Genomic DNA, 56712 nt, shown 5'->3' with positions numbered 1-56712 from the left:
GATGCGCGAGAGGCGCCCTCACGCGCCTCTTTCAAAGCCGAAGCTAATACGTCGACGTTGCCAGCTTCGATCCGCTAGGAATGGCCACCGCGGCAAGGTTCACGTCCCGCCGCTACGCCTTCACCTTTTCCTGAGTGAAATTTGCCCGCAAACCAAGAACACCCCAATGACGGTGCGAGATCCTGAAGCGTCGAATTTGTCGTCGTTCAGGACGGTGCGTATCGTCGTCAAGACGAATGATCTGTCCCCTTGCCGACAGATCCATTTGGAGACCTCTCCGCGGTATCGCCCCGGACGGATCACCGCGGGCATACCACCTCGCCCTGGAATACCCAGTTACGGCCTGTTGGCGAGAGACTGACGGCCAGCGCAGGCCAAGCCGCCAGGAGTCTAGTTGGGTGGATCAGCCCGTGATAGCGATTCGCTTGATCTGCGACTGCGCCTTCTCTTTTCGCCAAGGCCACCGGTTAGAACTCCGTTTTGAAACGGGCATCGACCTGTTCTTCGTTGGGCTCGAGCCTGAGCGGAATGCGCCGCTCGAACATTCCCCGAGATCGTGAGTTCGGCGCAGTGCTGCGCTGGCCGACCAAGGCGCCTCGTTAGGCCGAGTCCGCAACCTCGTGGTCAGAATCTCTCCATTCTACATCCAGAGGTGCGCTGATCAGGCAACGCAGGCCACTCTCGTCATACGCAAGTTCTGCGCGGCCGTTGAGCTGTCCCGACGACATTGCCTCGATCAAGCGCGACCCGAACCCACGCCGTGAGGGGGGTCTAACCGGAGGGCCACCGCTCTCACTCCATAGCAGTCTCATGAAGGGGTCGGGCGAACCTTCCAACTTCCAGGAGACTGCAATTTTGCCAGACTCGGCCGATAAGGCGCCGTATTTGGCAGCATTGGTGGCCAACTCATGCACAATGAGCGCGATCGCGACCACTGCTTTGGGCGAGATACTGATATCCGGCCCACTGATGTCGACGCGCTCCGTCGAGTATGCTGACAGCGCTTCTGCGACCACCCGTCGAAGACTTGCGGCCCCCCAGTTGCCATGGGTGAGCAAATCATGGGCTCTCGCCAAGCTTTGCAGCCTTGCGTCGAAAGCCGCCCTTGCTGCCTCGATATCCCGCGCGCCCGCAAATGTCTGACGTGCGATGGCCGCAACCGTTGCCAGGATATTCTTGACCCGATGGTTTAACTCGGCGATGAGAACCTCCTGGACCCGCTCGGCTTGTTTGCGCGCGGTAATATCCCTGGCGATTTTCGAGGCGCCGACGATACTGCCATCCGCATCATAGATCGGAGATACCGTAAGGGAGACCTCCAAGAGTTTTCCGCTCTTATGGCGCCTGATCGTCTCGTGGGTCTCGATACGCTCGCCGGCCCTGATGCGGGCGATGATGCGAGCCTCCTCGTCTACGCGATCGTCTGGAATAAGAACTGTCACCGGCTGACCGAGAATTTCGCTGGACGAATAGCCGTAGAGCTTCTCGGCGCCATCGTTCCAGTCGGTGACCATCATAGAGAGATCGATGCCGAGAATTGCATCTTCAGAGGAAGCAATGATCGATGCGAGCCGTTTGAGCGTCGCCTCGTAGCCGACCCGGGCGGTCGTTTCGCTGACGATACAGAAGACCGCGAGAACTTTGCCGTTTTCATCGGATACAGGGGAATAGGAGATATCGAAATAGACCGTTTCAGGCCTGTTATGCCTCTCGATATAAAAAGGCCTGTCCTTGGCAAAAACGGTCTCGCCAGTCTCCAAAACCTTGCGCAGCAGCGGCTCCAAATCATCCCAGAGCTCCGTCCAGTTTTCTTTTGCCGGCCTGCCAAGCGCTGCAGGGTGCTTTGTCCCGATGGTCGGTGCGTAGGCGTCATTATAAATGGCGATGAAATCAGGTCCGCAGAACATGACGATCTGAGCACGGGAGGGAAGCGCGATATCGACTGCGCATCTGAGCTGGATCGGCCAGGACGATATCGGTCCAAGGGCGGTGCCTGCCCAGTCGCAATCGCGAATGATCGCGGCCAGTTCGCCCTTGTTGGACACGGCAGGATTATTTTCGCGCATAAAAGTCGCCTCGGTCTTTGTGTCACTTTTGAAAGTTCGCGAGCAGCAAGTCAACGGCAGAAAAGGTCCAAAACCGGCTCGTCTGCATATCGATGGGCGCGATTGTAAGTCCAAGATGAAATTAGGAAAATTTTCACGCGCGGCCACTGGAAACGGTAAGGAGCAGCACTAGGTCAGATCTCCTAAAACCAACGATCACCATTGCATGCAGGATATCAAGCGAGACCCCAAGGAGGCTCGCACCGAACGAAGATCGCCTCGTCAGCAGCGGACTATTGGGATTGAACGAAATCTTTCGAGGCGACGATCCCGCATCCCAACCGGCATATGACAGCCGGCGGCTTCGGGATCCGGAAGACTGCCTCAGCACAGTCATTGCGGCCTGGTTTGAAGGCCTGAAGCCCGTAAATGCGGACGAGGCGATCCTTCTGCTGGGGGCGGCCGAATGAACCGATATCGACCTCCCGGTTCCATGGACGGATTGAATGCCGTTGACGGGCTGTCGATGCGGAGCCCTTGCTGCTCATCCTCCCCAGGTTTTTCCGGAAATTGTTAAACTGTAGCGACTGCTCTAACCTCCGGGTCAGAGGTCGCGTGAAAGGCTGGCAGGAGAAGAGTATCAATGATCCGACTGGTTTCCTGTATTACCCAACAGCATAACTGGCCTCTATTGCTTGTCGCAGTCTCCGTCCTGCCGGCCTATCTGACGCATTGTTCCTGAGATCATTATCCTTGTTGTAATCGGTCGGCTGTTTGGCGAGGCGATGGTTGGGATCGGGCAGCCGTCGATCATGGGGCAGATCACTGGTGCTATTCTCCTCGGCCCCATCAGTCTTTTGGGCTCGTATTGTCCGATGCGCGATCGGCGCTATTTTCAACGAGCGACGCAGCCGCCGACACCTTGATGGAAACTGCCGATCGGTCATGCGTATTCACTGGACCCTAGCCGCCAGAACAACGGCGGCACGGGCTTTGGATCGGCGGCAGACGATGGATGTGAAGGTGGTGATCTAGCCGAAGGCCACAGTCCTCGAGGCCGCTGGAAGGCCGACTTCATCACCAACGCTGGAGGGGGCAAATGGCATTTCGAGATTTCCAGCTCATGACCGTCCATGTCAGTGCCGGTCCTATCCGTCTGCGTGTTGGTGGGAGCGGTCCTGCCATCGTTCTCCTGCACGGCCATCCACGCACGCACATGACATGGGGGAGGGTCGCCGATCTTTTGTCGTCATCGTTTACCGTCATATGTCCCGACGTTCCCGGGTTCGGCCGCTCATATGTGCCACCGGACGCTGCTGACAGCCGGCACTCCTCGAAGGCAGAGAAGGCGATTGCTCTGGTAGAACTCATGAGACGATTGGGCCACAACGAGTTCTTCGCTCTTGGCCACGATCGAGGCAGTCTCACGGCGTTCCGCATGGCTATGAACCATCCGGAAGTAGTTCGAAAGCTAATTGTCGTCGATTGCATTCCGGTTCTCGAACACCTCGAGCGAGCAGATTGGAAGTTCGCCAGAGACTGGTACCACTGGTTTTTCTTCGCCCAGCCAGAGAAGCCCGAGAGAGTGATCCTGGCCGATCCCGAAGCATGGTACGATAGTCTTTCGCCAGACCTGATGGGTGAAGAAGCCTACGAGGATCTACGCAAAGCGATTCATCGGCCGGAGGTCGTTCACGGCATGATGGAGGACTATCGCGCCGGGATTCGCATTGACCATCTCCACGATAAAGCAGATCGCGACGCAGGTCGCAAAGTTATCTGTCCGATGCTGTGCCTGTGGTCGGCTCGGGACGATCTTGCAAAGATTTACGGCGACCCCGTTGCGATCTGGCGGGACTGGGCGACCGACGTCCGTGGTTTCGGTATCGAAAGCGGTCATCACGTGGCCGAGGAGAACCCCGTCGATCTTGCAAGGGCGGTCGCCACGTTTCTTTCAGAATAAACTTCTGTCAGGTTGGTATTTCAGCTGAAGCCCAGTGCGGTCCGCCTGATCGGCCAAACGACGGTCAATAGACGCCTTTTCGTCAACATGTTCCCGATCGGCCTTCGATCGCATGAACCCGGTAGTTGGAGTTCGGATGGTGCTTGGAGACCTGACAGCAAAGCCCGCCGTCGATCGGCGGGCCATGAACTTTGCGACCACTAACAAGTCATCAGGCCATTTGGCCGGATGTCACTGGCCGTCGGTGTCCGGGCAAGCGTCGCTTACCGACGCACCGCTATTGCCTGCCTGGGTATCGACTGTGCCAGGAGCAGCTCGGGCAGGACAGTTTGCGCGGTTGACGGCGCCCGTTGAGTTCATGGGGCCGCCGACAGTGCTATTCGTTGAGCCGGGGTCGATTACGACAGGGCCTGTCCCTGTGTTGTTCTGCATGTCGCCATTTGCGCCGCCGCCAGCGTCTTCACCCATGGTCTTATCGCCTGCCATATTATTCGGCGTCGGGTTGGACTGAGCATAGGACAGGGATGTTGCCATGCCGAGGGCGAGCAGTGACGCAGCTACGAGTTTCATACGCATTATCTTGTCCTTCAGGGTCATCGTTTCTCTCACGGCAGCTAAACAACGGCTGATGGCACATGTTCCAATGCGGCAGGTCACGAAAGATTTATGGAACCTCCTATTCGGCGTGTTGAGGTCAAGCGCTATCGAGCCTTCCCCTTTCAGCGGTATCCGACATCGTTCACGGGCCTCGCTTCTCTTCGGGATCGCGTCTTTGCCCCTCCCATTAGGGGGTCAGTAGAATGAAGTAGAACAATTTAAGACGCGTCTTGGTCGGTAAGCCCGATCGGTACAAGTTCCATAGCGGCCTCACTTCATTCATCGTCCCGTGAAGGACATCGTTCCAGCGGCTGCCAGTCCGCGGTCCGCATCCTGGCCAGCGGCAGGCAGGGAAATTTCATTGTTGCGGCCGGGTGCTCAGTACCCGGGTACCTTGGTCCGGGATACCCCCGGACTGAAGTCTTATACGAGGAACAGCTAAAGGAATCGGGGTGTTTAGTGTGTGGCGGCGCCAAGAGGCAATCACCGAACTTGGTGAGAGAATGATCTACGAGATCTCAAAACTGTGAGCTTTGCCTTACCGATCACCACGCCCTGGTGGCGACGGCTGTGAAGCGTGTCGAACTGCCTTGGAGAGGAACCATGCGTCTACTCATCGTCGAAAAGGAACCGGCACTTGCTCTCGCGATCGAGGGTATCGCGATCGCCGAAGGATTTGAAATCGCCGGTATTGCGACAAACACTTCCGAAGCGATAGAGCTTGGACCGGAGGCGGATGCCGCGATCATCGACGTTCGGCTTGGTGACGGCCTTACCGGCCCCTCCATCGCACGCGCGCTGTTTGCTGGATTCGGACTGGGCGTCGCCTATCTATGTGCTGATCCTGACATCTTCGAAGACGCGAAAGGAGGGGCCCCCATCAGCCCCGAAAGAATAAGGAAGGCGTTATCCCTGGCGGCAAAAAGCGCTCGCGAACAAATGCTTCAGGATCGGTCTGGGCAGACGACATAGAACGATCCGCCGGATTTAGTTGCTCACGATCTGGATCGTCGAAGCTGCGTCCAATAAGACGGTCGATGCTGCATCCATCCTCGTCTAAAAGGCTCGTAGGACCGTGTTCGTCCAAGAAAAGTCGATCGGCACTTGATGCGAGCACTTGCCGTCTCAGAGCCCCGGAATTCACGAGTCGGATTGGGTCGGCGGGCGGAGGCGAAAACAGGCATATTTTTCTGTTACAGCTCTTGAAACGGAAATCGTGAAAAACCAACTCAACCTCGGCCGCCGCTAATGATGGGCTGGCTCCGCTGGAAGAAATAGCGTCCGGCATCTGTACCCATGTTGCTTCAAGGAGGATATGGCTATGGCAGCATCTTACGACTATGCACCCCTCTTCCGCTCGAGCGTTGGCTTCGACCGGGTCTTCAATCTTCTCGAAAACGCCCAGCGTGCCCGCTCGATCAACGACTGGCCGCCCTATGACATCGTCAAGACGGGTGACGACCATTACCGCATCTCGATCGCCGTGGCAGGTTTTGTCCAGGAGGATCTCGATGTCACCTTCCAGTCAAACCTTCTGACCGTGACCGGCAAGAAGCAGGAAGCAGCAAACGAAGACTACCTCCATCGCGGCATCGCCGGCCGACCGTTCGAACACCGTTTCGAGCTTGCCGATCACGTGCGGGTAAGCGGCGCTAATCTGAGAAACAGTCTCTTGTCGATCGATCTTGTTCGCGAGATCCCGGAGGCATTGAAGCCGCGGAAAATCTCCATCGAGACCGAATCCGCAATGACGTCTGCCGCTCCGGCGCAGATCGAAGCGCAGAAGGTTGCCTAACGCTTCCTGCGAGGAGGGCGCCGCTGTGACGGCGCCCTCAGGACGCTCCAGGTTGGGAAGGAGGGGATCATGAAACCCGATATGTTCAACAAGCCAGTTTTCATTCTTGTCGGCCTCGGATTTCCGGCTGAGGTTCGCGGTGTGATGGACGCCTACCGGCATCTCGTCGAATGGCCGGTGTCGTTGAGGGACACTGCGCATTCCGTTGCATTCAAGGCCTGCAGTTCCGCGCTCCGAGGCGAGACAGAAGCAGAGACCGCGCGCGGCCTGTTTGCCGCCTTTGCCGAAAAACATGATATGTTGGCGCCGGAAACCGACCCCATTGTCGCGTCCCAGATCCAGTGCGACAGTGATCCGCACGTGCGTTGATGTCGACCGATTGGTGACAGTACCTTGGCGCATGCCAGCGAGTGGGATCGTGACTGCAACATCCGTTCTGGCGCGAAAAGAAGGCCCGTTTCGGTCACCAGGCGAGGTAGTAATGGCATCCGACCTTTTCGTCGAGGACAAGCGGACAATTCTCGCTGTCTGAGCGTCGGCCTTTCGAAGCCGCCGCTCAGGCATGTTCCTGCGTGCCGGCGACTTGGCTACGACGAATTCGATCAGTTGTGCTGTGACTTCGGCAATGTCGCCGGTGTCGGAGATGGATACCCGTGTCTCCATCGTCGTTGGATAGACACCGCGCTTCAAATTGGCTGACCGCACGCCATCCGCCCCCGCCGAACGTACCGCGTCTTCGACAGCAAGTCAGGATTGCGACTTGCCTAGGGACCGGCTGCCGGGGCGACCTGCATTTGCGAAGGTGCGGACCTGTCCGATTGTCCGGCATCTGATTTCAGGTCGGTCGGATGCTCGTTGTTAGAGGCCGTCGGCGCCTCGGGTTGTGCAGTCGAACCCGTCGTGTCCTCTCCGATACCCGGGTCCACGTCGATAGTCCGATCGACCTTGGTATCCGTCGAGGCTTGCGTGTTTACCAAAACCTGGTCCGTGCCGATTGGCTGGGGCGTGACCTTGCCGTCAGAGGAAGCAACGCGCCAGACCATATTGCCGGCATCATCAGCAATAAGGAGCGCACCCGTACCGTCGATCCCCAGGCCGACCGGGCGTCCTTTCGCCTGATCGCCTTGGATAAAGCCCGTGACGACATCCTGCGCTTTGCCGGATGGCTTGCCATGCTCGAATGGCACGTACACCACCTTGTAGCCGTTGAAGCTGTCGCGGTTCCAACTGCCGTGCTCGCCAACGAAGGCGCCGTTGGCGTATGCGGTTGGAAGCGCGGAGTTCATCGAAAAAGTCAGACCGAGCGCTGCGACATGGCTCGACAAGCCATAATCGGGTGGGATCGCCCTTTCGACCAGATCGGGACGTTGCGGATGCACGCGCGCATCGACGTGATTGCCATAGTAGCTCCAGGGCCACCCGTAGAAACCACCTTCCCTCACCGATGTCATGTAATCAGGAACGAGGTTCGGCCCGAGTTCGTCGCGTTCGTTGACCACCGTCCAGAGCATCCCCGTCTCAGGGTTGAAGGCGAGCCCATTCGGATTGCGCAGACCCGATGCGAAAACGCGCGCGGCACCGGTCTCGCGATCGACCTGCCAGATCGCTGCGCGGCCTTTTTCCGCCTCAAGCCCGTTCTCGACAATGTTGGAATTCGAGCCGACCGAGACATAGAGCAGCTTCCCATCCGGGCTGAGCGCCAGATCTTTTGTCCAATGGTGGTTTATCGGACCCCCGGGCAGTGGGGTCAGGACCTTTGGCCGGCTGGTGATCTCATTCTGCCCAAGCTTATAGGGATAGGCGAGAATAGCGGAGGTGGAAGCGACGTAGAGCGTGTCGTCGATCCAGGCGACCCCGAACGGCGAATCCAGTTTCGTCAGAAGCTCGTGCTTCTCATCCACTGTCCCATCGCGGTTCGTGTCACGCAGCAATGTGATGATGTTGCTTTCTTTCTGCTCGCCCATGTTCCCATGGGCCATCGACATGATCCAGCCCCGGATGAAATCCTTCGGTCGTGAGGTCGTTTCCGCAGATGGTCCGCGCGACTGAATCACCAGCACATCGCCGTTCGGCAAGGTATGGACTGTCCGGGGATTAGCCAGGTCCTTTGCATAGGCTGTAACAGTCAAGCCATTCGGCGCAGCCGGTGCCTCGCCATCCTGCCACCCAACGACCTTCGCCACTTTCAATTGCGGAAGCAGCGATGGGGCCGGATCCGGAAGGATCGGGTTTGGACCGATCTGCTTCGAAACGTCAAATCTTCCACTTTCGGCGTAAGCTGCGGGGCCGACCACAACAAATAGCGTCAAAACGGACCCGCCGAGGATTTGGGATTTCTTCATCATATCCTCCAAGCCAGTCTGCCATATTTGCGGGCGGACAGTGCTACGCAAATCAGGCACAACAGAAATGTCGCAGCTGAAAGCGCCAGTCCATAGGGAACCACTGCCGTCCAGCCATCGCCGGCATGCACAAGGCTGTTGGCAAAAGCGAGCGCCAGTATGATCAAGTAGAGCAGACAGGACAGGACGGGAGGCCGCAGCGGACGGGTGCGGGGACGCATCAGATCCATCAACCCGGCGAGGATCGCAAGCGCGCCGAAGACCAGGCCCGTCAGCAGCAGCCATGCGGAGAAGTTCTGCCACATCAGATTGCCGCTCTGCCAGAAGGCGATATCGGTGGCTTGTGCAAGCGTGAAGCACACGAATGGAAATGGCACAAAGAGCGACTGTATCGGATAGGCGGCTGCGTCTCGATCAGTCGGAGAAAATATTGCCATGGATGCTCCGTAGAATGAGAGCTTTAAGATGCTTATCAAACTACGTCGACGGGAGATGGTTCCGACCCCACGTGTTGGTGCAACAACGGGCACGAGCGGCGTTGGAGTACAGGGCGGAACGCGAACAAGAAGGAGATGAAGCAACCGCGGAGGTCTAACGTGCTCCACGGCGCAATCCTTCCTGCGGTGGAAAACGAGTTCGCGAGCACGATGTTTCAACCGGCCGAACTTGCCTGCGAAAACAGGGAGTCGTCTCAGTTGGCCGGCGCGCCGCCTTGCCAATAGGACGTGCTGCGCGTTTCCATTATTCACTGCACTATCGTCGCTCATCTACGCAACCTGCGACCTCCATGAACTTGCTCCTGGAAGTCGGGTCCGTTCACAAACTCGCGGGGTTCATCCGCCTTCTCATTGCCGGGATCCTCTCGCGTTCCAATCACCGTCTTCAGCGCGGTTTCCGGACAGCGGATGTGGGAAAGCGGCGCGGCCGAACGTTTTCGTGGACGTGACACGTTGTCAGACACGTCTCGGAGGACCCGCGCCGCAATCCCATTGAATGACCGTGTCGGAAACAAAGGAGCTCGCGCCGCGTTATTGGTCCATCTCTTCGCAAGCGTGGACGCATGAAAAGCCATTCAACGAAAAAACTCGAAGGTGATTTGCCTTCCGCATCGTCGGAGGCGGCCTACGGCGATCGCAAAGAACTGGCAGCCATCGCCTTCGAGCGCACCAGGATGCCGATGGTCGTCACAGACGCGCGTACACCCGATCTGCCGATTGTACTGGCAAACAAATCATTTCTCGAACTGACAGGCTACAGCGCCGAGGAGGTGCTCGGCCGCAACTGTCGTTTCCTGCAAGGGCCTGCGACATCTCCTATAGCTGTTGCAGAAATTCGTGCAGGCATAGCCGACGAGCGGGAGGTCAACGTCGAGATCCTCAACTACAAGAAAAACGGCGAGCCGTTCTGGAATCGCCTGCACCTAAGTCCAATCCACGGCGACGATGGACGGATCCTGTATTATTTTGGATCTCAAATCGACATGACAGAGTATCGCCGCGTCGAAGCCCTGGAGGCCTCCGAGCACCGCTTGCTGAGCGAGGTCGATCACCGCGCGAAGAATGTCCTGGCGATAGTCGATAGCATCGTCCGCCTCAGCAATGCAGATAACCCGGCACTTTATGCCGCCGCGATCCAACATCGCGTGCAGGCGCTTGCCCGTGCCCACGCCTTGCTTGCTGAGCGAAGATGGACAAGCATTTCCGTTGAGGAACTCATTCGTCAACAAGTGGCGCCGTTCGCAGCGGCCCGCGCTTCATTTAGTGGGCCGGACATCAGGTTGCCGGCATCGATCGTCCAGCCACTTGCGCTCGTTTTCCACGAACTCGCTGTCAACGCAGCCCGTCATGGCGCCCTTGCCGTCGAGCAGGGCACACTTTCCATCCGTTGGAGGCCGGGGCAGTCGGGCAGGGGCCTCAGCATCCGGTGGCAGGAGACCGGCGCCGACGCTCCGTCTAAATGGACCAAACGAGGATTTGGTACCGTGATTGTCGGTGCGATGGTCGAAAAACAGCTCAAGGGGCGCCTTGAGAGAAACTGGCTCGATGAAGGGCTGCTTATCGACATTGAAATCCCAACGGCGGAGTTGACCACCTGAGAACGGCTTACTTGGCAGGTGAAAGCAACGTCGAACCCAGGGTTATCAAATGCGTAGCGTTAGAGCCTCTCCTGACCGGACGAGGCTCTTCGCGTATCACTTGTTCATCGCATCCTTGAGCGCCTTGGCCGGCTGGAAGGTCAGCTTCTTTGCGGCCGCAACCTTGATCGTCGCGCCGGTCGAGGGATTGCGTGCTTCACGCTCCGGCGTCGCCTTGACTTTGAACTTGCCAAAGCCCGGCAGCGAGGTTTCGTTGCCGGCAAGAGCTGCCTCGGTGATCGAGGCGAGGACCGCCTCGACGATCGCCTTACCCTGTACCTTCGTCAGACCGTGTTCGCCAGCAATCTTGTCTGCGATTTCGTTGGTCGTCGTCATGTCGTTCTCCGCATCGTCGTTGATGCGCAATCCCTGACACCGACCGCGTCCATTGTCATGGAGGCGACACCGGCGATGGCGCTCGTTCAGCGAGATTTCCACAGTTTCCAGTCGATCCGTCGCCTCTGGCGTGCTTGTTCGTGCCAATTTCAGAAAATGAGGCAGATAGCCGGGCTTCTCGCGTCACCCTTCAGTCCATCGATCCGTCAGCTCCTGATTTTCGTTCATTCCTCCATCGAACTCGTCCGCTTATCTCATCCAACCGGACGGCAGTAATTTTCAGTGAGAGGGTCGGCAGTTCATCGGACTGACGGGGCGAGGTGGTTGGCAAACAGCTGAACTATCGTCAATAAGTTCGAAATAATCTTCAACGATTATTGACGGCGACTGATATGGTCGAGCGACTTTACTAACCGCAAGGATTTACCGATGGCAGATGATCCGAACCCAACCCCTGCAGTCGAGACCGCGTCCGCAGATGCGTCTTCGAAGACAAGAGAAAAGAAGACGCGGGCGCCGCGTAAGCCCAAGACCGCCGCTGAAGCGGTTGCCGATACGTCGGTGAGCGCTCCGGTCAAAAAGACCCGCGGCCCGGCGAAAAAGACCGCGGCGCCCACGGCGTCCGTTGCCCCGGCGGCGACCGCAACCGTCACCAAGGCATCTGTTCCTGCAAAGAAGCCTAGGGTTTCGAAGGCTCAGCCTGCCAAGCCTGCGCCGCAGGCCGTCGAGGCCACCCCGCCGGAAACCGACGGTTTTGCGGATCTTCTGAAGCTCGAAGAAGAGAACCAGAAGCTGCGCAAGGCGCTCTCCGATAAGCTCCGCGCTGAGAACGCCGATCTGCGCAAAAAGCTCGGATTGGTTTGATCATCAACAAACCGGTCCACCGGGCTTGATCTTGTTTTATGACGAAGGACCGGGCTCGCATTGCAAGCCCGGTCTCCGGCTCGGTACTATGGCACTAAGAAAACGAGTCGGGAGGTGGTGATGAGATCACCGTGGAAGCTAATCAAGGACTTTGCGTCGCGCCATAGGGCGACAGAAGCGAGTGCACCGGCCGATGAAATCGTGGCGATACCCGATCCACGAGCAGAGGAATACCGGCAAGATCCAACTCTGCGGACGGAAATAGAAGCCGTAATCGAATCTAAGTCGACCGTTTATGAGAACGAAGCGCGTGAACGGTCGGGTTCAGCTGGTGCGGCGGCCGAGCCACCCGCTCGGGTGGACCAATCCGATCCTTTGGTTGGCAAGCTGTCAGAAGCCAGCGCTTTAAAGGTTTATGACCAACCTTTGCCGACCGCAACCGTCATCGCAGGTGAAAACGGCGCGGGAGTTCCGCCGGGCGGTACAAAAAAGCAAAGGGCAAAGGCTGCTCGGACGCGGGAAAATCGCGGGGAACAATCTAGCGTCACACAAGCGGCCGGAGAGCCAGCGGCGGAGAAAAAAACGTTCCTCGATGAGGCCATTGAACTGGAACTCGAAATTAAGGATCTGCGATCGCAGCTCTCAGCAAAACTGCTTGAGCAGAACGCACATTTGCGTCGCCTGCTCGAACGCTATGACGACAAGTGAGCCATCGGACCGGCGCAGAACGGCAGGCCGCCTTCAATCTTTACGAGCGATGTTTGCCACCGACATCCGCGACGTCCTATCTCCGGAAACATAGGCGCTCCGATCGCCCATGACATGCGCGCCGGCGGATACGCTATTGCCTACACCGACCGGGTGGCCGCGGAGTTTCCGGATGCCAGGTGGTTGGAACTCTCGTCGGAACATAGGATGCGGCCTGCACCGACACCTCTGGGCCGGCGTGGCAACGCATTCAATGGAGGCAAGCAGAGGGCGTTGCCCCGCCGCCTGCCTGTCGAAAAGGCCATTTCGTGCGCGTTTTATCAGTATCGGCGCTACTCCGACGTTCTCGAACCCTTGAGGCCACAGACGGCCGTGGAACTCATCGAATTGCCGGCATTGACCGCTTTGTCGTTGCCAGTGAAGGTCTATGGATCACCCGGTATCGAGCCTCAACAAGGTTGTAGATGCCAAACGCGGCCAGACCTGCTGCGGCAGCGAAATAAAGAATGGCCCCGTACGGGAGCTGCCGGACCCAGGCCATCGCGTCGCCCATACTTCCAGCCTGTTCCGGATCGACCCGAAATCCGGCATAAACGAAAAGCATGCCTGTCACAGCGAAAACGACGCCGCGAGAGACGAGACCATAGATGCAGACGGCTCTAAGAAAACCCTTGCTGGCGGCTGGAAGGCGCAGATACCGCTCGAATTTCCCCGTAATGCCCTTTGAAGCCGTTATAGCGCCGCCGCTGACGAAGCCGAGGCCCACCGCTACGGCAAGATAAAAACCGAACGGCTGTGACATGATCCAGTGGGCAAGCCCCTTCTCACCAGCGCCCTCACGCCCGCCAGAAGGAAAAAGGGCATGTCCGAGCGCGTAGCTTGCCAGGGCGAGATAGGTCACTGCGCTGCCAAGCAATGCGAGCCGGATGGCCATGGCTTTCGCGCCGAACCCATGACCATCTGTGTCGGCGACGGACTGGGCCAATCTCCAGGCCACAAACCCCAAAAGACCCAGACCGATCAATGCCACCCAGACCCGGCCTAGAGGCTGTTCCAGAAGGGTCGCGAGGGCCGATTTCGTTTCAGGGGCCACACCGGAAAATAGGGCTAGCCCGGCGACAAGAAGGAAAACGATACCCCGTGCAACATAGCCGCACTTGGCAAGCATATCGAACCGAGATTGGCGGATCATGGCGGATGGGTCCTTTACGTTCGTACCAGCTAACGCGCCATCACTCGAAAAGTTTTCAGGCGCCGGTCGATTGCTCGCGCACTTCGATCTGTCCGTCGTCTTCCCCTACCTCCAGGCGACCGTTGCTCGCGCTGCGGGGCACAACCTGCGTGCGTGCGTGCGGCGATTAAAATAGGCCTTTGCGACAGGGCAGTCCTACCAGCATGGAAGGTGCTTCGAGGTCTGAAGCGCACGACATTCCATTTTCGCAACGTCGCCGATCAGGCACGGTCAGCTGCGCGCGATGTCTCCACGCCAGCCGTTGAAATCCGTGGGCTCTAACCGCGTGATGGTGCGTTCCAAGCCTTGAACCCGATCGTTCAAAGGCTTCGCATCGACCTGGAGGCGCTCAAGAAAAAAGCCTCGCCCGAAGGCGAGGCTGACCGTGATAAAATCTTGGGAGGCAGTATTATGGCGGCTTACCGCGTCTTGGTTGCGTCAAGCTTGTGGAACCCATCTGCTCTTCAACGGTTATGACCCTGTTCAACCAACAGGGGAATCCCAATGAAGACCGCTTCCGTAATCGCCGCCACCGTCTGCATGATGCTTTCGCTTAGCGCCTGCGCCAACACAATCCGTGGCATGGGGAAAGATACCGCAAACACTGTGAATGCGACGCAGAGCGCCGGCCATCGCGTCGGCAATGCGGCGGCTCACTAAGCGATCAGCAGCTGCCATCGAGCCGCCCTCAGCGACGGATATGGTGGGCACGAGGAAAGACCGGCCGGCGCACGTTCCATGAAGGTGACCTTGTGCCAGCCGGCATCACCATTCGTTTTGACCCCAGATGACGGCACGTGTCGTAGCACTCCAAGCGAAATTATCGTACCGAGCGCCGTCTGCCGGCGGTAAACGGCGTCAATTCAAACCTGCCATTGACAGCCCCTTGAGCGAGACGAGTTCATTCGTTCTCGTTGCTGCGCGTTCAAGCCCTCTGTCCCAGGAAGGCGCGTAAACATCCGCCAGATGTCGAATCCCTACTGTCCAGCGATGGGCGAGGAACCCCATACCAATTTTCCACCTGCGCGCTACATTTTGCCCATCGAAGAATGGGGGATTCCATGGTCAATCAAAACGTTGGGATTGGGCGTCAAGAGGTTGGAAGCGTCGGTGGGAGCGAGCGTGAGGTGAATGGCATTTCCGAGCGTTCGGCAAGCGCGCTCTTGGAAATCCTCACCGCAGTCAGACGGGGTGATTTCTCTGTTCGAATGCCCTCGGATCTGACGGGTGTGACGGGCAAGGTTGCCGACGCACTCAACGACATCATTGCAGCCAATCAGCGAATGTCTCAGCAACTCGACCATGTCGGCCAGGTCGTGGGTCGGGAAGGGCAGACGAGCACGCGGGTCCGATTTGGTCTCTCGGACGGATCGTGGTCGGACATGGAAGGATCGATCAATCAGCTGATCGGAGACCTTCTCTGGCCGACGACGGCGGTCACCCGAACGATCACCGCCGTCGCCAAAGGCGACCTTTTGCGGACGGTGCCGCTTGATGTCGACGGCCGACCGCTGAAAGGGGAATTCTTGCGCTCTGCTGACATCGTCAACACGATGATCAAGCAGCTTAGCGTCTTCACCTCGGAAGTCACCCGTGTTGCGCGCGAAGTCGGCACGGACGGCAAGCTTGGTGGACAGGCCCAAGTGCCGGAGGTGACCGGTGTCTGGAAGGATCTGACCGAAAGTGTCAATTCCATGGCCTCGAACTTGACCGCTCAGGTGCGAAACATTGCCGACGTTACAATCGCGGTGGCCAACGGCGACCTTTCCAAGAAGATTACGGTCGACGTGCGAGGCGAAATCCTGCAACTCAAGGAAGCCATCAACACGATGGTGGACCAACTTCGCTCCTTCGCGTCCGAAGTGACACGCGTTGCCCGTGAGGTGGGAACTGAAGGCAAACTGGGAGGGCAGGCCCTGGTGCCGGGCGTCGCCGGAACATGGAAGGATTTGACGGACTCGGTCAATGCCATGTGCGGGAACCTGACGGCTCAGGTTCGAAATATCGCCCAGGTAACGACCGCCGTGGCGCGAGGCGACCTCTCGCGCAAGATCACTGTTGATGTCTCCGGTGAAATCCTGGAACTGAAGGAGACCATCAATACGATGGTCGATCAGCTGAACGGATTTGCCGGCGAGGTAACGCGCGTCGCGCGCGAAGTCGGAACCGAAGGCCGGCTTGGCGGGCAGGCCCAGGTTCCCGGTGTGGCGGGTACCTGGAAAGATTTGACCGACAACGTCAATTCGATGGCGTCGAACCTGACCGCCCAGGTCCGCAATATCGCTGACGTGTCCACCGCAATTGCCAACGGCGACCTGTCGAAGAAGATCACCGTCACGGTGTCGGGGGAAATCCTTGAGCTGAAGGAAACCATCAACACGATGGTGGACCAGTTGAACGCGTTTGCGTCGGAAGTGACCCGTGTCGCTCGTGAGGTTGGAACGGAAGGCCGGCTTGGCGGGCAAGCCAATGTCACGGGCGTCGCTGGCACCTGGAAGGACTTGACCGAAAACGTCAACTCGATGGCCGGCAACCTGACCGCCCAGGTGCGTAACATCGCTGAAGTTTCCACTGCGATCGCCAGTGGCGATCTGTCGAAGAAGATCACCGTCGACGTCAAGGGCGAGATACTCGAACTGAAGGAGACCATCAACACAATGGTCGATCAGCTCAATGCCTTTGCTTCCGAAGTGACGCGGGTGGCGCGCGAGGTTGGCACGGAAGGACAGCTCGGCGGGCAGGCGAATGTTCGCGGCGTTGCGGGCACGTGGAAAGATTTGACCGACTCGGTCAATTCGATGGCCTCAAACCTTACCGCCCAGGTGCGCAATATTGCCGAGGTCGCGACCGCCGTCGCCCAGGGCGACCTGTCGAAGAAGATCACGGTCACTGTTTCGGGCGAGATCCTCGAGCTGAAGGAAACCATCAACACGATGGTTGACCAGTTGAATGGCTTTGCCGGCGAAGTGACGCGTGTCGCACGCGAGGTCGGTACGGAGGGGCGGCTGGGTGGCCAGGCGAACGTGCTGGGTGTTGCCGGTACGTGGAAGGATTTAACGGACTCGGTCAATTCCATGGCCGGAAACCTCACGGCCCAGGTGCGCAATATTGCGGAGGTCTCAACCGCAATTGCCAATGGTGACCTGTCAAAGAAGATCACTGTTTCGGTTTCGGGCGAAATCCTTGAGCTCAAGGAAACCTTGAACACGATGGTGGACCAGTTGAACCGGTTCGCCTCCGAAGTGACCCGCGTGGCGCGTGAGGTGGGAACGGAGGGCAAACTCGGCGGTCAGGCGCAGGTGCCGGGGGTCGCCGGCACCTGGAAGGATCTCACCGAAAACGTGAACTCCATGGCCTCCAACCTCACCGGCCAGGTGCGCAATATTGCCGAAGTCACGACGGCCGTGGCGCGTGGTGACCTCTCCCGAAAGATCACCGTCGACGTGAAGGGGGAAATCCTCGAACTGAAGAATACCATCAATACGATGGTGGACCAGTTGAACGCCTTTGCCGGCGAAGTGACGCGCGTTGCACGCGAAGTGGGTACCGAAGGCAAGCTAGGCGGTCAGGCGCAAGTGCCAGGTGTCGCCGGCACCTGGAAGGACCTGACCGACAGCGTCAACTCCATGGCCGGCAACCTGACGGCACAGGTGCGCAATATCGCCGAGGTCGCCACCGCGATCGCCAATGGTGACCTGTCGCGCAAGATCACCGTCGACGTGCGCGGAGAAATCCTGCTCCTGAAGGATACCCTCAACACGATGGTCGATCAGCTGCGCTCGTTTGCGGGCGAGGTGACGCGCGTAGCGCGAGAGGTCGGCACCGACGGACGCCTTGGTGGACAGGCCGTCGTTCCGGGTGTCGCTGGCACATGGAAGGACTTGACCGACAACGTCAATCTGCTTGCCGCAAACTTGACAACCCAGGTTCGCAACATCGCGGAAGTGACGACGGCCGTCGCGCGCGGCGACCTCTCCCGAAAGATCACGGTCGATGTGAAGGGTGAAATCCTCGAGCTGAAGAACACCATCAACACCATGGTGGACCAGTTGAACGCTTTTGCCGGCGAAGTGACACGTGTCGCACGCGAAGTTGGCACTGAAGGCAAGCTCGGTGGACAGGCGCAAGTGCCGGGTGTCGCCGGCACCTGGAAGGACCTCACCGATACCGTCAATGTCATGGCCGCAAACCTAACCGAACAGGTGCGCGGCATCGTCAAGGTCGTGACGGCGGTGGCCAACGGCGACCTCAAGCAGAACCTCACCGTCGCCTCCAAGGGCGAAGTCGCCGCTTTGGCCGAGACCATCAACAATATGACCAACACGCTCGCCACCTTCGCCGACCAGGTGACGACCGTGGCGCGTGAAGTCGGCGTCGAAGGCCGACTTGGCGGGCAGGCGAACGTGCCAGGCACGGCCGGCACCTGGAAAGACCTGACCGGCAACGTAAACCTGCTCGCCGCCAACCTGACGACCCAGGTGCGCGCGATTGCGGAAGTCGCGACTGCGGTCACCAAGGGCGACCTGACCCGTTCGATCCAGGTCGAAGCGCGCGGCGAGGTCGCGGAACTGAAAGACAATATCAACACGATGATCGGAAACCTGCGCCTGACGACCGAGCGCAACACAGAACAGGACTGGCTGAAAACCAACCTTGCCCGCTTCACCAACATGCTGCAGGGGCAACGCGACCTGACACTCGTGGGAAAGATGCTGCTTTCGGAGCTTGCTCCGCTTGTCGGAGCCCATCAAGGGGTAATCTATCAGGTCGATGACGGCCCTCAGCGGATGCTTTCCCTGCTGTCGGTCTATGCGCAGGGGATGGAGACTGCCCATCCCACGCGACTTGAGTTCGGTCAGGGACTTGTCGGCCAGTGCGCCAGCGACGCTCGGCGGATCCTGATCACAGACCTCCCCGTCAATGTCGTCCCGATCAGCTCTGGCGTATTCTCGGCCTTGCCAAGGAGTGCCATAGTCCTGCCGGTCCATTTCGAAGGACAGGTCAAGGCGGTTATCGAACTTGCCTCGGCAGGCAATTTCACGGAACTGCAGATCTCCTTCCTGGACCAGTTGACCACGTCCATCGGCATTGTCCTCAACTCCATTGAAGCAACGATGCAGACCGAAGGCCTGCTCAAGCAGTCGCAGCAGCTTGCAGCGGAGCTTCAGACCCAGCAGCGCGAACTCCAGCAGACCAACGAGCAGCTCGAACAGAAAGCCCAGCAGCTCGAGGAGCGCAATGTCGAGGTCGAGGCGAAGAACCAGGAAATCGAGCAGGCCCGTCGCGCTCTCGAGGAACAGGCCGCCGAGCTCGCGCTGACGTCGAAATACAAGTCTGAATTTCTTGCAAACATGTCGCATGAGCTACGCACGCCGCTCAATTCCATCCTGATCCTCGGTCAACAACTCGGGGAAAATCCGGAAGGAAATCTTTCGGGTAAGCAGGTCGAATTCGCCAAAACGATCCATGGGGCGGGGACGGATCTTCTCAACCTCATCAGCGACATCCTCGACCTGTCCAAGATCGAATCCGGAACCGTATCGGTGGACGCTGAGGAAATCTTCATCAACAACCTGCTTGAAGTGATGGCCCGGCCGTTCAGACACGAGGCGGAAAACCGCGGCCTGACATTCGGCGTGGAAATCGGGGGCGACGTCGCCAGGAGCATCATCACCGATTCCAAACGACTTCAGCAGATTTTGAAGAACCTGTTGTCGAACGCCTTCAAGTTCACGGCTGAGGGCGGGGTCACGCTTCGTGTGAATGCAGTGGCCGGCGGATGGTCTCCGGATCATTCTTCGCTAAAGCACGCGCCGTCCGTCATCGCATTCGAGGTTGTCGACACCGGCATCGGTATTCCTCCGGAAAAGCAGCGCATCATTTTCGAAGCCTTCCAGCAGGCTGACGCGTCAACAAGCCGAAAATATGGGGGCACAGGCCTCGGCCTCGCCATCAGCCGCGAACTCGCAAACCTGCTCGGCGGGGAAATTCAGCTTCGAAGCACTCCGGGCGCGGGCAGCACCTTCGTCCTTTATCTTCCACTGACCTATGTTGGTGCGGGTACCATAGCGCCACAGGAGGTTCCAAAATCAAACAATATCGTGCAACTCGCGGATGCAGCAGCGAGCCGGCGGGCGGACAAGCCGACCGAACATGTCGAAGATGACCGGGATCGCATCGCATCTGGCGACACGGTTCTGCTTGTCGTGGAGGATGATCCCCATTACGCCCGAGTTCTGCAGGACTTGGCGCACGACACCGGCTTCAAGGTTCTGGTGGCGATGCGCGGCGCCGACGCCCTGGCTCTGGCGCAGGAATACAAGCCGGCTGCGATATCCCTTGATATCTTCCTTCCCGACATGCTGGGATGGACGGTGTTGAGCCAGCTCAAACAGAACGCCCAGACCCGCCACATTCCGGTGCAGATCATCAGTCTCGATGAGGATCGCCAACACGGATTGACGCGGGGCGCCTTCGCGTTCATGAGCAAGCCGACAACGCCCGACGGACTAGTCAAGGCTCTATCGCGGCTGCGATCCTATACGGAGCCGAGGCGCAAGCGCCTGCTTTTGGTGGAAGACAACGAGGCTGAGCGGATCAGTGTGATGGCGCTCCTTGGCCATGACGACATAGACATCGCCAGCGTCGGCTCGGGATCGGAGGCTCTTGCCGCGCTTAGGAACGACCCTGCCGATTGTGTCGTCCTCGATTTGACGCTTCCCGATATGTCGGGCTTCGAAGTGCTGGAAAAAATGCGTGACGATACCGACATTGGCGAAATTCCTGTCGTTGTCTTCACGGGCCGCGAACTCTCTCCCGAGGAGGACGCTCGGCTTCACAGCATGGCCCGAAGCGTGGTCGTCAAGGGCGTTGAATCGCCCGAGCGGCTTCTGGATGAAACGGCGCTCTTCCTTCACCGCGTCGTTGCGGACATGCCGGCATCCAAACAGGCCATGCTGGAAGACCTGCATAGTTCCGATGAGGACCTATTTGGTGAAACCGTTTTGCTCGTCGACGATGACGCGCGCAATATCTTTGCGCTCAGTAGCGTGCTTGAGCGCCGTGGCATGAGGGTCCTTACGGCGACTACCGGCAGCGAGGCGATCGAGGTGATCAATGGCGAGCCGTCAGTGGCCATCGTGCTGATGGACATCATGATGCCGGGTATGGATGGTTATGAGACAATGCAGGTCATCCGCGCGGACCCCACTTTCCGGCGACTTCCAATTGTGGCCTTAACGGCAAAGGCAATGAAGGGGGACCGCGAGAAGTGTCTGGAGGCTGGTGCATCGGACTATCTGGCCAAGCCGGTCAATACGGAGCAGCTCCTCTCGGCGCTCCGCATGTGGCTACACCGTTGAGGAGTTCGCCATGAAGTCCGTGAACATCCTTTTGGTGGATGATCAGCCCGCGAAACTACTCAGCTACGAGGTCATCCTCCAGGACCTCGGCGAGAACCTTATTAAGGCGCAATCGGGCCGCGAGGCGCTCGAACATCTGTTGCGATCCGAAATCGCCGTGATCCTGGTCGATGTCTGCATGCCTGAACAGGACGGTTTCGAGCTGGTCAGCATGATCAGGGAACATCCTCGCTATCAAAACACCGCTATCATATTCGTCTCGGCCGTAATGATGGCGGAGCCGGACCGTCTGCGTGGATACGAGGCTGGAGCCGTCGATTATGTGTCGGTTCCAATCGTCCCTGAAGTGCTGCGCGCCAAGGTCCGGGTATTTGCCGATCTCCATCGCAAAACCCGGGAGCTGGAGGGGCTGAATTCCGACCTCGAGGCGCGGGTCCTTCAAAGGACGGCCGAACTCGAAGCATCGTCGGCACAGCTGCGTCAACTCAATGAAGAGCTAGAGCAGCGCATCGAGCAAAAGACCCGCGAGCGGGAAGAAGCCCTCGCGCAGCTTTTTGAAGCCCAGAAGCTTGACACGATTGGACAGTTGACCGGTGGGGTTGCACATGATTTCAACAATCTGCTTATGGCGATCCTCGGCAGCCTGAACTTGTTGAAGAAACGCTTGCCGGACGATGAGCGGAGCGAACGTCTCATCATGAATGCCCTGCAGGCCGCGGAGCGGGGATCGGCTTTGACACAAAGGCTACTGGCGTTCGCCCGGCGCCAGGATCTGAAACCCCAGGCAATCGATTTTGCAAGGCTGTTCGATGACGTCGAAGATCTGTTGGGTAAGGCAGTGGGACCGCGGATCTCCTTTGAAACAAAAATTCCGGCAGGACTTCCGCCGGTCCTGATTGATCGAAATCAGCTTGAGCTTGCTTTGCTCAACCTGTTCGTCAATGCCCGAGATGCCATGGAAGACGGTGGGAGCGTCACAATAGAAGCCGCAGCCGACGAAGACCCACCCGCGACACTTAAAGGCGGCCGGTTTCTGCGCATTTCCGTCGTCGATACCGGTGAGGGCATGGACGAGGCGACGCTTGCCCGCGCCGCAGAACCTTTCTTCACAACCAAAGGAATCGGCAAGGGTACCGGGCTCGGCCTATCGATGGTGCATGGACTGGCTGCGCAGTCGGGGGGTGTCCTCCAGATCTTCAGCAGCAAAGGATCAGGAACAACCGTTTCCCTTTGGCTGCCTGTGGCAGAGCAGATCGAGGAGCGTGCCCGGGCGCCTGAAGCCGTTATGTCTGATACGGCCCACTCCACCTTCGCACAGCACAGGGTTCTTGTGGTCGACGACGACATACTGGTCAGGATGGGCACCGTCGCGATGCTGGAGGACCTGGGTCACGTCACTGTCGAGGCAGCTTCAGCTTCACAGGCAATGCTCGTGCTGGAAAGAGGGGACGGGTGCGATTTAATAGTTACCGATCACGCTATGCCCGGAATGACAGGGGCCGATTTGGCGCGTCGCATTTTTACGTCCTATCCCGGAATCCCGGTCATTCTTGCGTCAGGCTACGCCGATCTTCCAGAGGATTCCGCATATCATGGCATGATACGGATGACCAAACCATTTACCCAAGAACAACTCCAGACGGCGATTGAACGAGCGTTCATGGACAGGGCCGCCGTGGCCTGAAAACTGCATCCTGTCGGGCGAAGACGCCGGCTGCCTGTTGGTACCGCAGGCACCGGCTCCGTTTGCGTGGGTCCGAGAACGCGACTGAACGGGAGGTAGTGGAGACGCTGCCGGAGCAAAACCCTAATTTCGCGCAGGGGAAAAGATGAACACGTCGCTTGCTGTTAGACCGTCGCTGTAATCGAATCCTGCGCATTTCCGCCCGGGCGCAATCTTCGTATTGAAATCGGTCAGCGATAGTTGCGTGCGGGCTAGACGAACGGCAGTTCTAGGGTCCCCACCATGGTTTGAGCGTTGGTTGGCGCAAGAATTCACTCTGGGCCTGGCATCACAGCACCCTTTGCATCGCACCAATCAATTGAAATGCGCAAGCTGACGATGGCAATGGGAATTCGGTCCGGACCGAGAACTGTCACGGCCTGCCGAGCTCCGGGGACGGTAGGAATACCGTCCAGTGCCATGTCGGACAGCGCCCGCCGTGCATGGATGATTGCGCAGGGAAGGTCGGGCAGATCCAACCCTCTGTCGCCGTCGAATTCCTCGTCGAGGTCCTGCACCGCGAAGTAATATGTCGTCATCTGGTTCCATCCCTGTCGGTAAACATGAACGCCATTGCCCGATAGTCGTTCCGATCTCGAAGCTGATACCGATCTATGATCCAGCGTTGCCCCGGACCGATCGCGGGTTAAGGGAACCGCGATTGACGAACGGAATTCTGGCCCATGTCCTGCGAAGGAGGCCGCGCCGATGCAAACCCTGCAAATCGCCCTGATCGACCATGTCCATATACGGGTCGCGGACCTTGAAGCGAGCCGCCGTTCTATCGCGCAGCGCTTGTTGCATTGGGGCGAAGCTTCAGTTCGGAGAGCAAGTCACATTTTGCCTGTGAAGAACTGTGGGTGGACAAGGCCAATACCCACGTTTCGCGGTTGCATCTCGCGTTTCGTGCAACAGATATGGCAAGTGTTGTTCGTTTCCATTCGATCGCGCTCGAGGCTGGTGGCAAGGACAACGGAGGTCCAGGCTTTCGGCATTACCATCAAGGATATTTTGCAGCCTTCGTCTTTGATCCTGATGGCAATAACATCGAGGCGGTGTTTCATGGCACCGCAGCCGACATGCCCCTTTAGGAGGAAAAAATCGTATCCAATATGCGATTTTAGCGATCGTTGGCAGGTGATCTCTGCATTGGCGGGGTGGGATCCGGCTGGCGTCGAGTTCATGTTTTCCACGCAAGCAAAGCTGACCACGACGCGCCACCCGATGACCTTCATCCCTTACTAGCGCCCCTTCGACACTACCCTCACGAAAATATCTGCAAGGCGCGGAACCGACCGCGGTGGAGAAAGTTGATATCCGTCACTCAAACGCACGCCCCCAACCTGTACGAGGGTGACAGGTCCTAAAGACCTAAAAGCCTCCGCACGCCCTTGCGGGGGCTTTTGTCATTTCTCTCGCAGATAAACGCCGTTCTACGATGCCGGGTGAACGCCTCGCATGAAATGCTGTCGCGGCCTCGACAAAGACAAGCCGGTGACATGGCCCCAGGACTGTTCGCACCCGGAATCGCGGACGATGGAACAAACAGCTGTGAAGCGGCGTCTTTGTTCGATGCAAGGGTGCGCTAATCGATTGCACCCGCAAGTACGGAGAGACATCATGCCAGCCCAAAAAAACCAAACGGCCTCGCTTATCTCGGGGGGCGCGAAACTCGGCGAGCCCGTGCCGCGTGCCATAATCGATACGAATGTGGGATCGGTCGGCATCCCGCCGCAGCCTGGGTTCAATGCCGAGGAGGAAATCGGAGCCCTGCGCAAGCAATTGGACGCCCTTCGCAAACAGGTCGCGGAGGCCTCCGGAAAGATCAGAGGGGGAGCCCGTCAGGCGGCGCGACAGACTGAAGCCACCGTGAAGCTCTATCCTGTCTCCAGCCTGATGATCGTCGCTGTGCTTGTCGGTGCGGTCGCTTTCGCCATTGCTGGGCTGAGGTCGCCCCCGCCTCGGTCGCGCTACGAGCGCATGCTGGATGATCTTGGCACTTTATACGGCAGGGTACGCCATCGCAGTGGATGAATTTTCCTGATCGTCGGCAAGCATAGTCGCCGGCGCCTAAAATAAAGGGTGACCAAACTCGGTGTCATCCCTGCAAAGCGGCCTTGCCAATTGTCGGCAAGGCCATGCAGTCGATCATGCGTTGTTAAAAACGAAGGCGATATCCCTCGGCACCTCGGTTCATGATAGGCATAATCCTTCCTGGCGAGGGTCGCACCCCCCAGCGAATGACTTCAATCCGCATTCATCAGACCGCGCGCATCAGGTGCAGGCAATCTGTGCGTCAGGCGCTTCAGCTTTCTTACGGCGCCCGTCCGCGAGTGGCGAGAGGGGTTTTGCCTTGTTTTGCCTGCGTTTGAGGGTAGCGGGTCGCGTATGGAATCCAACTGTGGCGGAACCAATCGCTGGTGGCCGCATTCACCGGACGTTGAAGGAGATTGATATGCAGATCATTGAAACGAATGTCGTCGGTCAATCCGACGGCAAAACCACAGTTGAATTCAAAGGCGAAGGCGGCGAGCTCATTTCCGTCGTGCTGGCCTCCGATGGATTGGAGGACGCTGCAGCCGTGCGGCGCGCGAAGGAAATGATGGTTCAGGTTGCGACCTTCAACGTCGCAAACGACGCAGTCGAAGACGCTGGATCGTCAGTCGAAGGGCTTGCAGAAGTTCGCGTTGAAGGGCTGGAAAAAACGTCACCGACAACCGCATCACTTTCCTCTCCGAATTCGGTGGCTTGAGCGACAAAGTGCTTCAATTGTTTCTTGCCGCTGCGCGAAGGACGGATCTTTCGGAACGATCTGCGCAATGATCGCATGGCGACCGCAGTGCTTCCCTATCGATGCGCGCGCCGGCCCGAAACTTTAAGGCTGCAGACGTCACGGAAGCAACGGAACCGTTACGCCTCGTGGAGGTTGAGTCGACGCTAAGAACAGGAGGTTCCAATGAGCGAAGAACGACGCCCGATCCCGCCGTACCCGAAGCAAAAGCAGGAGCCGCCTGGCAAGACAGCTAGGATGGAGCCTATCCCCGACCACGGGGAGCATTCATATGAAGGAAACGGCAGATTGAAGGGCAAGGTGGCTCTCATCACCGGCGCAGATTCCGGAATCGGCAAGGCAGTCGCGATCGCCTTTGCTCGCGAAGGCGCTGATATTCTTATATCGTTTCTTGATGAAATTGACGACGCGGAAGATACCGCTCGATGGGTGAAAGAAGCAGGTCAAAAAGCTATCGTCGCGCCGGGCGATATCACCTCCGAAGGTCATTGCGAGAACCTGGTTCAGCGGGCAATTCGAGAGCTCGGGGCGATCGACATTCTCGTCAATAATGCTGCCTTCCAGCGCACCTACGCGGACATTTCCGAAATTCCGGTGGAAGAGTGGGATAAAACCTTCCGCACAAATATCTATGCACCTTTCTTCCTGTCGAAGGCTGCGATCCCGCACATGCGACCTGGCAGCTCGATCATCAACACAACGTCCATACAGTCGCGTCAACCATCGCCTCAGCTTCTTGCTTACGCGTCGACGAAAGGCGCTATCTCCAATTTTACGGCAGGACTTGCAGAAATGGTCGCCGAGAAAGGCATCCGCGTGAATGCGGTAGCGCCAGGTCCCATTTGGACGCCTCTTATACCCTCGACCATGCCCGCAGAAAAGGCCGCGAAGTTCGGACAGCAGACTTTGATCGGGCGAGCCGGGCAACCGGCGGAGCTCGCCGGCGCCTATGTATTACTGGCGTCCGATCTCGGAAGCTTCATGACCGGCGCCATCGTTCCTGTCACCGGCGGCGAGATCATGATCTAAGATTTGGGGCAGCTAGGTCGTAGACTCATAAGCGCGCAGCCCCAGCCGCATTGAGGCGAGTTTGACCATAGCAAGCAAGTTTGCGGCGCGGTTGTCGTAGCGCGTGGCAACACGGCGGAAGTGGTTCAGCTTGGAGAAGAACCGCTCGATTAGATTGGGCTCGCGGCAGAGCCGTTTTGCTGAAGCGGGGTTTTCACTTCCGATTGGATTTCGCTGGGATGTTCGGCGCGCGGTCGGTGGCTGGACGAAACTGACCGTTGCCCTCCGCCCGGAATGTGAGGAGCGCGTCGATGTCGATCCTAGCGATGACAGCGAGCCGCTGGTACTTGTAATCCGTTCAGAATCCGCTGATCTCGCCAGGAAAGCCGCTCTGCTCCTCAATCACAGTCTGGCGGAGAACTCAGCGAACAAGCACCTCGCTAGGACGAATTCGCGCCATCAGTTTTATGGGTTCGCGACCTTGTTTTCGGACACCGGTTCGCCGCCGCTCTAAGGATGGAGGTCGCTTGTACGAAAACACCGCTGCATCCAGTCCGAGCCGGGAACGTTGTCTTCACTTTTCGTCATGCTGGCGGCTCGCGTCGACCGAAAGGGTAGAACCGACCCGCTACCACGTGCGGAAAAACGTGGGATTGACTATGTCCGGTCAAGCCCAACTCGTAGAATCCGAGCACTATCAAACGAGCACATAAGCGCCAGCAGGTGCTGGATCCGCGGCAATGCCGCTGCTCCTGCGCCTTGGCCCACTATCATCGGCTTTTCCAGCCGAACTGCCCCCATCCCGCGAGGTCGGGGGCGAGAAGGTCGTCGTCAGCTTCCCATAGCTTGCGGATGTGCACCGAGCCCTCCGCGTGACATCGTCAATGAGGTCGAAACCGCCCGGCACTGTCCCGCGTTCAATACCAGCTGAGGCGTCGATGCACACAGCTGCCAGAAGGCTTCCCGATCTTCTACTTGTTCATCTCTGTTGCCATCTGCAAATGATGCTCGAGCGCGGGCCTGGTCTTTGCTGCCCAAGCCTTCAGTTCGGCATCGTCACCCTCGTCGCCGTATCGTTTGAAAAGATCGACCGCATCCTCGTGCACGTCCTCCTGGTCCGAATGATACTTCTTGGTAAAATCATCGCCTTGCAGCTTCTTGAGGTCATCGAGCATGCTTTGCTGAGAGGAGCTCATGGCAGCTGGAATGGTCGCCTTGACCTTGCCGCCCGACACGAATGCCTTCAATTCTTCAGACGTCTTGGTGTGGTCGGTGATCATCTGCTGGGCAAAGGTTTTCGTCGCGGGGTCCGAAGAACGCTCCAGCGCAAGCTTGCTCGATTCGATCTCGAATATGTCACTTGTAGCCGCTTCGGTGACGAAATCCTCTGTCTTGGGTGCAACACCCATCACCGAGTTGACACCGGTCTTTTCGGCGGCAGACTGCGCTAGAGCAGGGGAGGTAAGCATGACGGCGAGGCTCGCGAGAACATAGGTAGTTTTCATGAGGGAACTCCATTGGCCGGTGGTGGAGCCTGTTGAACTTCCTGGTGACGACTTCGTTCCGGAGTGGTGCGATTTTTGATCGCTAGACCGCAAAGGCCCCTCATAAATCCAAAAGCGACATGTGGAGTTGCTTTATTAAGGTGAGGGCATGGAACGAGGATTTCACGTCCACGTTTTTGACATGTGGCAGATGCTTGCTAGACATGACGAACAGGGTCACGATTTCAGCGGGCAATTGCCGTGACTTCGTGAGGAGTGGCGAAAGACGCCTTCTACAACCGGCCGTCCGCGGCCCTCGGAGCTGACCTCATCCCGCGAGATGGATCATCCGTATAGGTGACGAGAGGAACCAATTGCCCATACCGGTGTTACGGCCTTGATCGTTCGTAAAGATTTCAACGGCCTGTGAATCATTCGGGCGGCCACCGCGTCACAATTCAGCTTCAACACAGTAGGGAGAATTCTCATGGAAGACGCAGGTATCGGCTGGATCGCCGCAATCATTATCGGCGGCATTGCAGGATGGCTCGCCGAAATGTTCATGAAGAGCAATATGGGCGTTTTGATGAACATCCTGCTCGGAATTGTCGGCGCTATCGTCGCCAATTTCCTCCTGTCTCTTTTCGGGGTCGTCCTCGGCGGGTGGCTGGGCTATCTCGTCGCTGGTTTTATCGGGGCCTGCATTCTTATCGCGCTTGTACGCATGGTTAGGCGAACGGCTTGATCGAGGAATCGGATCGGCGTTTTTGCGGGACCGGAATGGACCGATCGGGTCGTCGGCGAGTCCGCACGGTCTGGCGGCAGAAATGCGATGGCGTGGAGTGCTACTTGGCGGTCTGTCGCTCCTTACGTGATTGATGATCCTCAACGTGTTGGTCTGGGCGACGACTTTGAAAGGAGAAATTGGTCGTGCCCGGGATCCGCTGCTTTTCGAGTTAAAGGCAGCCGCGCTCAGCCGAACGGTTGCCGCGATGGCGACGAGGAGGATAAGCGCCATGGATCAGCAGCCACTCTCTTCATTGCCTCCGCTGCGCGGAAGAAACCCGGGTCCCGTGTTGCACGGAGAAGAGAATGCGTTGCGATGTTGATGAAAACTGATCACGAGACAAAGTGGGAACCCGCTCTCCAGTCCTTCCACCCGGTAGCTGTACGGTAGCGGACAAAATGCATGACGGAGGAACTCGGCGGGCCCAACGTCGTTCTAGACCTGTTGTGGCTTATTTGCACGCCGACTACAGATAACCAGCCATGCCTGGCAGACCTTAAATGCAAGACAACCATCATCAGATAAGCAAGTGCAGGCGCTCGGGCAATCCAGAGACGGATCTTCGCCCGATGACGATCATAGAGACTCACATAGGCCGGCAGGTTGTTGGGTCCGCAAACTCGATCGACCATCCGTCCTCGAACACCATTGGCTGGCGTGCAGTCGGTAGCTGGCAGAGCTGGCATTTGCCATAGTCGTTGTCGCTTCTTCGTTGCCCGAACCGCTTTGGTTTCTAGCAAGCACTCGGGCTCGATTGCCGCCCAGTGGGCACGATTTCCCTTTCCCCCAAGGTCAGCCAGATGTCCTCAAGACCGAAAAACCCAAAGATTGGATTTGATAGCGGCCCCGCCGGAGGCTGGGGGTCGGCGAAGTCTGTTGGCGAAATCATATTGCGCGAACACATTCCGCTGACCGGACCCTCTCTGCTTTCCCACCAGAACAAGCCAGACGGATATATGTGCGTCAGCTGTGCCTGGGCCAAGCCGGCGAAAACGCACCCATTGGAGTTTTGTGAAAATGGCGCAAAAGCAACGGCGTGGGAAATCACAAAACGTCGTGCCGACGAGGCGTTCTTTGCAAACCACACGCTGACGGAACTTGCGAATTGGCTGGACCATGACCTGGAAGAACAGGGCCGTTTGACCCACCCCATGCGCTGGGATCCTCTATCCGACAAATACCTCCCCGTCAGTTGGAAGGCTGCCTTCGACGAGATCGGGCGCGAACTGCGACAGGTCGCTCCAGAGCAGGCTGAGTTTTATACTTCAGGGCGTGCATCACTCGAAACGTCCTATATGTATCAGCTATTTGCCCGCATCTTCGGCACCAATAACCTCCCAGATTCGTCGAACATGTGCCATGAGAGCACTTCCGTTGGCCTTCCGGAAAGCATCGGAGCGACCGTCGGGACTGCGATCCTTTCGGATTTTCAAAACTGCGACTGCATTTTCTATATCGCGCAGAACGTGTCGACGTCGTCGCCGCGAATGCTTCACGATCTACAGGATGCCGTCGATCGTGGCGTCAAGATTGTTACCTTCAACCTCCTGAAAGAGCCGGGCCTAGAGCGTTTCGTCAATCCGCAGGCACCGGGAGAAATGTTGAGCGGGAAGGAGACGCAGATCTCCAGCGAATATTATCAGGTGCGGAACGGCGGAGACGTCGCTGCGCTTTTTGGCGTATGCAAAGCATTGATCGAGGCCGATGACGCCAAAAACGAACTGCATGTCAGCAAGGTCTCAGGAGCCGACGCGGAGCCGAGAAGCGATAGCGCTGCAGCGGTTGCGTTTGCCGCCTCCGTTGGAGCTGTCGATAAGAAGCATGTGCTTGATCACGACTTCATCGCCGAGCACACCGCCGGTTTCCAAGAGTTTGCGGCCGTGGCGCGCAAACATACGTGGGAGGAGCTGGAGAGAGTTTCCGGCCTGAGCCGCGAGCAGATGACACAGGCCGCGCGCACCTACGCCGACGCGAATGCGGTTCTGCTTGTCTACGGTATGGGACTGACCCAGCAGCTAATGGGTGTCGACAACGTTCACATGGTGGCTAACCTTGCGCTCTTGCGGGGCAATATCGGCAAACCAGGGGCCAATATCTGTGCCGTGCGTGGTCACTCCAATGTTCAGGGACAAAGAACTGTTGGTATTACCGAAAAACCCGCCCTCGTTCCCCTCGACAAGCTTGCGGAACTCTACAAGTTCGAACCGCCGAGGTGGGAGGGGCATTCCACGGTCGACACCTGCCGGTCCATCCTATCGGGCCAGACACGTGCTTTCCTAAGCCTCGGCGGCAATTTCATTCGCGCGATCCCGGAAACGGCTGCTATGGAGGCCGCCTGGCCGAAGCTGCGCCTCACTGTCCAGATCGCAACGAAGCTCAACCGCAGTCACCTTATTCACGGGGAAATCGCCTATCTTCTGCCATGCCTCGGCCGCCTGGAGATCGACCGGCAGGCAAGCGGGCCGCAGGCGGTCTCGATCGAAAGCTCGGTTGCCCATTTCCATGGCTCCCGGGGCAGAGTGGAGCCTGCAAGCCCCCATCTTCTTTCCGAGCCGGCGATTATTGCGGGAATAGCCAAAGCGACATTAACCGAAGGGCAGGTGCCATGGGATGCATGGGTTGCGGACTACTCGCTTATCAGGGCGGCAATCGAGGAGACCTACCCCGAGACCTTTAAGGATTTTAACGCACGTCTTTTTCAGCCGGGCGGACTGACCCGGCCGGTTCCGGCGCGCGAGCGCAAATGGGTAACGGCCAATCAAAAGGCAAACTTCATCACTCCGCCTCGACTGTTTCCCGACTTTGGCGAGGCTGCGGTTCGTCCCGACGTGCTCAATCTCGCAAGTCTGCGCTCGAATGATCAGTTCAACACGACGATCTATGGTTACAGCGACCGTTTCAGGGGCGTCGACGGTACGAGGCATGTCCTCTTCGTCAACCGGGATGACATTGCCGCGCTCGGGTTCGCTGCCGGTGACCTGGTCGACGTAATCACGGCGATCGACGGTCAAACCGACCGCAATGTGCGAGGCTTCCGCCTCGTCGCCTACAATATTCCGAGGGGCTGCTGCGCAGCATATTATCCGGAGGTGAACCGGCTCTTTCCTTTGAGCCATCATGACCCGAAAGCCAAGACACCATCCTATAAGCTCTTGCCGGTCCGGTTCCGTCGATCCGATCAATTGTCCGTAGAGTGAGGCCTCGTGTTCCGGTGCTCGATTGCGAAGGTCCTGCTCGTGTCGCTTGGTCTCATGTCAGCCGTAGCGATCGGCTATTTCAGGGAGCCGCGAGTTTACCGGACCGATCCTCCGGTATCTGCCGCGCTTGACCAGTTCCGGCTGATGCCAAACCGCATCAGCGGGGCCCCCACGGAGGTGTATTTTGCGCTTGGCCAGTCCTACGAAAGAACCGGTTATGATCTCAGCCAGGGCAAGCGGCTATATTCCTGGTTCGGCTGTTCGGCCTGCCACGGTGACGGGCGGGGCGGGACCGGCCCATCTTTCATTGATGGCTGGTGGTATTACGGGCCATCCATGGTGTCGATCGTCGCCTCGATCAGAGATGGGCGACCTCACGGAATGCCCGCCTTCAAGGACAGGATGACCAGTGACGAGATCTGGCAGTTGGCTGGCTACGTCAAGTCACTCGGCGCTTACTCGACGAGCGTGGTGGCACCAAGTCGCAATGATGATAAAACTGATCGACCGGCCGAAAATCGCGGTCCGGCGTCGATACTCTTCGACGAAGGACCAAATCCTATCCATGCGGAACAGGGGCCATCGCCCTGATGAGAAACTGCCTGGCCATATCGCTTTTGTCCGTGCTTGCGGGATGCACTGGTCCTCAGTCGGCACTTGATACCCATGGCACGTCAGCCGGCGCGTTGAAGGATTTGATCATCCTTGTCGTCGTCGTATGTACGGCTGTCTGGCTGCTTGTTGTCGCTTTCCTGGCCTGGTCGCTGTTGCATGGGAGAAACCGGCCGATTATCGAGCATGATCGATCGGAGCGGAACATAACGAGGATCGTCAGCGCCGCGGTGACAGGAACCGTCTTGGTCATAAGCGCACTGACCGTGGCAAGTTTTTACACGACCCGGGCGCTCTACAACAGCTTAGATGCAGCTGTCACCGTCCGGGTGAAGGCGCAGCAATGGTGGTGGCAGTTCATCTACGAATATCCGGATGGAACGCAAATCTTTCAGACCGCAAACGAACTCCACATCCCGGTTGGTCAGAATGTGCGCCTGCAACTGGAATCGATCGACGTCATCCATTCATTTTGGGTCCCGAGCCTTGCCGGCAAACTCGACATGATCCCGGGCCGGTTGAACACCCTGACGCTGAACGCAAAGAACCCCGGCATTTATCGAGGGCAGTGTGCCGAGTTTTGTGGGCTCCAGCACAGCCATATGGCGTTTCTGGTGGTGGCACAGGAGGAGCGGGACTATCGAAGTTGGCAGTTCGCGCAACACCAGAGCGCGATTGAGCCTTCTGATCCCGAGGCAGCCCTTGGAAAGACAGCATTCATGAGCAAGCCTTGCGCGGCCTGCCATACCATCCGCGGAACAATGGCAGGTGGGACCTCGGGCCCGGATCTGACGCATGTCGGCAGCCGCGCAACAATTGCAGCAGGACTTTTTGATCGGACCCGCGGCTCGCTGGCGGCCTGGATTGCCGATCCTCAGACCTTGAAGCCTGGCAACAATATGCCGCTGATACCGCTGACGAGCGACGAGCTCCGGCAGATCTCAGCCTATATGGAAGGCCTGAAATGACCATGGATCGACAGGCGCACCGGCCCATCGATAGCGATTTTGACGATGGAGAGATCGAGCGGCGGCTGGCAGTCACCTGGTGCGCGCGATCGGGGTTCTGGGGTGGCGTCGCCACCGTCGATCACAAGACGATTGCGCAACGCTACGTCTCCACAGCTTTCATCTTTCTCGTCCTCGGCGGCGTGCTCGCGCTGGCGATGCGCCTGCAGCTTTCCCAGCCGGAAGCACGTTTCATCAGTGCCGATCGCTACAATCAGATTTTCACAATGCACGGCACAAACATGATGTTCCTGTTTGCGGTGCCGGTCATGGAAGCAATGGCTGTCTATCTCGTGCCGCTGATGGTGGGAACACGCAACATCGCATTCCCGCGTCTCAATGCGTTCTCCTACTGGATTTACCTGTTCGGCGGCATCCTTCTCTGGCTGGCCTTCGCGCTAGATACCGCTCCGGATGTGGGCTGGTTCGCCTATGTCCCCCTTGCCGGACCGCAATACGGCCCAGGCAAGCGGACTGATCTCTGGGCCCAGATGATCACGTTTACGGAGGTCGCAGCCCTCGCCGTAGCAGTGGAAGTTGTTGTGACCGTCTTCAAGCAAAGGGCACCCGGCATGTCACTCGACCGTATCCCCGTGCTTGTGTGGGCGATGTTGGTCATGTCGTTCATTGTCATCCTGGCAATGCCAGCGATCATGTTTGGTAGCTCGACGCTGATCCTCGACCGGCTGGTCGGCACCCAATTTTATAACCCGGCGAAAGGTGGTGACGCGCTTTTGTGGCAGCACTTGTTCTGGTTTTTTGGCCACCCGGAGGTTTACATCATCTTCCTGCCTGCCGTAGGCATGGTGTCAACCATCTTGCCAACATTTGTCGGGCGCCCGCTTTTCGGCTATTTGTGGCTGGTGATGGCGCTGATCACAACCGGCGTGCTCTCCTTCGGACTGTGGGTCCATCACATGTTTGTGGTCGGCCTTCCCCGCGTAGGCGAGAGCTTCTTCACCGCATCCAGCATGTCGATCGCCGTGCCGGCCGGCATCCAGATTTTTTGTTGGCTGGCGACACTTTGGTCCGGGCGGCCGGTGTTCAAGACGCCACTTCTCTTCGTACTCGGATTCATCGTCACTTTTGTGATGGGAGGCTTAACCGGGGTTATGGTCGCATCGGTCCCCTTCGATACACAGGTTCACGATACCTATTTCGTTGTTGCGCATTTTCACTATGTCCTGATCGGCGGGGCAGTCTTTCCATTGGTCGGCGCGATCTATTATTGGTTTCCCAAAATGACCGGGCGAATGATGAGCGAGCGGCTCGGACAACTGGCGTTCTGGCTGATTTTCGTAGGCTTTCACCTGACGTTCTTTCCAATGCACATGCTAGGCCTGTGGGGCATGCCACGCAGGATCTATACCTACCAGCCGGAATTGCCGTGGAGCGGCTTGAACCTGTTTGTCAGCTTGAGTTCGATCATATTGGCATTGGGCTTTGTGGTCTTCTTCATTGATGCCCTGCGCAGTTTTCGGTCTGGACCGGCGGCCGGACCGAACCCCTGGGGTGCCTCGACACTCGAATGGGCGACAGCCTCACCCCCGCCATCATACAACTTCAGGCGCATCCCGGTCGTTCGCTCGCGAAATCCGCTGTCGGACGATGTTAAGGATCTTTCGACCGCTGCAGGCTTGCGCACGGATCGCCGGGAGCTTTTGGTGACAAGTGTCGTCGAAGCCTTACCTGAGGCGAGGGAATCCTCACCACGGGACTCGGTCTGGCCATTCTGGTCGGCGATCGCTACCTCGATCATGCTGATCTGGTCGATTTTCTCGCCCTGGGCCGTGATCTGGGGATCTATTCCAGTCGCTATCGCCTTGATCGGCTGGTTCTGGCCGAAGGGCACGCCGGAGGACGAATCGTGAAAGACCGCGTCGTTCTGGACGTAGCCGCCCTGCCGCTTCATGGCAGAGGCTCCAAAAGCCCAACCTGGTGGGCGACCTTGGCCTTCATGTTGATCGAGGGCAGCGGATTTGGCCTGGCGATTGCTGTCTACTTCTATCTGATGAGCCTGGCGCCCGCATGGCCAATCGAGGCTCCCCCGCCCGACTTGTGGGCCGGCACCTGGCTGACCGCAGTCCTCGTTGCCAGCGCTATTCCCAACATTCTTGTCTCCAGATGGGCACGTCAGAAAGACCTTCGCAAGGTCCGGCTCGGGCTTGTCGTCATGACGGTCTGCGGTGTCATTCCCATGGCATTTCGCGCTTTCGAGTTTGCGGCTCTGCACATCAATTGGGACGCAAATGCATATGGCTCGATTGTCTGGACCCTTCTCGGGCTCCACACCACGCATATCCTGACCGACCTGGTGGAAACGCTCGTTTTGACCGCCCTGATGTTTTCCCGTCATGCCGACAACCCCAGGCGTTTCGGGGATGTCGAGGACAATGCCCTTTATTGGCATTTTGTGATCATCACATGGTTGCCGCTCTACATCTGCATCTATTGGGTCCCACGCTTATGAGCTTTCTGCTTGGACGATATGCCGGCCTAGTGCTGCCGCCGACAGCCTGGGCAATCAACACGCAGTTGGGGCAGATCCTGCCCTACGCGGATTGCAACGGTGGTGTATCCTGGACGTTGATCGGAGCATTCGCCGCCGCTGCGATCGCCGCTGCCGGGGTCCTTTTCTGCTACAATGCGTTAACCGCCCAGCCGTCTCGAACCGGGTCGTTTGTCGGCAAGCTTTCGCTCCTATTCGGCCTGGCGGTTTCTTTCGCGCTCATTCTGCAGGTTGCGGCGACAATCTTGGTGAACCCATGCGCACGCTGATAGCTTTGCTGCTCTTGCTCCTCCGTGTCGGGCCGGCCGCCGCTCATGGCGGGGAACCTCATGCCGGGCTTGATTGGACGATCGATCCGTGGATCGTCACGCCAATCCTCATCATTGCCGTTCTGCACGGTGCCGGCACGCTTCGACTGTGGGAACGGCGCAAGCGGTTCAGCGCTCGCTTGATCGCTTCGGTCGGCGTGTTCTGGTTGGGCGTGGCGGTGATGGTGATCGCCCTTGTCTCACCTTTGCACGAACTCGGCGAGCATATGTTTACGATGCACATGATCGAGCATGAACTGGTCATGATCGTGGCGGCGCCGCTTCTTGCGTTGGCACGCCCGGTCGGCCTGCTTCTTTGGGGTCTGCCGAAAAAAGCGAGGCATCAAGTTGCGGCTGCGATAAGGCACCGTGCCGCACGTGTGGCTTGGGGTGTTGTTTCGCTTCCCCTTGTGGCGACGCTTTTGCACGGTCTGGCAATTTGGGTCTGGCACGCGCCGACCCTCTTCGACGCGAGCGTGACGGACGTCCTGTTGCACAGGCTCCAACACCTAAGCTTTTTCCTGACGGGTCTCCTCTTCTGGTGGGCGATTACCTGGCGTTGCGACTACGGGACCGCTGCCTGGCATCTTTTCGTAACAATGATTCATACTGGCGTTCTCGGAGCCTTGATCACGCTCGCACCAAACGTCATCTTCCCGGACCAAACCCGCTATTCCGATCAATGGGGCCTGACACCGCTGGAAGACCAGCAAATGGCTGGTCTCATCATGTGGGTACCGGGCGGGGTCATTTATGCGGCCGCAGCACTCTGTTCCGTGGCTACCTGGATCCTTTCCTCCAGCCAGGGAGGCAAGCGTGCCGACCGCTTCCACACTGTCTAAACCTGTCCTTGGCTTCATGCTATTTTTGCTGGCGGCTGGAGCGGTCGCTTTCGCTGCTGATCTGATCAGGCAAAGGGCCATGGCTCGAGACGTCGCCGAAGCGCTTACCGGGGGAGATGTGACACGAGCTCCAGCCGCGCTTCGCCGATACGGTTGCGGCGGATGCCACACGATCGCTGGAATAGCTGGTGCTGACGGAAAAGTGGGTGGGCGCCTGTCAGATCTTCGCCAACAGGTCTACATCGGAGGTGTGGTGACAAACACGCCGCAGAACCTCACGGCTTGGATCGTGGCGCCACAGCTATTTTCACCGACTTCGGCAATGCCTGCTACCGGTATTTCCGAAGCAGAAGCGCGTGACGTTGCGGCCTATCTTTATTCTCACTGATCAAGGCTCCGGCGTCGGTCGCGGCGGTAGCGATTTGATATAACGGGCTATGGCTTGACGGTCACCGGGTGGCAGTTGCCTGGTGTTCGTTACCACGTCCACCATTGATGAGCCCACCCGTCCATGTTGCGGGGTTTCCCCGGTCTCCAGCATTACAACGATGTCGGCTTCGCTCCAGGTGCCGATGCGGTCCGGCGTGATGTTCGGCACAAAGCCTGTCCCTTCCGGGTCGGGTCCGCCGGCAAATCGGGTCGATGATTTGATGGCACCCAGCCTGTTTCGTGTGGAATGACAGTCGGCGCAGTGGCCGAGGGTCTCCACGAGATAGCCGCCGCGATCGTGAAGCGGGTCGCCGTTGAGGGTGGCTTCGGACTGCCCCTGCCTGAAAAACAGCATCTTCCAGAAGGCAAGCATACGACGGTATCTGAAGATCAGGGGAACTTCGTGCGGCGGCTGTTTGCCGGCAACAGGTTGCAATGTCTTAAGGTATGCGTAGAGGTCACTGATGTCGTCGACGGATATCGCCGTATAGCTCGGATATGGGAAGGCCGGATAATAATGCTGGCGTTGGGGTGATATGCCGGCAACCAATGCGTTCGCCAGATCAGATGCCGACCAAGCGCCGATGCCGTCGCTGCGATCGGGCGAGATGTTGGGTACGCGAAAGGAGCCGAAGGGAGACGCCAGCAGCAGCCCGCCTCCCAAGCGAAGCCGGTCAGGCTGACCAGGGCTTGCGTGGCACGATGCGCAGTCGCTTGCGTCAAATACCGCCTTGCCACGCGCTGCGTTGCCGCCTTCGAGGCGCTCATCATTCGGCCGAAATGCGGGAACAGCCTCGGTAACCTTCCAACCGATCAACAGACCGGACAAGACGATTGCTGTTCCCAGACATGCCAATATCGGCCAAGGGCGGTTGCCATCGGCGGATGATGTTAATTGGGCGGCAAACTCGCTCTCTTCGTTCATCACGCTCCAACCAGCGCTGTGTCTTTTCTCGCTGTAGCAACGAATGATCCTTGTCGCGGGTTCCGCAAGCTCGGGCCCGGTATGCGACCGTTTGACAAGTCAGATGACCCATCCCCGTCGCGCGCGCTGCGGCACGACTGCGCTGCCGAGCAAATGGAATGGTTTACCGAGAAAGCGGCGCATCCACGGGGAACCTTGAGCTGCAGCAAAAGTTAAGCGCCCAGTGAAAGGAGATTTGTCATGGGAATGAATAAACCGAAAGATGGCGCCGCCGGCACTACCGATCAGTCACCCCGCTGGGAGGGCCCGCAGGAGAACACGCCGCGTGGCTATCTGCGCGCCAAGGACAATCCGGATCACGCGGAGGATGCAAATGGGGAGACGAATGCCGATCCCAAGGTCAAGACCGTATCGGACGGTTACAAGCAGAAAGGCGAGTAAAATGGCAGACGTCGAAAAGGATGCCGAGGGTCAGTTCGCCAAATCGAAAGCCGATCGAAAAGCGTCCGGCGTTCATAGCGCCAAGCCGACGGTGATCACCGGTTCCGAAGACGCGACCGTACACAAGATCCCTCCCGGCCAAGAGCCGGCGAAGGATTGGGACATTAACTACGATCCCGACAGCTCGAACGAAGGACGGATGCGCTAATCATTTCTTGCATGCAACGTGCTTCACAGAACGCTTGAGCACGTCCTTCTTTAAGCCGCGTCGTCAGGAATGGCATTCCGTCGGAGAAAACCTATTCATCGCATAAGGCGACTATAGGCCGCCACGTCCGAAATGCGCTCGAAATGGGCGATAGGTGGGCGACACCCGGGTCGAGCGTGGTGCCAAGGCCCAAAAACGAGTTGGTACGACGATCCGTCGACTCCTGTTGCACTCGTGATGTGTGATCCAAACGCGTCTGGCTTGCGCGTTTATCGGAAGCGTCGAAAAAAATACTTTCCATTGTTCCCGGGCATGCTAGCAATTGGCCAATCGGCTTTGCGAGGAAATCAACGTGCAATGAGTAGAAATCGACTGAACGCTCAGCTGTCATTTGTACTTTCTCTCATGGCGGCGACCTTCCTTGGTGGTCATGCGTCAGCGGGGGATCAGGTCTTTGATGAACTGCGTTTCGGCACATCAACGTCCGTCCAAGGCGGCGGCTCTGCCGAAGATGGCGTCTTTCCCGAAATAACTGCTTTTTTCGATCCATTCGGGTATGAATCTGCCTCGAACTGGAGAGATCAGCTCATGCGTCCGCGCGTGCACCTTGGGACGTCCATCGGAACCGCGGGTGAAGCAACGCAATTTTTCACGGGATTTAGTTGGACGATTGATTTGACCAGCAAGGTCTTTGCCGAAGCTGGATTCGGCGGCGTTATCCATACGGGGAATCTGGATGGCAACGAGGACGGCCCCAATCTCGGCTGTCGTGTCCTGTTCCACGAATATATTGGTGCCGGCTATCGTTTCACAGAACACTGGAACTTGCTGGCTCAAATCGCGCATTCATCGAACGCAAACCTCTGCAGCCCCAACGATGGGATGACACGCGCAGGGCTGCAGGTCGGGTACAAGTTTTAATCGAAGTCTCTGTACAAGAGTTCGGCCAAGGGCAGGCTCGATATCGACCCGTGTGCGTTCGAAAGGTTTAGCTTACCGTTGGACGGGACACCCTCCACATCAGATCGCGTACAGCGCTTGGCTCGCGCTAATTCTATAGCCCTTCCCGGCGGTCTGACCGGCACCTTCCAGCAGGATCATAGTGGCGTCCTTTATCGCCGATGGGGGCTTTCGCTGTCCAGAAATGCGTGTCGATCAAGTTCGGGAACGCTTGCCAAGTGGGCCGACTGCATGATTTTGCTTTGACGATGCGGCAAACAAAGGAGCCCGGCAAGAGAGCTGACGTCTTATCCATGCGGCAATAAGCGACGGTCGGGCTGGACGGCGATTTGATGCGCAGTAGCGACTGGTAGGATGACGCAGACCTTGAGAATTGCTTCACAGGAAGCCGGAACAAGTATCCGCGATTGAGGTTGGATCTGCTTAGTGGAGAGGGTCCAATGGCAGATGATGGCAGCGATTCCTACGGTTCCACCGATCCGAGCACGCCCTACGAAGGACAGCACAATCCCCCACCCAAAGGAGGGGTTGCCAAATCCGCATGGGCGGTTGCTTTGCTGGCCGGGTTCCTGATCCTCGTCGGCATTTGGTTCCTTTTATAGCCGAACACGCCTACGAAGTCCCACTCTCGGTGGCGTTCAGGAGACGGTGTTCAATAATTGGAACAGTGAATGCTGGGTTGGAACGGACCCGTCTCTTTCATGCCCACGGAGGAGTTTCGGAAGAACCTCCAACTACAATCAATCGCTATGCGGTGTGGCTCGATCGGCCCGAAATTCCGACCACGGCGGCCCAAAGGAGGAGGCCCCCCGGTAAACGCGATATCGCATTTGCGCTTCATCCGACGCTCAGGGCAATACAAATATTGCTCTTTCAGACGTTACTGAAAGCAGCGTTCCTTTGGGTCACGCGCGACTCGATCTGAGATTTCCTTGCCCCGCAGACAAACGGGTCGCGGAACCATCCGTCGCCTAGCAGGTTGTGTTTTTGGGAATTAAGGAGGTATCAGATGAAGATCGCATTGATTTCGACCTCGCTTGCCGTTGTCCTGCTCGCCATTGGGGCGACCTACGCGCTACCAGCATTTGAAGGGCGCGACATTCCGGAGCCCTATCGGTTTGCGCAGGTAAGGTAGCGCCCACGCATCGTTCTAATGGCTCGCGACGCCGGCCTGTCGCTTCAGCAGGGACGGCTGCAGCCGCCACCCACTCTTCTTAATCTGCCGCGAACGCTGCCCGTCTTTCAAGGGGTTCTCCTGTGAGGAGTCGGCAGGGCTCACGCCGGTTTTCGACGGCGCTGGTGAGCTGCGCGGGGCCTCACTGCAAGGAGTTGCGCCACCTCTGCCGAGCCTCTGCGCAGACCGTCCTTGAACGACTGGGCGAGCGCCGTCGCGGCCGTTCTTAACGCGAATGCGATGCGCGCGGATTCCATCGTGTAATTTCTCCAAATGTTTGTAACTGCGGGGCGGCGACTGTCTCGCAAATGAAGGTCGATGGCGATTGTTCCCGGGCTACAACCTTGGTCCGGGGCATGTCCGACCAAGGTCCTACCCAATGGAACGCGCTGTGAATTTGTCCGTTGTCCCGGCGGCTGAGATGCTCGTTCGATTGAGAAGGAAGACCAAATGCCTCGCAAGGTTACGATCCGGCACGACCCGGCCAACGCCATCCGCTGGTGCCCGGCGGGCGGGCGATCGTCGAGCGCTCATCCAGAAAAGTCATCCAGATCTTCAAGTGACGGACGGGAGCATGCCCGAAGCGCCCGCCTCCTCAAGAAAAACAGGACCTTGACATGAAGGCCATTGCAACGCTGGCATTCGGTATCGTGAGCTCCCTCGGCGCCTGCATCAGCGCCGCCTCAGTCGCCTCTATCGTCATGGCCCACTCTGAGGGCCACTCGTTCGGTCGGCTGTCGGCCCCGGACCTCTGGACCACAAACCTGGTTCGCATCGATCGCAGCAAGCAGGACTACCAGCGTCTACCACCCGCCTATTCGAGCTATGTCACCGATGCACCGAAAGTAGTGCTTGCCACCCGCAAGCCGAACCGCAATCCCGAGGCGACGGCTGGCAAACTCCCGGTTTTATCGGCGGCGCATCTGAACTGGTGCGCGGGGCGCTATCGCTCATTCGATCGCGCGACCAACAACTACCGCACCTACAGCGGACAGATCCGCACTTGCATATCGCCATATACTACGCCACAGCCGACTGAGGCGGATGTGACTGTGGTCTCAGAAGCCCGCGGTGGAAATTCCAAGGCCGCGTGGTGTGCCGCCCACTATCAGTCTTATAGGGAGCAGGACAATACTTATCAGCCATACGAGGGTCCGCGGCGCGACTGCGAGATTCGTTCCGCCGCAGAAATTGCGTCGGCTGGAAACCTGGGGGACCCGCGGAGGAAGTGACAAAAATTTGCGCGATTATCAGAGGACGAGCTCGCCTCTTCATTGCGACGCGTGTGGCGATAGCGCGTTCCGGCGCTCGTATTAGTCGCATCTCGAAAACTTCAGGCGCCTCGTGTCGAGCGCGCGAAAAGAAGCGCGGCGATAGAATCAAGTGCGGTTCGACCATCGGCAAGATCGAAATCTTAAATAGCTGGCCGCCTGGAGCCGGCAGTCTCGTGTAACTCGTGATTGCGACTTCGTGCGATGGAAACGGCGCACTCAAGCGCGGAGGAAAGAGCGTATAGGGTTGGTGGACAATTCCGCAATTTTCGGGTTGCCGGATCTCGCTGCTCGATCTCAGGCTCAGTCTGAGCAAACCAAATCACTCGATGGTAGCGGCATTGGATAGAGCGGGCGTTCTTGACCCGAAGCATCTACGCTATCTCGCATGCGGAGGAAATCGCTATGCAAGGCCCTGATTACCGCATCTTGCCTCAAGTCGCGCAATAGTGGTTCGCGTTCTATAAGTGCCCACTGACGGGGGTGCCTCCACCCCATTCTTTAGCGCCGCCACTGACCTGTTCAATAACGGATATCGTAGCGCCGACGATATCGCCACGATGCTGATCGGAAACTATGTCGGTCTGTGGGAGCGACGGGCGTGAATGCCCTGCGCTCGGCTTCAGTGCACTGACAGGAGCCCCCCTTTTAAAGGAACTGCCGTCCAAAATGTCATCAGTCAGGAGGAGGAATTTCGAGTAGGTCAGGATTATGTTCTGGTTTCTGCGATAAGCCGCCGCTCTCCGGACCGAGTACGACCATCAGACCTAAGTCCGTGGCAAGGAACCTCGTGCCAAGTGTTTGCGTTCCAATGAGCCGGGAAGGATAGGTCATCATCATGAAAAATGCGACGTCCAACTTCTTTTCGAAATTCGCCACCACGATCGCCGACTGGTCCGGGCGACCTGTGGCCTTCGCCTCCGCGGTCGCGCTCGTGATCATATGGGGAGCGTCGGGGCCATTCTTCGACTACTCCGAGACTTGGCAGCTTGTCATAAACACCGGCACGACGATCATCACCTTCCTTATGGTCTTCGTCCTGCAGAACTCCCAGAACCGCGACGGCAGGGCGCTTCAAGCCAAGCTCGACGAACTCATTCTTACCTCTCAAGCCCAGAATAAGTTCGTCGGCATCGAAAAGCTCGACGAGCGCCAGCTGCGCGAGATGAGCGAGCGACTAGCGGAAAAGGCCGAGTGCGTCGAAGTCATGGCGGACGAGAAGGTCGAGAATTTAGAACCATCAAGTAGTGAATTCTGACCCCGGGTCAGGCCCATCAACTCGTCTGTGTCGCTATCTCGGTACCGGTCTGTGGTTGCCGACGCCGCTTGAACCGATAGGACGTCGACCGCCCCTGAAATACGTGGATGTCTCGTTTCTGAAAATGCTGCATCACCAGCAGAACCGATGAATTTGCCGAATCTTTTCGACAGCAGGAACCATTCTGAGAGCGGCCCAAGGATGGCGACGCATCAGATCGCCCCGGCTGCGACCGCCAAAACAACCACGCCGTCGGCTGCGAGCGGCCATCCTTTCCGGCATGCCGAGGACAGAGTGCCGATCTTGCGGTGGACGAGACACGAGCTGGGCTTGCCGAGGATTAAGCTCAAGACATTGGGGAGTTCGCCCAAAACTTCATAACCGCCCGCAGCGAAAATGCGTCTGGAACAGGAGCAGAGGCGACGGACCACGCGGACGGAACATGTAGGCTTGACGAAAGTTGGTCACACGTCAGATTGGATGGAGTTGACACGATGGTACGCTTGAATAATCGCACGGAGCAGGTAACGGAAAGCGCGACCGAGGCGAGACAGGGAAGCCGTGGCAGGCCGGTCCTACTGGTACTCTTAAGCGGGCTGGTGCTTGCTGCGGTCGCCTGGGGAGCTTCGGAATTCTGGGGTGAAAGCATCGATAAAGATCCGCAGGCTACGGCGTCGACGAAACCGGATCCTATCAACGCACAACCTTCCAGTCCGACAGCGTTCGATAACGATCCGGCAAGCGGTGCAAGCAGGCCGCCGGAAGCGACTGACCGTGACCCCACACCGACGGGTAACGGCGGTGGCCCCACGATGATTACCACTCCCAGCGGGACAGAGAAGGTTCGGTGAAGTCGACCACTTCTGGCGAGCGCGTCGTCTCCATTTGAACGACTGCGCATACTTTCATGGGGCCGTGATCAATCCGAGCCGCGTCGCCACGGGGGTGTCGTCGAGGGACAGGGGAAGACGTCCCGAGGCAATCAAGAGCGCTCCCATCGACGTTCCTCGAAGCTGTCAAGATTCCGTTGGCGTAGCATCTTAATCTGCAGGTGTCATTTGCCGGTCAAAACAACAGAAGAACTTGCTATGCGCAAAGCCCGGCGGGCCGAACGGCGCCAATTGCAGCGCGCTGCAAACGAAGTGCGTGCTTCCAAGATGCACGATGCTAGATTGGAACAGCAACAGCCAAGGCTCGCCGATATCCCGCGTGATGCCAGCGTCCATGTCGGTTGTTCTGGGTGGTACTATTGGCACTGGAACGGTCGCTTCTACGCCAGGGATCTACCGCGGAACAAATGGTTTTCTTTTTATCAAACGCAATTTCAAACCGTCGAACTAAACGCCCCGTTTTATTCTTGGCCGACGGTCGCCTCGGTAAAGACCTGGCTTCGCCAAGCCGAGGAAGAATTCATTTACACTGTCAAGGTCTGTGAACTGATAACCCATATCAAGCGCTTCGAAGGTACCGAGGGGCTGATCCAGGATTTCTACTATATCGCAGATTTGCTGGGAAATCGCATGGGATGCTTCCTGTTTCAGCTACCCCCAAGCGTCCGCTACTCGCCCCGGACTTTAGACCTGATCTTGTGCCAGCTTGATCCGGGCCGTCGAAATGTCGTCGAATTTCGTCATAAGAGTTGGTGGGAAGAGGACGTTTTCGAGAAATTCAAAGCAGCGGGAATTACCTTCTGTTCGACCAGTGGACCACGTCTTCCCGATGATCTCATCAAAACGACAGACGACATATACGTGCGCTTCCATGGCACGTCACAATGGTATCGTCACGACTACAGCGACGACGAGCTGGAACATTGGGCTGATCGTATAAGAAGGAGTGGAGCCAAGCGCGTATGGGCGTATTTCAACAATGACAGAGACGCAAATGCGACCAAGAACGCTAAGTCGCTTTGTCAAATTCTTGCTCGACGGCCCGGTTGGCCGGTCTGAAGCCGTGTCTCTCTGGTCCGCCAAGTAAGCGCTCATTTTGCGCTCGATCAAATCCCCGATGGGATAAATCATCTCGCAAAGGCCGCGACAACTCACTAGCGAAATTAAACCAGTCGACCAATTTCCTGGTGGTGACTATCCGGATGCGCTGAGATCACAATCGTGTTCCACCACCCGCCCTTAGGGGTCCGATCCAGCGCTTGTACGCTTTCTGTCATCAGCAGCTCTCTCGGCCATCTTCGCATTGTGGCTTCCGAAGCGTGGCCGTTCGGCCGCAGGTAACAAGGGACCCGGCCAGGAACCGGAAAAACGATTGCTTTAGTCAAGGGCGAACCTGGGGAACATGTCCTAGCAAGTTTCTGCCGCAACAGGACCGGTTGTCCCAGGAACAAACCCGCTGCAGCGAAGTTGGGAGGCATCTGAACAGATTCGTCAACCTCAGGGAGGCAGAGATGCCCGAAGAATTCCGCCCGGGACCATTCAGTCCATCCGGCTTGTCGTCAAGGAGCAATGATGCTTCACCGTCCGCACACCCGGCCCCCACGCTCAGCGATCTCAAGGACAGGGTTTCAGGCGACCTCACACAGGCTGCGGATGCCGTCGAGGCAAGTGCTGCAACTGTTATGACCAAGGTCCAGGACAAAGCTGCCGAGCAAAAGAATTTCGCGGCACGCCAGGTCGGCGGTGTGGCTACTGCCCTCGAAAAGGTCGGCAGCGAACTGGAAGCCGGTGACCAGCGGGACGTGGGCAGACTTGCCCGACGCATAGGTCACGACATTCAGGCAATTGCAAAGGATATGGAGGGGCGCGATCTCGGCGAAATCGCCGGCATGGCGGAGGCATTCGGCCGTCGTCAGCCTGTCGCTTTTCTCGGTGCCGCGGCACTGGCCGGTCTGGTAGCAAGCCGGTTCCTAACCGCCTCGGCAAAACGCCCGGCGTCACGCCCCTCACAGGGGTCGCCTGACGGGACATCACATGCACAGGATTCGTCCGATCGCACCGGAGGAACGAACAATGGCTAAGCTAGGAGACAACACGCCTTTGGCTGAATTGGTCGGTGGGCTTCTCGCGGACGTTACAGGGCTGCTACGCAAGGAAATCGATCTCGCCAAGACTGAGGCTTCGGAAAAACTCAGTAGCGCCCTGAGCGGCGTGGAGGTTCTTTTAATTGGTGTCGTGCTCGCGATCGGCGCCGTCGGCGTGCTCCTCAGCGCCTTGGTCGGCGGACTTGCGGCCGCGCTTGTGCAGAACGGCATGAGCGAAACCAGCGCGCAGGCGCTAGCAGCCGTGATTGTCGGTGTCGTCATTGCCGCCATTGCCTGGGCGCTTGTGTCGAGAGGAATTGCTGCCTTGCGGGGTACGCGATTCAAACTTAATCGAACGACCGCGTCGCTTCGCCGTGATGTGGACGTTGTCAAGGAGAAAATGTGATGACGCAATCTTCTGAAAAATCCTCCGCCGATTTACAGCGCGAGATCGACGACGATCGCCAGAGGATCGAAGCGCGGATCGATGCTATCCAGGAACGGATGTCCCCCGGGCAGCTCGTTGATGAGGTCCTTGCCTATGCCAAGGGAAGTGGCGGCGCTGATTATTTGACCAACCTTGGAAGAGCCGTGAAGGCCAACCCACTGCCGGTAGCGTTAATGGGCGTGAGCCTTGCGTGGCTGGTGGCTAAACAGGGCACCTCCGGGTCTCAAGGCTTGCCGGCGCAGGACGACCGGGAGGTTCTTCCGTTCTATCCCGCGCGGGGGACAATCAAACGCGTTGGCCCGCCAGAAGACATCGGCGGTCTTCGTTACAGCCACTTTACGGACGAGGCTGGCGAACGCTTCAAGGCTCTTACCGATGAGACGGGACGTCGGGCCGGCGATTTCCTTGATTCAACCGGCAAAGCCTATCGCGGCTTTTCGGACGCGGCCGGACAGCGCATCTCTTCCATCAGCGATGAAGCGGGCGCTGCTCTCGATGCTTCGCTGGGGTGGGCATCCGACACTTGGGACAGTGTCAAGGGTGCGGTCGGCGGCGCGACTCAGAAGATCGGCGAGGCCGCGGGATCCGTTTCCAGCGCTGCCGGCTCGACCGGAACGACCCTCATGAATCAGTCGAACCGGTTGAATGAAGCTATTCTGTCGCATTTCCGTGACCAGCCGCTGGTTGGTGGCGCTCTCGCCTTCGCAGTCGGAGCGGCGATCGGGGCAGCACTTCCGCACTCAGAACAGGAGGATGGGATCCTTGGCGAGGCAGCCGACGCGGTCAGGGCCAAGGCTGCTTCGGAAGCGGAAGACGCACTCGAATACGGCAAGGATGCAGCTTCCGCTGTGTTCGACAAAGCACTCTCGGTGACGGCGGATCTCCACGATGCAGCAAAGGGCCGCATCATCGATGAAGTGGATGGTTTAAAGAACAAGGGCGCTGCGACATAAAGTGTCGTTGAGTTAAGGCGCGGCGCATTTTGATCTATGACCTCTGGGCAGAGCCCGCCATGTGCACTCAACGGGTGAGCGACTGATGTTCAGGCAACGGCCGACGGGTTCGCCTGTGATCGTGCTGACGCCTGGGTAAAGCCCAGTCAAAGGACCCACGCTTTGAACTCTGCTTGAAAATGTGCCACGGTGCGGTCATCGAGGAGAGCCGGTTGGATCTTTGCCGGCATCCTTCAAAATGTACTCAACAGTGTAGACCCGAACGCGGGGTCGGCTCCGATCGCTCTTCTGCCCGAATTTGATCTTCTCGGTGATCACCGGGGCGACCTCGTCGCCTCGGCCCTTCCCGATGAGCGAGGCAGCGACGTCGCGGTCGATGACGGCGGGTGGGTGCTGCAGCTGATCCAGGAATCCTTGGGTATCATTCCAGCCTTCGGAGCGCCATGTCACGATCCGCTCATCAAGATCCACGGATCCCGCCTCATCGAGAATGCTGAGCGCCAGCTCGTAATTGCGCTCTGAAAGGCCGGAGACCGCGAGCACATGGCCGCCCCGCCGAATACCCTCGCTGTAGACGGCCTGATCCTCTTTGGGAAATAGGAAATCTTCGATGTTACTCCAGAGGCCGTCGTGTTCATCTATGTCTGTTCGTGAGTTCTGCACATCGGCAATGAGACTAATGTTCGCACGTTGAATGCCAGCCGCCACCAGCAATTCGGCCGCTTGCTCGGCGCCAGTGCGATCATCGAAGAATGAGAGCAATGACAAGGATCCCGATTTGTCTGTGTCAGCATGGCTCACGGTCATTGTTGTCCACTCCGTTTCACACTTGGTGATGGGAAATCCATGAATGACGATAGGGTTCCAGAAGTGGTCCGCTTTTGCATGGCGTGATCAGCCGCTGGGACTTGAGTTGCAAGGACGTTTATTCATGGAACATCTCGTCTTCGCACTGCGTTACCTCCTCCCATTCCACGGCTTGCTGCCGACATTTGAGGCTTCGATGGCAAAAACAAAATCGCAAAAGCAGCTTGAGACCGCTCCTCTAATCCATGGCGCAGCGGAACTGTCGTCTGTGACCGTTGACGATTACAGCAGCAAACTACGTGGCAGGAATGGCTTTCTTGGCGATGACGCGAACAAAGCGACATTCATCTCGAAGCTCGAGGAGCTGAGAAAGGTCCAGCGGACGCACGGAATGGATCCGTTGAAAGACATGCCAGCTGACAAACTTTCGAAGAAAAAGATCGATGCCCTGCTGGTGGGCGAAGATGTGGAGGCGGTCGCCGTTGTGATGGGAGCGATCGAAGGTTTCGCTCACGATTTTGCTGGGGTAATCGAGAAATTTGTTCAAGACAGCGTATGGTCTAAGACCGAGCGCATTGTCATCGGCGGAGGGTTCAGACAGGGGCGTGTGGGAGAGCTCACAATTGCCCGGACACAAATTTTGCTGAACGCGTTGGGGATGGACATCAAGCTGCTGCCCACGATTCATCACGCTGATGAGGCCGGCTTGATTGGGGCGGTCTATCTCATGCCCGACTGGATGCTCAATGGCCATGAAGCGATCTTGGCGGTTGACATCGGCGGTACCAACGTCAGGGCGGGCATTGTCGAATTCGGCAAGGGGAAGAAGCGAAACCTTGATGAGACGCGTGTCACCGATTCTATACTCTGGCGCCATGCCGACGACGAACCGAGCCGCACTGCAACGATTTCCAGGCTTGCCGCCATGCTTGGGGAACTTGTCGAAAAGGCAAAGGCCGCTCGTCTTAGGCTTGCCCCCCTCATCGGTATCGGATGCCCAGGTGTCATTGAAGCCGATGGCTCAATCACACGTGGCGGACAAAATCTGCCGGGCGGAAACTGGGAAAGCGACCATTTTAACCTTCCGCGCGAGCTGAAAAAGGCCATCCCAAATATCGGTGGCGATGACATTTTCATCATTATGCATAATGACGCAGTGGTGCAGGGGCTTTCGCAGATGCCGCAGGTGAGGGACGTTTCGAGCTGGGCGGCGCTGACGATCGGCACTGGTCTCGGCAATGCACATTTCACGAACCGAACGGTCAAAAAGAAATAGGGTGGCCGAGAAGATCCCTCCGGACGTTACACGGAATTTCTCTCACTTCCGACATATTTTCGCTCGCCTGGGGGTGACGCGAGCATTCCGGCCATATGCAATGCTTGTCACCTGATACCATCAAGTTTTCCGTAAGTCATAGTCGATCGCGCCATATCGTCAGCGACAATCTTCTCTCAACGTGCCGTCCCGCGCTTCAGCGCGCCACTCGCGCGTACCGGGCTTCGGGCAGACCGGCGTCGAACGCCGGTCGACAGCAATGCTGCCGGTGGCGACATCAAGCGGGATGGAAACCCCGCCCTGGTCATAGTCCTGGCGATAACGATCAGTGCCAGGAGGCATGCCGCCAAACCGGCCACTGGAATCCATGTCGCCGAGAGCCTGCGATAAAGCGGGAACGCTAAGTCCGAGAAGAATGATCGATGTCGTTGCTGCAATGAACCTGCGCATGACCATGTCCTTTAAGATTGTTCAGAAGGAATGGACCGGGCTGTCTTTAGTTCCCCGCACCATTGATATAAGGCCAACCTAAGGCGCCGGCACAACGTTCGTTTAAGACCTGCCATTGGAGCACGCCGTTGGACTGCAAGCATCAATTTGTTGCGCAAAGGTCCGCGCCGACACGGCACGGGCTAACGCTCCAAATGGTTTGCAAACAGCGGAGCGAGTTCCTTTTCGTCGCAGAGGAGTTGGAGCTCGCTCTTGCCGAGTTCGATTTGGTTCCAGCGTATGCGATAGCCGCGGTGTCTGCGGCGCAGGCGGAAAAGACCTAAGAGCTCTGTGCCGATTGGCGATGCAGATATTCTCTCCATGGCTGCGTACAGGCCGACATGGAATTCGGTGATTATAAGATCTGGCCCGTCTTGTTGCGCCCATACCTCTTCAATATGGCCAATTGTTTTGCCTGCCCTCGATAAGACGGCTCGCCCCACCAACAATTCGAGATTAATCTCAACCAATTTATGCTCCGGGAATTTTGTTTACCACATGGTCTCTCAACCAATCTTGCCAAGCAAATATGGTGGTGTCGCTCACCACCACGTCCACCTCGATGTCAACCCCAATGCGGCGCACGGCCGTCCACGCGACGCGATGGGGTCGGGAGTGTCGGTCTCCACCGAGTTGGGACGCGACCCACGTCATCCATTGCTGTGGCTGTCGGCCAAGCCGCCGGGCCATTACGATAGCGCCGACCTCTATCGCGATGACCCGTGGCGGGCCGTCGCGCCGAAGTTCGGCGACGATGCCGTCAACCTTGCCCATCTGTACGCCATTTCGATCGACCAGTTGCTTATCGAGAACATCACGCAGCAGATCCATCACGTACCTCCAAATAACTCGAGCGGGATCGTCACAATCGCCAAGATAGAACCCAGCAGGATGATCAAGACGACGGCCGAATTGGATACGGTTCCGTTGCCATGTTTTCCGACATATCGCTCATCATTCATCAGGAATAGAAAAGGGACGACAGTTAGCGGGAGGGTTGCTGCGGTCAATGCCATGGACAGGATCGTCAGCTTTAGCGGAGCGAAGCCTAAAATGATCGGAATGGCCGCTAACAAAAGTGCCAGCGTATAAGCGGCGCTAAAACCCGGGTCTTCACTTGGTTTGCGGTCTTCGCCCCAGTTCCAACCCAGTCCTTGAGCAATCAGGTAGGCTTGCTGCAACCCGAGTTCCAGGATTGCGCCGAAACAGGCGATCCCTAGGGAAGCAACAAACAACCAGTATCCCGAGCGACCAAATACAGGGACGAGCATGGTCGGCAACTGGTGATAATCCGTGACTTGATCAACCCCATTCCGAGCGAGCACAAGAGCGGCCACGATCAACACTGCGATTGATATCGTGCCACCGAAACTCATGCCCAGCCCCGCGATTGCACGATTAGTTCCAAGATAGGTTTCATCCCACGCATCCTCGACCGCGCCAGAAGAATAGAACAAGAATAGGTATGGCGATATCGATGCGCCGAGAATGCTCACGGCCGTAAACCAGTAGCTGGCATGGTCGTGCTGCGGCATACTTGGCAAAGCACCGAGGGCGAGCAACTTCACATTAGGTTTAAGCAATACCGCCGCAATGACGAAACAAAAGGTCACCAATCCGAGGATGGAAACGCCTTTCTCGATGAAGCCGAAAGTGCCCTTCCAGAGTAATAACCAGGCTAGAAAGGCAACTGCCGGTGCCCACCACTGAAAGGTAATACCTGTCGCAAGCTCGAGAGCAATGGCACCTCCTCCTATTTCAGCGGCAAGAACCATCAGATTGAGCAACAGCGTGGAGAGAAAAGGCAGCAAGAAAAATGTCAAACCGAACCGCTCTCGGATGCCGTCCGAAATCGTGTGGCCACTTACCGCGGCGAAACGGCCAGCCATTTCGACAAGGAAAATGATGCAGATAGTGCCGAGCACGATCGCCCAGATGAGTTGAAAGCCAAATGCTGATCCCGCTTGGGCGGCCGTCGCCAGCGATCCGATTTCAAGAAAACCGCCAACGCTTGTGACAATTCCAAGCGATATTTCCAATATTTTTTTCATGTGGATCGTCGCATACCTGACGTTAGGTTGAGACGCTCTATCGCATCACTTAGCTTGGTTGCCGTTTGCACGGTGTCGTGATCTCCAAGCGCGACCTGGTTTTGCGCTTGTGCGAGAAGATCGATGATCTCGCTTAGCGACCTGCTCACCAATTCGCGTTGCGTCCTGTCGGCGTGGCGAAGCGCTTCGATTTTAGAGGCTGCATTTTGGACATTGCGCCGCGTCGACCGCAGGGTCTGCTGTACAAAAGGCGCCGGGAGTTGGTTCATGCGCCAGCCATTAAGCGCCATGCGCGCCGAATTCGAGCATGACGAAACAATTCTGGAGTGCTCTTTTATCTGATCCGCGTCGGAAGAGGAGCAACCTGCCGCGACCAAGCAAAGAACGCTTACGCTGATTTTCACTAAATTCGGACTGTTCATGTCAGTTCGGTTGAGCGGTTGCCTCCGCCATAAAACGCGGGTGCAGTCAGCAGGTTCCGGAGCACCGAAGCCGTCCGGAAATCTTTCTGAAGTCGAAAAGCACCGATCCAATGGGGTCGTTGATAAGGTCGATGGGAAGTGCAGCTCATGAAGGTAAGCGCATGGCGAGGCGTCTGCGACCTGAGTGCCTTGCCATTTTCCAATGCGCAGCCTCCTCCTTTGATTTCGGACTTTGGTCCGAGGCACACCCGGACTGAGGTCGCATCCTGGGAACAGCAAAGCATTTCCGTCGTTGGTTGGGCAGCGGTCGGGAAGGCCGCGTCGAACAAAAGGAAAATCAGATGTTTGCCAAGCTTATTCTAGGCACGGCCGCCGCCGCCGCCCTGATGTCGGGCATAGCGTTTGCCCAGTCTTCAACGGTTAACGGCGCTGCAGGCGGCGCAGTCACTGGCGCCATCGTGGGCGGCCCGGTTGGCGCGGCCGTTGGTGGCGTTGCCGGCGCCATCGTCGGTACGGCGATCGATCCGCCGCCGGAAAAGGTCGTTACTTATGTTCGTGAAGCGCCTGCGCCGTCGACCCGCGTCGTGGTAAAGGAGAAGGTGGTCGTCGGTCAGCCGCTCCCCGAAACCGTCGTTGTGACGCCCGTTCCGGAAAATCCGAAATACTCGTATGCGATCGTGAACGACGAGCGCGTCATCGTCGAACCGTCGTCGCGAAAGGTGATTCAGGTCATCAACTGACGGGGTTAAGACGCCGCCTTTTACGGCGTCAGCTCTTGGAGAAATGAAGGCGGCCGCACCCATATGCCGCCACAACGGTGCGGCCTCAAAGAAGAGAAGTCATCACTTTCATTATTGCTTCATAAGATGGCCAGATGGTGATGGTGGATCCGAACGAATACCCGATCGTCTATGTTATCACGGCCGGATCGGTCGGTTGTCGATGGAGTGATGCATGGTCTACGAAGAACCAAGGACCAGCCGTCTTGCCTTGCCAATCATCGCCATTCTGCTGGCGATGGTCGGGATTGTCCTGCTTCTGATGTCGAACGCCGGGAGCCATCGGCAGGCCAGGGTTTTTGTGCAGGTCCAACAGCCGGAGGCCGTCAGCAAATCGCGGATTTCTGGCCCTTGATCCGAGTGAAGATGGAGCTCCATCCTTCCCCGGGCCCTATCTCACCGTGGGATCCGACCAGCCTTGGTAAATTGTCATGACGATTAAAGAATCAGATCGAAAATTGTTTGACCGGGTTTGGGCTCTTGGCGCCAAAGCAGTGAAAGACAATCGTATATCTGCGCTCAGAAACGTGACCCTTAGCACGCCTACCTTGGAAGAGTACCAGAATAGCCACGGCAAACGGATGGCGGATCTAATCAAGGTCGTCCAACTTGGGATCCTGGAACTCCGCGCCAGCGGCGAAGTAATCGAAGCTGATGAGGCTCAGCCAAGCCCACGACGGGGGACGAGCCGCACCTGAAATCTCCTCGATTCGGCTTCCCCAAACGTCAGTTTGGATAGACTTTCCTGCGGGCCCTTCTCGTAGGGATATTTGCCACGATCGCTCGTCGGGTATATCTATCCGATAGCTCGCATAGTGACTCCTCCATGCTTAAGGCGCCTGCCTTGCGCTCATTGAAAACAGCACCGTGAAGCGATTGCTTCCTGTAGGCGCCTGGAGGGAACAACTCGGCCGATGATCGGTTTCGTGTGCAACAAGGCGATATCTTAGCTGAGGCAGCGGAAATTCGCGGTCACGCGCAGTGCTTGAACGCCCGTTTTCGGTTGAAGATCGAGAAAGCTCAAACGTCTTGGACACTTGGCGCTGCCGCAAGTCGCCAGCCGCTACCCGTATCATCCTGAGCCCCGCACAACAGGAGTTATCGTGTCTCTTAAAGCCCTTGCCTTGAACGGCACCCTCAAGTCCTCCGATTCCTCTGAGGCGTCCTCCACCGGCAAATTGCTCGAGCTCATCACCGAAGAATTCAAGAAGCATGGCGTCGAAACCAAAACCATCCGGCTTGCTGATCACAACGTCAAGCCAGGCGTGACGTCTGATGAGGGCGAAGGCGACGCTTGGCCGAATATTCGCAAGATGGTGCTTGACGCCGATATCCTTCTTGTCGGAACGCCAATTTGGCTCGGGCAGCCAGGAAGTGTTTGCAAACGGGCACTGGAGCGGATGGACGCGTTTTTGGAAGAGACCGATGAACAGGGCCGCATGGTCTCGTATGGCAAGGTCGCCGCGGTTGCGGTGGTAGGAAACGAAGACGGGGCTCACCACGTTTCGGGGGAGGTCTTCCAGGCCCTTAACGACGTCGGTTTTACAATCCCTGCTAACGCCGTCGCCTATTGGGTCGGTGAGGCCATGGGATCGACGAACTTCGTTGATCTGAAAAAGACCCCGAAGGCGGTTCAGACGATGATTTCCACGCTTGCCCGAAATACCGCCCATCTCGCCAGGCTTCTGAAGCATGCTCAATATCCAGGGGAAGAGCGATAGTATAATGATGATGGCAGCCGGCACGGCTGACAAGGACCCGCTCGAGGCGAGGATCGGGGGCGGTGCGATCCTCGTCGGCAAGGCGAGCATCCGCGGGACGGCCACGGCTGCAAGCCTTTTTGGCGACAGGCCCGATTGGAACGGCAGACGGTCTCGGAGCATATGAGACTGCGATCGTGCTTTCGACCGCCACGTTCGCGACGTTACGCGTGATGACGACCATCAAGGTCGAAGGAAAGGATGGCGACGCCGACGTTGTCGCGTCGGGGATCAGAGAGGGTGATGATGGATGAAGGCCTGGGAGAGATTTCGCGCAACTTGCTGCATGGCCGGCCGTGACTCCGCACCCGCTGCCGCAGCGGGCCGAAACCGACATGACGGAGTGCGCACCTGGGCAGGAACTTGATGGTGCCTCCGACGTTTTGGAACGATGAGGAGGATTTCAAATGTCAGTTCCAAACGAACCCATCGTGCCGCCGGCG

At 57.8% G+C, this 56712-nt stretch carries 56 protein-coding genes and 1 pseudogene; 41 read left to right on the top strand and 16 right to left on the bottom strand.

The window, feature by feature from the left end; genetic code table 11:
• Positions 1-599: 599 nt before the first annotated feature.
• Entirely contained in the window at positions 600-2066 is a 1467-nt protein-coding gene (locus tag J2X71_RS21430) for a PAS domain S-box protein (RefSeq protein ID WP_310384749.1), read from the bottom strand.
• Between the two features lie 1078 nt (positions 2067-3144).
• Between J2X71_RS21430 and J2X71_RS21425 the strand changes: the two genes are divergently transcribed.
• The gene (locus J2X71_RS21425) at positions 3145-4008 is read left to right on the top strand and encodes an alpha/beta hydrolase (RefSeq protein WP_310384689.1); all 864 of its coding nucleotides are present in this window, start codon (positions 3145-3147) and stop codon (positions 4006-4008) included.
• A 231-nt stretch (positions 4009-4239) separates the two neighbouring features.
• On the opposite strand, the gene J2X71_RS21420 is transcribed toward J2X71_RS21425, so the two are convergent.
• Positions 4240-4584 (bottom strand): hypothetical protein, encoded by a 345-nt coding sequence (locus J2X71_RS21420; RefSeq protein ID WP_029868648.1) that lies wholly within the window; start codon positions 4582-4584, stop codon positions 4240-4242.
• A gap of 624 nt (positions 4585-5208) precedes the next feature.
• Here J2X71_RS21420 and J2X71_RS21415 point away from each other — a divergent pair.
• The 3 genes from J2X71_RS21415 (at position 5209) to J2X71_RS21405 (ending at position 6769) form a co-directional block, all read left to right on the top strand.
• A complete protein-coding gene (locus tag J2X71_RS21415; RefSeq protein WP_310384686.1) occupies positions 5209-5577 on the top strand; it encodes a response regulator in 369 nt (122 codons plus the stop codon).
• A 349-nt stretch (positions 5578-5926) separates the two neighbouring features.
• Positions 5927-6400 (top strand): Hsp20 family protein, encoded by a 474-nt coding sequence (locus J2X71_RS21410; protein ID WP_310384684.1) that lies wholly within the window; start codon positions 5927-5929, stop codon positions 6398-6400.
• Positions 6401-6469: 69 nt separating this feature from the next.
• The gene (locus tag J2X71_RS21405; RefSeq protein WP_310384682.1) at positions 6470-6769 is read left to right on the top strand and encodes a DUF982 domain-containing protein; all 300 of its coding nucleotides are present in this window, start codon (positions 6470-6472) and stop codon (positions 6767-6769) included.
• Positions 6770-7164: 395 nt separating this feature from the next.
• Here J2X71_RS21405 and J2X71_RS21400 read toward each other — a convergent pair whose 3' ends face one another.
• Both J2X71_RS21400 and J2X71_RS21395 read right to left on the bottom strand, forming a co-directional pair.
• Complete coding sequence (locus J2X71_RS21400; protein ID WP_310384681.1) at positions 7165-8742, bottom strand: PQQ-dependent sugar dehydrogenase; 1578 nt, start codon at positions 8740-8742, stop codon at positions 7165-7167.
• Positions 8742-9179 carry a DUF2231 domain-containing protein gene (locus J2X71_RS21395; protein WP_310384679.1) on the bottom strand — a complete coding sequence of 146 codons (438 nt, stop codon included), beginning with the start codon at positions 9177-9179 and terminating at the stop codon, positions 8742-8744. Before J2X71_RS21395 ends, J2X71_RS21400 begins: the two co-directional genes overlap by 1 nt.
• Positions 9180-9802: 623 nt before the next feature.
• Between J2X71_RS21395 and J2X71_RS21390 the strand changes: the two genes are divergently transcribed.
• Positions 9803-10837, top strand: coding sequence for a PAS domain-containing protein (locus J2X71_RS21390; protein WP_310384676.1), 1035 nt, complete (start codon positions 9803-9805; stop codon positions 10835-10837).
• Positions 10838-10933: 96 nt separating this feature from the next.
• On the opposite strand, the gene J2X71_RS21385 is transcribed toward J2X71_RS21390, so the two are convergent.
• Entirely contained in the window at positions 10934-11212 is a 279-nt protein-coding gene (locus tag J2X71_RS21385; protein WP_310384674.1) for an HU family DNA-binding protein, read from the bottom strand.
• A 429-nt stretch (positions 11213-11641) separates the two neighbouring features.
• Between J2X71_RS21385 and J2X71_RS21380 the strand changes: the two genes are divergently transcribed.
• Both J2X71_RS21380 and J2X71_RS21375 read left to right on the top strand, forming a co-directional pair.
• On the top strand, positions 11642-12076 hold the full coding sequence (locus J2X71_RS21380; RefSeq protein ID WP_310384673.1) for a hypothetical protein: 435 nt from the start codon (positions 11642-11644) through the stop codon (positions 12074-12076).
• A 120-nt stretch (positions 12077-12196) separates the two neighbouring features.
• Entirely contained in the window at positions 12197-12784 is a 588-nt protein-coding gene (locus tag J2X71_RS21375) for a hypothetical protein (RefSeq protein WP_310384671.1), read from the top strand.
• 379 nt (positions 12785-13163) lie between these two features.
• Here J2X71_RS21375 and J2X71_RS21370 read toward each other — a convergent pair whose 3' ends face one another.
• On the bottom strand, positions 13164-13976 hold the full coding sequence (locus J2X71_RS21370; RefSeq protein ID WP_310384669.1) for a DUF1206 domain-containing protein: 813 nt from the start codon (positions 13974-13976) through the stop codon (positions 13164-13166).
• Between the two features lie 543 nt (positions 13977-14519).
• On the opposite strand from J2X71_RS21370, the gene J2X71_RS21365 reads away from it, so the two are divergent.
• The 3 genes from J2X71_RS21365 (at position 14520) to J2X71_RS21355 (ending at position 23060) form a co-directional block, all read left to right on the top strand.
• Positions 14520-14675 carry an entericidin gene (locus tag J2X71_RS21365; protein ID WP_025668328.1) on the top strand — a complete coding sequence of 52 codons (156 nt, stop codon included), beginning with the start codon at positions 14520-14522 and terminating at the stop codon, positions 14673-14675.
• Positions 14676-15223: 548 nt separating this feature from the next.
• Positions 15224-21376, top strand: a complete 6153-nt coding sequence (locus tag J2X71_RS21360; RefSeq protein WP_405049738.1) for a HAMP domain-containing protein — start codon at positions 15224-15226, stop codon at positions 21374-21376.
• 10 nt (positions 21377-21386) lie between these two features.
• Positions 21387-23060, top strand: coding sequence for a response regulator (locus J2X71_RS21355; RefSeq protein ID WP_310384664.1), 1674 nt, complete (start codon positions 21387-21389; stop codon positions 23058-23060).
• Between the two features lie 311 nt (positions 23061-23371).
• Here the strand turns inward: J2X71_RS21355 and J2X71_RS21350 are convergent, their stop codons facing one another.
• The gene (locus tag J2X71_RS21350) at positions 23372-23638 is read right to left on the bottom strand and encodes a DUF6894 family protein (RefSeq protein ID WP_310384662.1); all 267 of its coding nucleotides are present in this window, start codon (positions 23636-23638) and stop codon (positions 23372-23374) included.
• Between the two features lie 321 nt (positions 23639-23959).
• On the opposite strand from J2X71_RS21350, the gene J2X71_RS38150 reads away from it, so the two are divergent.
• The 4 genes from J2X71_RS38150 (at position 23960) to J2X71_RS21330 (ending at position 26919) form a co-directional block, all read left to right on the top strand.
• Positions 23960-24190, top strand: a complete 231-nt coding sequence (locus tag J2X71_RS38150; protein ID WP_405049734.1) for a VOC family protein — start codon at positions 23960-23962, stop codon at positions 24188-24190.
• A gap of 529 nt (positions 24191-24719) precedes the next feature.
• Entirely contained in the window at positions 24720-25133 is a 414-nt protein-coding gene (locus J2X71_RS21340; RefSeq protein WP_310384660.1) for a hypothetical protein, read from the top strand.
• 319 nt (positions 25134-25452) lie between these two features.
• Complete coding sequence (locus J2X71_RS21335; RefSeq protein WP_310384658.1) at positions 25453-25851, top strand: hypothetical protein; 399 nt, start codon at positions 25453-25455, stop codon at positions 25849-25851.
• 204 nt (positions 25852-26055) lie between these two features.
• The gene (locus J2X71_RS21330; RefSeq protein WP_310384656.1) at positions 26056-26919 is read left to right on the top strand and encodes an SDR family oxidoreductase; all 864 of its coding nucleotides are present in this window, start codon (positions 26056-26058) and stop codon (positions 26917-26919) included.
• A 12-nt stretch (positions 26920-26931) separates the two neighbouring features.
• Here J2X71_RS21330 and J2X71_RS21325 read toward each other — a convergent pair.
• Together J2X71_RS21325 and J2X71_RS21315 are read right to left on the bottom strand one after the other, a co-directional pair.
• Positions 26932-27145, bottom strand: a pseudogene (locus tag J2X71_RS21325) (IS5/IS1182 family transposase); the annotation flags it as partial.
• A gap of 724 nt (positions 27146-27869) precedes the next feature.
• Positions 27870-28403, bottom strand: a complete 534-nt coding sequence (locus tag J2X71_RS21315; RefSeq protein ID WP_310384654.1) for a DUF4142 domain-containing protein — start codon at positions 28401-28403, stop codon at positions 27870-27872.
• 466 nt (positions 28404-28869) lie between these two features.
• Here J2X71_RS21315 and J2X71_RS21310 point away from each other — a divergent pair, with 466 nt between their 5' ends.
• From J2X71_RS21310 to J2X71_RS21270, 9 genes are all read left to right on the top strand, one after another.
• On the top strand, positions 28870-29127 hold the full coding sequence (locus J2X71_RS21310) for a GlsB/YeaQ/YmgE family stress response membrane protein (RefSeq protein ID WP_310384652.1): 258 nt from the start codon (positions 28870-28872) through the stop codon (positions 29125-29127).
• Between the two features lie 842 nt (positions 29128-29969).
• Positions 29970-32366: an FdhF/YdeP family oxidoreductase gene (locus tag J2X71_RS21305; protein ID WP_310384747.1), complete on the top strand. Its 2397-nt coding sequence runs from the start codon at positions 29970-29972 to the stop codon at positions 32364-32366.
• Positions 32367-32420: 54 nt separating this feature from the next.
• On the top strand, positions 32421-32957 hold the full coding sequence (locus tag J2X71_RS21300) for a cytochrome c (RefSeq protein WP_310384745.1): 537 nt from the start codon (positions 32421-32423) through the stop codon (positions 32955-32957).
• Entirely contained in the window at positions 32957-33946 is a 990-nt protein-coding gene (coxB, locus tag J2X71_RS21295) for a cytochrome c oxidase subunit II (protein WP_310384650.1), read from the top strand. The genes J2X71_RS21300 and coxB overlap by 1 nt, the downstream gene beginning before the upstream one ends.
• Positions 33943-35856 carry a cytochrome c oxidase subunit I gene (gene ctaD / locus J2X71_RS21290; protein ID WP_310384648.1) on the top strand — a complete coding sequence of 638 codons (1914 nt, stop codon included), beginning with the start codon at positions 33943-33945 and terminating at the stop codon, positions 35854-35856. The genes coxB and ctaD overlap by 4 nt, the downstream gene beginning before the upstream one ends.
• Positions 35853-36455, top strand: coding sequence for a cytochrome c oxidase subunit 3 (locus J2X71_RS21285; protein WP_310384646.1), 603 nt, complete (start codon positions 35853-35855; stop codon positions 36453-36455). Before ctaD ends, J2X71_RS21285 begins: the two co-directional genes overlap by 4 nt.
• Positions 36452-36763, top strand: coding sequence for a hypothetical protein (locus J2X71_RS21280; protein ID WP_310384644.1), 312 nt, complete (start codon positions 36452-36454; stop codon positions 36761-36763). Before J2X71_RS21285 ends, J2X71_RS21280 begins: the two co-directional genes overlap by 4 nt.
• The gene (locus J2X71_RS21275; RefSeq protein WP_310384642.1) at positions 36751-37644 is read left to right on the top strand and encodes a cytochrome c oxidase assembly protein; all 894 of its coding nucleotides are present in this window, start codon (positions 36751-36753) and stop codon (positions 37642-37644) included. Before J2X71_RS21280 ends, J2X71_RS21275 begins: the two co-directional genes overlap by 13 nt.
• 79 nt (positions 37645-37723) lie before the next feature.
• Positions 37724-38032, top strand: a complete 309-nt coding sequence (locus tag J2X71_RS21270) for a c-type cytochrome (protein ID WP_310384743.1) — start codon at positions 37724-37726, stop codon at positions 38030-38032.
• On the opposite strand, the gene J2X71_RS21265 is transcribed toward J2X71_RS21270, so the two are convergent.
• On the bottom strand, positions 38033-38998 hold the full coding sequence (locus tag J2X71_RS21265; RefSeq protein ID WP_310384640.1) for a cytochrome c: 966 nt from the start codon (positions 38996-38998) through the stop codon (positions 38033-38035).
• 240 nt (positions 38999-39238) lie between these two features.
• On the opposite strand from J2X71_RS21265, the gene J2X71_RS21260 reads away from it, so the two are divergent.
• The 12 genes from J2X71_RS21260 (at position 39239) to J2X71_RS21205 (ending at position 48685) form a co-directional block, all read left to right on the top strand.
• Positions 39239-39439 (top strand): hypothetical protein, encoded by a 201-nt coding sequence (locus J2X71_RS21260; protein WP_025668348.1) that lies wholly within the window; start codon positions 39239-39241, stop codon positions 39437-39439.
• A 1-nt stretch (position 39440) separates the two neighbouring features.
• The gene (locus tag J2X71_RS21255) at positions 39441-39647 is read left to right on the top strand and encodes a hypothetical protein (RefSeq protein WP_025668349.1); all 207 of its coding nucleotides are present in this window, start codon (positions 39441-39443) and stop codon (positions 39645-39647) included.
• Positions 39648-40052: 405 nt separating this feature from the next.
• Entirely contained in the window at positions 40053-40568 is a 516-nt protein-coding gene (locus J2X71_RS21250) for an acyloxyacyl hydrolase (protein ID WP_405049737.1), read from the top strand.
• A gap of 479 nt (positions 40569-41047) precedes the next feature.
• Complete coding sequence (locus J2X71_RS21245; protein WP_162747955.1) at positions 41048-41209, top strand: hypothetical protein; 162 nt, start codon at positions 41048-41050, stop codon at positions 41207-41209.
• A 407-nt stretch (positions 41210-41616) separates the two neighbouring features.
• Positions 41617-41742 carry a hypothetical protein gene (locus tag J2X71_RS21240; RefSeq protein ID WP_310384635.1) on the top strand — a complete coding sequence of 42 codons (126 nt, stop codon included), beginning with the start codon at positions 41617-41619 and terminating at the stop codon, positions 41740-41742.
• Between the two features lie 656 nt (positions 41743-42398).
• Positions 42399-43013: a BA14K family protein gene (locus J2X71_RS21235; protein WP_310384634.1), complete on the top strand. Its 615-nt coding sequence runs from the start codon at positions 42399-42401 to the stop codon at positions 43011-43013.
• 877 nt (positions 43014-43890) lie between these two features.
• A complete protein-coding gene (locus J2X71_RS21230) occupies positions 43891-44310 on the top strand; it encodes a low affinity iron permease family protein (RefSeq protein WP_310384632.1) in 420 nt (139 codons plus the stop codon).
• Positions 44311-44804: 494 nt separating this feature from the next.
• Positions 44805-45161 (top strand): hypothetical protein, encoded by a 357-nt coding sequence (locus tag J2X71_RS21225; RefSeq protein WP_113183349.1) that lies wholly within the window; start codon positions 44805-44807, stop codon positions 45159-45161.
• 207 nt (positions 45162-45368) lie between these two features.
• A complete protein-coding gene (locus J2X71_RS21220; RefSeq protein ID WP_310384629.1) occupies positions 45369-46259 on the top strand; it encodes a DUF72 domain-containing protein in 891 nt (296 codons plus the stop codon).
• Between the two features lie 452 nt (positions 46260-46711).
• Entirely contained in the window at positions 46712-47281 is a 570-nt protein-coding gene (locus J2X71_RS21215) for a nutrient deprivation-induced protein (protein ID WP_113321407.1), read from the top strand.
• Entirely contained in the window at positions 47274-47690 is a 417-nt protein-coding gene (locus tag J2X71_RS21210; RefSeq protein ID WP_025668358.1) for a phage holin family protein, read from the top strand. Before J2X71_RS21215 ends, J2X71_RS21210 begins: the two co-directional genes overlap by 8 nt.
• Positions 47690-48685 carry a DUF3618 domain-containing protein gene (locus J2X71_RS21205; protein ID WP_310384625.1) on the top strand — a complete coding sequence of 332 codons (996 nt, stop codon included), beginning with the start codon at positions 47690-47692 and terminating at the stop codon, positions 48683-48685. The genes J2X71_RS21210 and J2X71_RS21205 overlap by 1 nt, the downstream gene beginning before the upstream one ends.
• A gap of 195 nt (positions 48686-48880) precedes the next feature.
• Here the strand turns inward: J2X71_RS21205 and J2X71_RS21200 are convergent, their stop codons facing one another.
• Positions 48881-49492 (bottom strand): hypothetical protein, encoded by a 612-nt coding sequence (locus J2X71_RS21200; RefSeq protein ID WP_310384623.1) that lies wholly within the window; start codon positions 49490-49492, stop codon positions 48881-48883.
• Positions 49493-49688: 196 nt separating this feature from the next.
• On the opposite strand from J2X71_RS21200, the gene J2X71_RS21195 reads away from it, so the two are divergent.
• Positions 49689-50768 (top strand): ROK family protein, encoded by a 1080-nt coding sequence (locus J2X71_RS21195; protein WP_310384742.1) that lies wholly within the window; start codon positions 49689-49691, stop codon positions 50766-50768.
• A 159-nt stretch (positions 50769-50927) separates the two neighbouring features.
• On the opposite strand, the gene J2X71_RS21190 is transcribed toward J2X71_RS21195, so the two are convergent.
• From J2X71_RS21190 to J2X71_RS21170, 5 genes are all read right to left on the bottom strand, one after another.
• Positions 50928-51218 (bottom strand): hypothetical protein, encoded by a 291-nt coding sequence (locus J2X71_RS21190; RefSeq protein ID WP_113321425.1) that lies wholly within the window; start codon positions 51216-51218, stop codon positions 50928-50930.
• Positions 51219-51400: 182 nt separating this feature from the next.
• Positions 51401-51727 (bottom strand): hypothetical protein, encoded by a 327-nt coding sequence (locus tag J2X71_RS21185; RefSeq protein WP_310384619.1) that lies wholly within the window; start codon positions 51725-51727, stop codon positions 51401-51403.
• Between the two features lies 1 nt (position 51728).
• Entirely contained in the window at positions 51729-52088 is a 360-nt protein-coding gene (locus J2X71_RS21180; protein ID WP_310384618.1) for a hypothetical protein, read from the bottom strand.
• Positions 52088-53308, bottom strand: coding sequence for an Nramp family divalent metal transporter (locus J2X71_RS21175; RefSeq protein WP_310384616.1), 1221 nt, complete (start codon positions 53306-53308; stop codon positions 52088-52090). Before J2X71_RS21175 ends, J2X71_RS21180 begins: the two co-directional genes overlap by 1 nt.
• Entirely contained in the window at positions 53305-53730 is a 426-nt protein-coding gene (locus tag J2X71_RS21170) for a hypothetical protein (RefSeq protein WP_025668367.1), read from the bottom strand. The genes J2X71_RS21175 and J2X71_RS21170 overlap by 4 nt, the downstream gene beginning before the upstream one ends.
• Positions 53731-54071: 341 nt before the next feature.
• Here J2X71_RS21170 and J2X71_RS21165 point away from each other — a divergent pair, with 341 nt between their 5' ends.
• The 5 genes from J2X71_RS21165 to J2X71_RS21145 all read left to right on the top strand — a co-directional run bounded on the left by J2X71_RS21165 (position 54072) and on the right by J2X71_RS21145 (position 56396).
• Positions 54072-54470, top strand: coding sequence for a DUF1236 domain-containing protein (locus J2X71_RS21165; RefSeq protein ID WP_025668368.1), 399 nt, complete (start codon positions 54072-54074; stop codon positions 54468-54470).
• Between the two features lie 214 nt (positions 54471-54684).
• Entirely contained in the window at positions 54685-54864 is a 180-nt protein-coding gene (locus tag J2X71_RS21160; protein ID WP_310384612.1) for a hypothetical protein, read from the top strand.
• Between the two features lie 76 nt (positions 54865-54940).
• Positions 54941-55207: a hypothetical protein gene (locus J2X71_RS21155; protein WP_310384610.1), complete on the top strand. Its 267-nt coding sequence runs from the start codon at positions 54941-54943 to the stop codon at positions 55205-55207.
• 405 nt (positions 55208-55612) lie between these two features.
• Positions 55613-56230: a flavodoxin family protein gene (locus J2X71_RS21150; RefSeq protein WP_113321398.1), complete on the top strand. Its 618-nt coding sequence runs from the start codon at positions 55613-55615 to the stop codon at positions 56228-56230.
• A 4-nt stretch (positions 56231-56234) separates the two neighbouring features.
• Positions 56235-56396: a hypothetical protein gene (locus tag J2X71_RS21145; RefSeq protein ID WP_310384608.1), complete on the top strand. Its 162-nt coding sequence runs from the start codon at positions 56235-56237 to the stop codon at positions 56394-56396.
• The last annotated feature ends 316 nt before the right edge of the window (positions 56397-56712 follow it).

Source organism: Rhizobium sp. 1399, assembly GCF_031455475.1.
Classification (GTDB): domain Bacteria; phylum Pseudomonadota; class Alphaproteobacteria; order Rhizobiales; family Rhizobiaceae; genus Rhizobium.
This window is presented reverse-complemented; position numbering and strand designations above follow the sequence as displayed.

Coding starts and splice junctions, on each gene's coding strand:
- J2X71_RS21430 (WP_310384749.1), bottom strand. CDS start 2,066: ATGCGCGAAAATAATCCTGCCGTGTCCAACAAGGGCGAACTGGCCGCG.
- J2X71_RS21425 (WP_310384689.1), top strand. CDS start 3,145: ATGGCATTTCGAGATTTCCAGCTCATGACCGTCCATGTCAGTGCCGGT.
- J2X71_RS21420 (WP_029868648.1), bottom strand. CDS start 4,584: ATGCGTATGAAACTCGTAGCTGCGTCACTGCTCGCCCTCGGCATGGCA.
- J2X71_RS21415 (WP_310384686.1), top strand. CDS start 5,209: ATGCGTCTACTCATCGTCGAAAAGGAACCGGCACTTGCTCTCGCGATC.
- J2X71_RS21410 (WP_310384684.1), top strand. CDS start 5,927: ATGGCAGCATCTTACGACTATGCACCCCTCTTCCGCTCGAGCGTTGGC.
- J2X71_RS21405 (WP_310384682.1), top strand. CDS start 6,470: ATGAAACCCGATATGTTCAACAAGCCAGTTTTCATTCTTGTCGGCCTC.
- J2X71_RS21400 (WP_310384681.1), bottom strand. CDS start 8,742: ATGAAGAAATCCCAAATCCTCGGCGGGTCCGTTTTGACGCTATTTGTT.
- J2X71_RS21395 (WP_310384679.1), bottom strand. CDS start 9,179: ATGGCAATATTTTCTCCGACTGATCGAGACGCAGCCGCCTATCCGATA.
- J2X71_RS21390 (WP_310384676.1), top strand. CDS start 9,803: ATGAAAAGCCATTCAACGAAAAAACTCGAAGGTGATTTGCCTTCCGCA.
- J2X71_RS21385 (WP_310384674.1), bottom strand. CDS start 11,212: ATGACGACGACCAACGAAATCGCAGACAAGATTGCTGGCGAACACGGT.
- J2X71_RS21380 (WP_310384673.1), top strand. CDS start 11,642: ATGGCAGATGATCCGAACCCAACCCCTGCAGTCGAGACCGCGTCCGCA.
- J2X71_RS21375 (WP_310384671.1), top strand. CDS start 12,197: ATGAGATCACCGTGGAAGCTAATCAAGGACTTTGCGTCGCGCCATAGG.
- J2X71_RS21370 (WP_310384669.1), bottom strand. CDS start 13,976: ATGATCCGCCAATCTCGGTTCGATATGCTTGCCAAGTGCGGCTATGTT.
- J2X71_RS21365 (WP_025668328.1), top strand. CDS start 14,520: ATGAAGACCGCTTCCGTAATCGCCGCCACCGTCTGCATGATGCTTTCG.
- J2X71_RS21360 (WP_405049738.1), top strand. CDS start 15,224: ATGCCCTCGGATCTGACGGGTGTGACGGGCAAGGTTGCCGACGCACTC.
- J2X71_RS21355 (WP_310384664.1), top strand. CDS start 21,387: ATGAAGTCCGTGAACATCCTTTTGGTGGATGATCAGCCCGCGAAACTA.
- J2X71_RS21350 (WP_310384662.1), bottom strand. CDS start 23,638: ATGACGACATATTACTTCGCGGTGCAGGACCTCGACGAGGAATTCGAC.
- J2X71_RS21340 (WP_310384660.1), top strand. CDS start 24,720: ATGCCAGCCCAAAAAAACCAAACGGCCTCGCTTATCTCGGGGGGCGCG.
- J2X71_RS21330 (WP_310384656.1), top strand. CDS start 26,056: ATGAGCGAAGAACGACGCCCGATCCCGCCGTACCCGAAGCAAAAGCAG.
- J2X71_RS21315 (WP_310384654.1), bottom strand. CDS start 28,403: ATGAAAACTACCTATGTTCTCGCGAGCCTCGCCGTCATGCTTACCTCC.
- J2X71_RS21310 (WP_310384652.1), top strand. CDS start 28,870: ATGGAAGACGCAGGTATCGGCTGGATCGCCGCAATCATTATCGGCGGC.
- J2X71_RS21305 (WP_310384747.1), top strand. CDS start 29,970: ATGTCCTCAAGACCGAAAAACCCAAAGATTGGATTTGATAGCGGCCCC.
- J2X71_RS21300 (WP_310384745.1), top strand. CDS start 32,421: ATGTCAGCCGTAGCGATCGGCTATTTCAGGGAGCCGCGAGTTTACCGG.
- coxB (WP_310384650.1), top strand. CDS start 32,957: ATGAGAAACTGCCTGGCCATATCGCTTTTGTCCGTGCTTGCGGGATGC.
- ctaD (WP_310384648.1), top strand. CDS start 33,943: ATGACCATGGATCGACAGGCGCACCGGCCCATCGATAGCGATTTTGAC.
- J2X71_RS21280 (WP_310384644.1), top strand. CDS start 36,452: ATGAGCTTTCTGCTTGGACGATATGCCGGCCTAGTGCTGCCGCCGACA.
- J2X71_RS21275 (WP_310384642.1), top strand. CDS start 36,751: ATGCGCACGCTGATAGCTTTGCTGCTCTTGCTCCTCCGTGTCGGGCCG.
- J2X71_RS21270 (WP_310384743.1), top strand. CDS start 37,724: ATGGCTCGAGACGTCGCCGAAGCGCTTACCGGGGGAGATGTGACACGA.
- J2X71_RS21265 (WP_310384640.1), bottom strand. CDS start 38,998: ATGAACGAAGAGAGCGAGTTTGCCGCCCAATTAACATCATCCGCCGAT.
- J2X71_RS21260 (WP_025668348.1), top strand. CDS start 39,239: ATGGGAATGAATAAACCGAAAGATGGCGCCGCCGGCACTACCGATCAG.
- J2X71_RS21255 (WP_025668349.1), top strand. CDS start 39,441: ATGGCAGACGTCGAAAAGGATGCCGAGGGTCAGTTCGCCAAATCGAAA.
- J2X71_RS21250 (WP_405049737.1), top strand. CDS start 40,053: ATGGCGGCGACCTTCCTTGGTGGTCATGCGTCAGCGGGGGATCAGGTC.
- J2X71_RS21245 (WP_162747955.1), top strand. CDS start 41,048: ATGGCAGATGATGGCAGCGATTCCTACGGTTCCACCGATCCGAGCACG.
- J2X71_RS21240 (WP_310384635.1), top strand. CDS start 41,617: ATGAAGATCGCATTGATTTCGACCTCGCTTGCCGTTGTCCTGCTCGCC.
- J2X71_RS21235 (WP_310384634.1), top strand. CDS start 42,399: ATGAAGGCCATTGCAACGCTGGCATTCGGTATCGTGAGCTCCCTCGGC.
- J2X71_RS21230 (WP_310384632.1), top strand. CDS start 43,891: ATGAAAAATGCGACGTCCAACTTCTTTTCGAAATTCGCCACCACGATC.
- J2X71_RS21225 (WP_113183349.1), top strand. CDS start 44,805: ATGGTACGCTTGAATAATCGCACGGAGCAGGTAACGGAAAGCGCGACC.
- J2X71_RS21215 (WP_113321407.1), top strand. CDS start 46,712: ATGCCCGAAGAATTCCGCCCGGGACCATTCAGTCCATCCGGCTTGTCG.
- J2X71_RS21210 (WP_025668358.1), top strand. CDS start 47,274: ATGGCTAAGCTAGGAGACAACACGCCTTTGGCTGAATTGGTCGGTGGG.
- J2X71_RS21205 (WP_310384625.1), top strand. CDS start 47,690: ATGACGCAATCTTCTGAAAAATCCTCCGCCGATTTACAGCGCGAGATC.
- J2X71_RS21200 (WP_310384623.1), bottom strand. CDS start 49,492: ATGACCGTGAGCCATGCTGACACAGACAAATCGGGATCCTTGTCATTG.
- J2X71_RS21195 (WP_310384742.1), top strand. CDS start 49,689: ATGGCAAAAACAAAATCGCAAAAGCAGCTTGAGACCGCTCCTCTAATC.
- J2X71_RS21190 (WP_113321425.1), bottom strand. CDS start 51,218: ATGCGCAGGTTCATTGCAGCAACGACATCGATCATTCTTCTCGGACTT.
- J2X71_RS21180 (WP_310384618.1), bottom strand. CDS start 52,088: ATGGATCTGCTGCGTGATGTTCTCGATAAGCAACTGGTCGATCGAAAT.
- J2X71_RS21175 (WP_310384616.1), bottom strand. CDS start 53,308: ATGAAAAAAATATTGGAAATATCGCTTGGAATTGTCACAAGCGTTGGC.
- J2X71_RS21170 (WP_025668367.1), bottom strand. CDS start 53,730: ATGAACAGTCCGAATTTAGTGAAAATCAGCGTAAGCGTTCTTTGCTTG.
- J2X71_RS21165 (WP_025668368.1), top strand. CDS start 54,072: ATGTTTGCCAAGCTTATTCTAGGCACGGCCGCCGCCGCCGCCCTGATG.
- J2X71_RS21160 (WP_310384612.1), top strand. CDS start 54,685: ATGGTCTACGAAGAACCAAGGACCAGCCGTCTTGCCTTGCCAATCATC.
- J2X71_RS21155 (WP_310384610.1), top strand. CDS start 54,941: ATGACGATTAAAGAATCAGATCGAAAATTGTTTGACCGGGTTTGGGCT.
- J2X71_RS21145 (WP_310384608.1), top strand. CDS start 56,235: ATGATGATGGCAGCCGGCACGGCTGACAAGGACCCGCTCGAGGCGAGG.